34 protein-coding genes (1 of these 34 only partly in view) are annotated in these 41,552 nt (G+C 62.5%); 6 read left to right on the top strand and 28 right to left on the bottom strand.

The genetic code is table 11. From position 1 onward, the window contains the following. Positions 1–846: 846 nt before the first annotated feature. The 5 genes from BLQ92_RS34950 to guaB all read right to left on the bottom strand — a co-directional run bounded on the left by BLQ92_RS34950 (position 847) and on the right by guaB (position 7,985). Positions 847–1,941 carry a DUF6516 family protein gene (locus BLQ92_RS34950; protein ID WP_090694160.1) on the bottom strand — a complete coding sequence of 365 codons (1,095 nt, stop codon included), beginning with the start codon at positions 1,939–1,941 and terminating at the stop codon, positions 847–849. 479 nt (positions 1,942–2,420) lie between these two features. Beyond that, positions 2,421–3,683 carry a tyrosine-type recombinase/integrase gene (locus BLQ92_RS34945; RefSeq protein WP_090694156.1) on the bottom strand — a complete coding sequence of 421 codons (1,263 nt, stop codon included), beginning with the start codon at positions 3,681–3,683 and terminating at the stop codon, positions 2,421–2,423. A 328-nt stretch (positions 3,684–4,011) separates the two neighbouring features. Then, a complete protein-coding gene (gene guaA, locus BLQ92_RS34940) occupies positions 4,012–5,595 on the bottom strand; it encodes a glutamine-hydrolyzing GMP synthase (protein WP_090694153.1) in 1,584 nt (527 codons plus the stop codon). A 221-nt stretch (positions 5,596–5,816) separates the two neighbouring features. Further along, positions 5,817–6,518 carry a hypothetical protein gene (locus BLQ92_RS34935; protein ID WP_090694148.1) on the bottom strand — a complete coding sequence of 234 codons (702 nt, stop codon included), beginning with the start codon at positions 6,516–6,518 and terminating at the stop codon, positions 5,817–5,819. A 6-nt stretch (positions 6,519–6,524) separates the two neighbouring features. Next, positions 6,525–7,985 carry an IMP dehydrogenase gene (gene guaB, locus BLQ92_RS34930; protein WP_090694144.1) on the bottom strand — a complete coding sequence of 487 codons (1,461 nt, stop codon included), beginning with the start codon at positions 7,983–7,985 and terminating at the stop codon, positions 6,525–6,527. Positions 7,986–8,227: 242 nt separating this feature from the next. Between guaB and BLQ92_RS34925 the strand changes: the two genes are divergently transcribed. After that, positions 8,228–9,211 carry a DMT family transporter gene (locus BLQ92_RS34925; protein WP_090694140.1) on the top strand — a complete coding sequence of 328 codons (984 nt, stop codon included), beginning with the start codon at positions 8,228–8,230 and terminating at the stop codon, positions 9,209–9,211. A 116-nt stretch (positions 9,212–9,327) separates the two neighbouring features. On the opposite strand, the gene BLQ92_RS34920 is transcribed toward BLQ92_RS34925, so the two are convergent. Together BLQ92_RS34920 and BLQ92_RS34915 are read right to left on the bottom strand one after the other, a co-directional pair. Further along, positions 9,328–9,660 carry an RnfH family protein gene (locus tag BLQ92_RS34920; RefSeq protein ID WP_090694135.1) on the bottom strand — a complete coding sequence of 111 codons (333 nt, stop codon included), beginning with the start codon at positions 9,658–9,660 and terminating at the stop codon, positions 9,328–9,330. After that, complete coding sequence (locus BLQ92_RS34915) at positions 9,657–10,094, bottom strand: type II toxin-antitoxin system RatA family toxin (protein WP_090694131.1); 438 nt, start codon at positions 10,092–10,094, stop codon at positions 9,657–9,659. The genes BLQ92_RS34920 and BLQ92_RS34915 overlap by 4 nt, the downstream gene beginning before the upstream one ends. A 100-nt stretch (positions 10,095–10,194) precedes the next feature. Here BLQ92_RS34915 and smpB point away from each other — a divergent pair, with 100 nt between their 5' ends. Next, on the top strand, positions 10,195–10,641 hold the full coding sequence (smpB, locus tag BLQ92_RS34910) for an SsrA-binding protein SmpB (RefSeq protein ID WP_090694127.1): 447 nt from the start codon (positions 10,195–10,197) through the stop codon (positions 10,639–10,641). 843 nt (positions 10,642–11,484) lie between these two features. On the opposite strand, the gene BLQ92_RS34900 is transcribed toward smpB, so the two are convergent. From BLQ92_RS34900 to ppsA, 3 genes are all read right to left on the bottom strand, one after another. Then, entirely contained in the window at positions 11,485–12,417 is a 933-nt protein-coding gene (locus BLQ92_RS34900) for an SPFH domain-containing protein (RefSeq protein WP_090694120.1), read from the bottom strand. A 27-nt stretch (positions 12,418–12,444) separates the two neighbouring features. Continuing rightward, complete coding sequence (locus BLQ92_RS34895; protein WP_090694183.1) at positions 12,445–12,903, bottom strand: NfeD family protein; 459 nt, start codon at positions 12,901–12,903, stop codon at positions 12,445–12,447. A gap of 270 nt (positions 12,904–13,173) precedes the next feature. Then, complete coding sequence (ppsA, locus tag BLQ92_RS34890) at positions 13,174–15,579, bottom strand: phosphoenolpyruvate synthase (RefSeq protein ID WP_090694116.1); 2,406 nt, start codon at positions 15,577–15,579, stop codon at positions 13,174–13,176. A 589-nt stretch (positions 15,580–16,168) separates the two neighbouring features. On the opposite strand from ppsA, the gene ppsR reads away from it, so the two are divergent. Beyond that, a complete protein-coding gene (ppsR, locus tag BLQ92_RS34885; RefSeq protein WP_090694112.1) occupies positions 16,169–16,984 on the top strand; it encodes a posphoenolpyruvate synthetase regulatory kinase/phosphorylase PpsR in 816 nt (271 codons plus the stop codon). A 37-nt stretch (positions 16,985–17,021) separates the two neighbouring features. Here the strand turns inward: ppsR and BLQ92_RS34880 are convergent, their stop codons facing one another. The 16 genes from BLQ92_RS34880 to rpsB form a co-directional block, all read right to left on the bottom strand. Continuing rightward, a complete protein-coding gene (locus BLQ92_RS34880; RefSeq protein ID WP_090694108.1) occupies positions 17,022–17,807 on the bottom strand; it encodes a TrmH family RNA methyltransferase in 786 nt (261 codons plus the stop codon). 72 nt (positions 17,808–17,879) lie between these two features. Then, positions 17,880–18,644 (bottom strand): ribonuclease HII, encoded by a 765-nt coding sequence (rnhB, locus tag BLQ92_RS34875; RefSeq protein WP_090694103.1) that lies wholly within the window; start codon positions 18,642–18,644, stop codon positions 17,880–17,882. Next, complete coding sequence (gene lpxB / locus BLQ92_RS34870; protein WP_090694099.1) at positions 18,641–19,810, bottom strand: lipid-A-disaccharide synthase; 1,170 nt, start codon at positions 19,808–19,810, stop codon at positions 18,641–18,643. The genes rnhB and lpxB overlap by 4 nt, the downstream gene beginning before the upstream one ends. A gap of 3 nt (positions 19,811–19,813) precedes the next feature. Next, entirely contained in the window at positions 19,814–20,602 is a 789-nt protein-coding gene (gene lpxA / locus BLQ92_RS34865; protein ID WP_090694095.1) for an acyl-ACP--UDP-N-acetylglucosamine O-acyltransferase, read from the bottom strand. Positions 20,603–20,742: 140 nt separating this feature from the next. Next, complete coding sequence (gene fabZ, locus BLQ92_RS34860; RefSeq protein ID WP_090694092.1) at positions 20,743–21,210, bottom strand: 3-hydroxyacyl-ACP dehydratase FabZ; 468 nt, start codon at positions 21,208–21,210, stop codon at positions 20,743–20,745. A gap of 196 nt (positions 21,211–21,406) precedes the next feature. Beyond that, positions 21,407–22,516 (bottom strand): UDP-3-O-(3-hydroxymyristoyl)glucosamine N-acyltransferase, encoded by a 1,110-nt coding sequence (gene lpxD / locus BLQ92_RS34855; protein WP_090694089.1) that lies wholly within the window; start codon positions 22,514–22,516, stop codon positions 21,407–21,409. 20 nt (positions 22,517–22,536) lie between these two features. Beyond that, positions 22,537–23,085 (bottom strand): OmpH/Skp family outer membrane protein, encoded by a 549-nt coding sequence (locus BLQ92_RS34850; protein WP_175772229.1) that lies wholly within the window; start codon positions 23,083–23,085, stop codon positions 22,537–22,539. A 52-nt stretch (positions 23,086–23,137) separates the two neighbouring features. Beyond that, entirely contained in the window at positions 23,138–25,441 is a 2,304-nt protein-coding gene (gene bamA / locus BLQ92_RS34845) for an outer membrane protein assembly factor BamA (RefSeq protein ID WP_090694082.1), read from the bottom strand. Between the two features lie 66 nt (positions 25,442–25,507). Next, complete coding sequence (gene rseP, locus BLQ92_RS34840) at positions 25,508–26,896, bottom strand: RIP metalloprotease RseP (RefSeq protein WP_090694079.1); 1,389 nt, start codon at positions 26,894–26,896, stop codon at positions 25,508–25,510. Positions 26,897–26,903: 7 nt separating this feature from the next. Further along, positions 26,904–28,109 (bottom strand): 1-deoxy-D-xylulose-5-phosphate reductoisomerase, encoded by a 1,206-nt coding sequence (locus tag BLQ92_RS34835; protein WP_090694075.1) that lies wholly within the window; start codon positions 28,107–28,109, stop codon positions 26,904–26,906. Positions 28,110–28,119: 10 nt separating this feature from the next. Then, positions 28,120–28,941 (bottom strand): phosphatidate cytidylyltransferase, encoded by an 822-nt coding sequence (locus BLQ92_RS34830; protein ID WP_090694071.1) that lies wholly within the window; start codon positions 28,939–28,941, stop codon positions 28,120–28,122. Then, on the bottom strand, positions 28,935–29,717 hold the full coding sequence (locus BLQ92_RS34825) for an undecaprenyl pyrophosphate synthase (RefSeq protein WP_090694065.1): 783 nt from the start codon (positions 29,715–29,717) through the stop codon (positions 28,935–28,937). Before BLQ92_RS34825 ends, BLQ92_RS34830 begins: the two co-directional genes overlap by 7 nt. 64 nt (positions 29,718–29,781) lie before the next feature. Next, positions 29,782–30,342, bottom strand: coding sequence for a ribosome recycling factor (frr, locus tag BLQ92_RS34820; RefSeq protein ID WP_074264281.1), 561 nt, complete (start codon positions 30,340–30,342; stop codon positions 29,782–29,784). Positions 30,343–30,440: 98 nt separating this feature from the next. Beyond that, positions 30,441–31,154 carry a UMP kinase gene (pyrH, locus tag BLQ92_RS34815; protein WP_074264280.1) on the bottom strand — a complete coding sequence of 238 codons (714 nt, stop codon included), beginning with the start codon at positions 31,152–31,154 and terminating at the stop codon, positions 30,441–30,443. A 232-nt stretch (positions 31,155–31,386) separates the two neighbouring features. Beyond that, the gene (gene tsf / locus BLQ92_RS34810; RefSeq protein ID WP_090694061.1) at positions 31,387–32,268 is read right to left on the bottom strand and encodes a translation elongation factor Ts; all 882 of its coding nucleotides are present in this window, start codon (positions 32,266–32,268) and stop codon (positions 31,387–31,389) included. A 165-nt stretch (positions 32,269–32,433) separates the two neighbouring features. Further along, positions 32,434–33,186: a 30S ribosomal protein S2 gene (gene rpsB, locus BLQ92_RS34805; protein ID WP_090694058.1), complete on the bottom strand. Its 753-nt coding sequence runs from the start codon at positions 33,184–33,186 to the stop codon at positions 32,434–32,436. Between the two features lie 374 nt (positions 33,187–33,560). Between rpsB and map the strand changes: the two genes are divergently transcribed. The 3 genes from map to BLQ92_RS34790 are packed head-to-tail and all read left to right on the top strand — an operon-like array spanning position 33,561 to position 38,993. Further along, positions 33,561–34,373, top strand: a complete 813-nt coding sequence (gene map, locus BLQ92_RS34800) for a type I methionyl aminopeptidase (RefSeq protein ID WP_090694055.1) — start codon at positions 33,561–33,563, stop codon at positions 34,371–34,373. Between the two features lie 30 nt (positions 34,374–34,403). Continuing rightward, entirely contained in the window at positions 34,404–36,983 is a 2,580-nt protein-coding gene (locus BLQ92_RS34795) for a [protein-PII] uridylyltransferase (RefSeq protein WP_090694052.1), read from the top strand. Between the two features lie 6 nt (positions 36,984–36,989). Further along, complete coding sequence (locus tag BLQ92_RS34790; RefSeq protein WP_090694048.1) at positions 36,990–38,993, top strand: pseudouridine synthase; 2,004 nt, start codon at positions 36,990–36,992, stop codon at positions 38,991–38,993. A gap of 161 nt (positions 38,994–39,154) precedes the next feature. Here BLQ92_RS34790 and def read toward each other — a convergent pair whose 3' ends face one another. Together def and ligA are read right to left on the bottom strand one after the other, a co-directional pair. Beyond that, a complete protein-coding gene (gene def / locus BLQ92_RS34785; protein WP_090694045.1) occupies positions 39,155–39,688 on the bottom strand; it encodes a peptide deformylase in 534 nt (177 codons plus the stop codon). Beyond that, a protein-coding gene (gene ligA / locus BLQ92_RS34780; protein ID WP_090694041.1) for an NAD-dependent DNA ligase LigA crosses the window boundary here: on the bottom strand, positions 39,685–41,552 show its 3' portion. 184 nt of this gene lie beyond the right edge of the window; only the last 1,868 of its 2,052 coding nucleotides appear in the window; its start codon lies off the right edge, out of view; its stop codon occupies positions 39,685–39,687. Before ligA ends, def begins: the two co-directional genes overlap by 4 nt.

Below are 41,552 nucleotides of genomic sequence, written 5' to 3'. Positions count from 1 at the left end.
ATCGACAGAGCTCATGGGCAGTGCCATACTTGGGCACACCCGCACCCTGTCGTGCGCGTGCTGGGCTCGACACCGGATTGAACTTGGCGGTTTGCGCCGGTGTCGGGCCTGTTTCTTCGGCGGTAAATCCTCTTTTACCGCATCAGGCCTGCTGCGTCACCCCTTCCTGAACCGGCTCCCGCCGGGACGCATCTGCTCTCGCCCTACGGGCTCCTTTCGATGCGTCCCATAACCTCAGCGCCACCCGTATCAGTCATCTCGGATTAGCCCGGAAGACTAGAAAACATTCCGAATTCCTGACTGACGCCGCCGTTTAACGTCGGATTTCGACCGCCGTTCACAGGTAGACCTCGGTTCCCTCAAACTCTGCTTTCACCGGGGTCGAGACGGACAGAGGCAGCCACGGAACGTGAACCTCTCCATCGTCGGACATGTCGGGCAGATCAATCTGGCCTCTCTGTGACCCGGGTACGCCTTTGGGCCACAACCAGACTGGAACGTACACCTCGCCCGTCATCTGGAATTTTCCGCCCGATCCACCTTCGATGCCTAGATAGATGCGCCCGCTGCTTCTCGGCGGCGACGTCGCATTGCAAGCATCTCTTCCGTGGGTGTCCAGTATGCTGGACTGCGCCCACCAAAGACATCCTGCAGCGGACAGCAAGAAAACCATAAACGTCAGGACTGAAAAGAGCTGTACACCGGAGAACTTGCGACGTCTTTTCACTGGCAAACGCATATGCATAACCATGTCATGGATTTTTGGTCTGTTCCGCTGGTCTCCCTCTGGCAGAGAATGACCTCGAATCGCCGTCCCGTAGTAGATTCCATAGGGACAACATATCCCTATCTAACCCAGTGAACCTTATACTTTTCCTCAACTCTTTCTATTTCTGCTTTGATGCCGGGCAGATCAATTCTGGCGTGTCCCGTTGAAAAACTGGGTTCCGCGCTCTTGTTCTCTACCGGAAGACCGGTATGGCGATGGTCGGGAAAGAAGTTGACGTCGTGATGGTCAGGTGCGTCATCGATTCGTGCGACCTGGGTGCCATTAGGAAGATTCACCATGTAGGAATATCCACGTTTAACGGTACTATGAATCCTGAGTATCACGGTAAATCCGGATACCCGCCGGATCCCGGTGATTTCCCTTTCGATATCTTTTATTTTTTTGACCTTGCAATCCAGTTCCTGATCGACCAGCTCAATGGTCTCGGAAAAGTAAGCCTTATCAGTAGACAGATCGAGCGGCTGCAACGCCAGTCTGCGGGGTGAGCCACACCACGCAGCCAGATAATTCAGCACTGAGTCCGCCTGGAATGCCTCCGTTGCGTGCGGCTGACAGAGAAGGAGTTGCATAGACTCCCCAGTCTGGCTGCCCCATGTCGTGGTGATCAACGCAACATCTGCGGCGCCACAAAGGAGGCATCCATCCGTTCGCCAAAGTGCGGTTTGCGTGACAAAAGTATTCTGCCGGCGCCCTTCTGCAAACGCTTTCGCGGTGGCCAGATGGCGTGACTTTTGATGGGCCTCTTTGTAAGAACGGATCCGCTCTGCCGCTGACCGCGCACCAACCCGCTCCAGAAACTCATGCTCACCCAACATGTTCTTCGACCGGAATCCGTGCCTCTCCAGCCGGGATGCAACGGATGCGAATTCAGCTAGGCTGCCGCCCGGCGTGAAATGGTAAATGCGAGGCACCGGACACATTTCGTTGATGTCGTAGCAGCAGCAAAATATCGGAGGATTGTCGACTAAGACAAAGGTGTCATCCGATTCATCAATCATGGATTGAAGCTGCTCCACAGTATCCAGACGAAGCCTTAGAAAACGAGCGTTGTCGTTTATTTGCGGCGAATACACCGTCACCCATTTGTCGAGATCCCGCCCGCTAAGCTTATGGGAAAGCCCAAACCGAAAATAATCATCAAAATCGATCATCTACAAGATTCTCACAAACTCATCATACTTATGCTAGCGGCATCGAATGCACGAACTTGAGGAGTAGTCGTGAGCCTGCGTATTTCCATTCGTCATACCGCCCCACGACAACTGCCGAAGCGGAGGTCCTCGGATGCAGGCGAGGAAAGCCTGGTCGCAACATGCAACTGTAACCGGAGTGAATAGTGGGCATATCAATTCAGTCATTTCCAAGCCGACCAACATCATTGGCTCTCGTTCATCACGGACGCCATCGCGTGAGGTGTCATTTCTACTAGCGAGCACGACGACATCCGGCATGTGAGCAGGGCTAGTACGTAATTCCGAACAGATCTGACGAATGCGGTTCGGAATTGCCCGCCCGAGTTTAGTCCTTGGGCGCACGCATATCGCGCCCAAGAACAGAGCTCAATCCCGCTGTTGAGCACCCGCCGACAATTCCGCAATCTACCGGAGCATCATCGGCAAGACACCTAACCTCACAACACGCGGGCAACGATCACTGGCATAGCTATATCGAAAGGCATTAGATTCGGCCTATGCCCGCCTCCCCGCACCCATGCATCGACCATGTCCCCCCATTCCTGGAGCATATGCCGACGCTGTATGGCATACTCGGCCTTGTTGTATACCGCCCTCGAAGACCGCCCATCCCCTCCGTGCGCCAGCGACTTTTCGATCCAGTCGCCATTGAAGCCCGCTTCGTTAAGCAGCGTTGAGCCCGTGCGCCTTAAATCATGGACGGTGAATGGCTGCAAGGGCAGTCCAGCCACTTTTGCCCGTTCGGCAACGAGCTGCGTAACCCGATTTAATGTCGCCTTGGACATGCATCGATCCGCGGCATAGCGGGAAGGCAACACATATCGGGAACCTGCCGCGCAGGTATGCAGCGCCACCATGATGTCGATCGACTGGCGGGACAAATATACGTTGTGGGCGCGCCGCGCTTTCATCCGGGACTTCGGTATGGTCCACACCGCAGCTTCGAAATCGACCTCATCCCACGTTGCCTCGATCAATTCGCTCTTACGCACCATCGTCAGCAAAATGAGGCGCAAAGCCAGCCGGATCGTCGGGTACGTCGCCACCTGCTCCAGTTGTCGATGCATGAGCCGAATTTCCAACGGCGAGAGGACTCGGTCCTTCGGCACAAACGTGGCGATCGATGCGACGCCAACCTCGTCTGCCGGATTCTCGACTTTCTCTCCGTGCAGATTCGCGTAAGCATAAATCTGCTTAACGATATCGCGGAGATGAACTGCGGTTGCCGGCGCACCACGCTCCTTGACCCGCATGCAGAGAGCCCGCAGATCGTCAGCAGTGACCTCGGAAAGAAGCCTTTCCTTGAAGGCCGGCAGGATATCGCGCACGACGATGCTCCTGCGCACGGACCGCGTCGTGTCCGCCATTTTGGCTCCGTCAAGCCAGCTAGCAGCCCATTCACCGAAGGTCTTCGCCACAGCGCGCCGCTGCTTTTCCCGCTGTTTCTCCACGGCCGGCGACTTGCCCTCAAGGACAGCACGACGAGCGTCTAGCAGCTTTTCCCTTGCTAACGCCAGCGAGATGCCGCTTCGACCATAGCGACCGATTGTCAGCGTTTCTCGCCGTCCGTTAATGCGATAGTCGTATCGAAAGGAAATGGTGCCCGCCGGAGATACTGCGACGTACATGCCGTCGCGGTCGGCGATCTTGTACGCGGCTGTGCGGGGCTTAAGGTTGCGGAGTGCAAATTCGGTGAGCATCGTTTCTCGTTCTCGTGGTTGGTACACCTTTTACCGTCACCAACCACGAGCCCTCGATGTGCCCGCAAACCCGCACCACGTCTAGCTTTTTGGAAAGAATTTTACCGTCGCGGCCGAATCGCGCTGCCGGTAAATTATCGAGTTGCAATCGTGCATTCGGCGCATACCGTCCGCTATACCGTCATTTTACGGCGCACAACGGCCTGGCTGTCTCTGGAATCTTCGAAAATTTCGCTTCTATATCAATGACTTACAACGAAATGATCAACAAAGAACTTTTTACATCATCCATCGCAAGTCATTGATTTTATTTGGAATTTTTTACCGCCTACTCCCACTCGATTGTCGCCGGCGGCTTCCCCGAGATGTCATAAACAACCCGGTTAATCCCCCGCACTTCATTGATGATGCGGTTCGACACATGCCCGAGCAGTTCATGCGGCAGATGTGCCCAATGCGCGGTCATGAAGTCCTGCGTCTGCACCGCACGCAGCGCTACGACATACTCATAAGTCCGCCCATCGCCCATCACCCCCACGCTCTTCACCGGCAGAAACACCGCAAACGCCTGGCTCGTCAAGTCGTACCACGACTTACCCGTTTCCTTGTCGATAAAGGTACGCAGCGTCTCAATGAAAATCGCATCCGCGCGGCGCAGCAGATCGGCAAAGTCACGCTTCACTTCACCCAGAATCCGCACGCCCAGACCCGGACCCGGGAACGGATGGCGATACACCATCGCGGGCGGCAAACCAAGCTTCACGCCGAGTTCACGCACTTCGTCCTTGAACAGCTCGCGCAACGGCTCGAGCAGCTTCAGATTCAGCGTCTCCGGCAGACCGCCCACGTTGTGGTGGCTCTTGATCGTCTGCGTGGCCTTCTTGCCCTTGCCTGCCGATTCGATCACGTCCGGGTAAATCGTGCCTTGCGCCAGCCACTTCGCATCAGTCAGCTTGTTGGCTTCAGCCTGGAACACTTCGACGAATTCCGCGCCGATGATCTTGCGCTTCGCTTCCGGGTCAGTCACGCCAGCGAGCTTCGAGAGGAACACTTCGCTCGCGTCCACGTGAATCACCTTCACGCCGAGGTGGTCCGCGAACGTCGCCATCACCTGCTCGGCTTCGTTCAAACGCAGCAGGCCGTGATCGACGAACACGCAGGTCAGCTGATCGCCAATCGCACGATGCAGCAACGCCGCCGCCACCGACGAATCCACGCCACCCGACAGCCCCAGGATCACGTGCTCGGTGCCGACCTGCTCGCGAATCTTCGCGACCGCTTCATCGACGTAGTGGCCCATTTCCCAATCGGAGCGCGCGCCGCAGATCTTCAGCACAAAGCGCTCGATCATCGCGCGGCCCTGCACCGTGTGCGTGACTTCCGGGTGCCACTGCAAGCCGTAGAAATGGCGTGCTTCGTCAGCCATTGCGGCGATCGGGCACGACTCCGTGGACGCCATCAGCTGGAAGCCTGCCGGCATTTCCAGCACCTTGTCGCCGTGGCTCATCCACACCTTCAGCATGCCGTGACCTTCCGGCGTCGTGAAGTCGCTAATGCCTTCGAGCAGGCTCGTATGGTTGCGCGCGCGTACTTCGGCGTAACCGAACTCGCGCACGTGGCCGTTTTCGACCTTGCCGCCAAGCTGCTCGGCCATTGCCTGCATGCCGTAGCAGATGCCGAGCACCGGCACGCCGAGTTCGAACACCGCTTGCGGCACGCGCGGCGTGTCCGTCTCGGTGACCGAGCTCGGGCCGCCCGACAGGATCACGCCCTTCGGCGCGAAGTCGCGGATGAACGCCGCGTCGACGTCGTACGGATGGATTTCCGAGTACACGTTCGCCTCGCGGACGCGACGTGCAATCAATTGGGTGACTTGCGAACCGAAGTCGAGGATCAGGATTTTGTCATGCATGGCAGCGGACGGATTCAAAAGTGAACGGATAAGGAAAGCCGCGCACGAGGCGCGGCGTTGAATTCAAAACGGCCCAGGATGTAAGGCCATCTCGGGCAGCGCAAGCTCGGGCGTGACGCGATCGCAGCAGCACATGCAACCAGCGCGGCAACGAGCGCACCATCAAGCACGCGCGCAGACGGAATCCGGAAGCTTCGGCAGGTGGCGTGGCGCTCCGGGCCTCAGCCATGAAATGGCGGCCGTGGCCCGCCCGGCGCATCCGCCGCGGCGCTGCGCGCTTCGACGTCGCTGGCCGAGAGCGCGCCTGGCCGGTTTGCCGCAGCGAAGTCCGGTTCGACCGGATGCCCGGTGGCAGGACTAATCGGGCTGGCAGGACGCGCTGCAGGCGGCACGACGGGCTCCAGCACAGGATCCACTACCGCGGGTTCAGCCCGGTACGTAACCGCGTCGCGTCCCCTGGCAGCGTCTTTCGCCGCCTGCTTTTCGGCACGTTCCGCAGCAACGGCCTCAGCGAGGCGCAACCGCTCGCGGCGCCGTACTGCGCCCGACAGCCGCACACCGCCCAAGCCCACGACGACCAGCACCACACCGGCCAGCACGGCGATAAGCTGACCGAAACCGGTCAACTCAGGACGGTGCATGCCGATCAGCCAGACCAGCATCAAGAGGCCCGCCAGCCAGTTCACATGCCCGACGACCTTGGCGACCGTGGCGGTCAGCGCGCCGTCGATGGACGCATGGAAAGCCAGCCACGCGAGCCCGATCAGCGCGATGCCGAGCCCCTGCCCCACCAGGGTGGGCTGGGCCTGCACCAGTTGCAGCGCGTTGTACAGCGAAGTCCAGGGCGTCAACAGGAACAGCAGGCCGAACGCCAGCAACAGCAAGGCATCGATGATCAGTACAGCGCGCAGCAGCGGCTTCATGGGCGATTAGTCCACGTGGTAGTTAGGCGCTTCCTTGGTGATCTGCACGTCGTGAACGTGCGACTCGCGCAAGCCTGCGCCAGTGATCTGCACGAACTCGGCCTTGTCGTTCATCTCGGAGATGGTGCGGCAACCGCAGTAGCCCATGCTGGCGCGCACGCCACCGATCAGCTGGTACAGGATCGCCGTGACCGAGCCCTTGTAGGCGACGCGGCCTTCGATACCTTCCGGCACCAGCTTGTCGATGTTCGCGGAGTTGTCCTGGAAGTAGCGGTCTGCTGCGCCGTCTTTCATCGCGCCGACCGAGCCCATGCCACGGTACGACTTGTACTGGCGGCCCTGATACAGGAACACGTCGCCCGGCGCTTCTTCGGTGCCGGCGAACATGCTGCCCATCATCACAGCGCTCGCACCGGCGGCCAGCGCCTTGCTGACGTCGCCCGAGAAACGCACGCCACCGTCGGCGATCACCGGCACACCCGTGCCCTTGAGCGCTTCCGAGACGTTGGCGATCGCCGTGACTTGCGGCACGCCGACGCCTGCGACGATACGTGTGGTGCAGATCGAGCCCGGGCCGATACCGACCTTGACGCCGTCCGCGCCGTATTCGACCAGCGCCTTGGCAGCGGCCGCGGTAGCGATGTTGCCGCCGATCACTTCGACATGCGGGAAATTCTTCTTGACCCACTGCACGCGCTCGAGCACGCCCTTGCTGTGGCCGTGTGCGGTGTCCACGACGATCACGTCGACGCCGGCTTGCACCAGCAGTTCCACGCGCTCTTCGTTGTCCGCACCGACGCCGACCGCGGCGCCTGCGCGCAGCTTGCCGTGTTCGTCTTTACAGGCATCCGGGTGTTCGGTCTGCTTGGTGATGTCCTTCACCGTCATCAGGCCGCGCAGTTCGAATGCGTCGTTGATGACCAGCACGCGTTCCAGACGGTGGCTGTGCATCAGCGCCTTGGCTTCGGCGAGCGGCGTACCTTCCTTGACCGTCACGAGGCGCTCGCGCGGCGTCATGATGTTGCGCACCGGCTCGTCCAGACGCTCTTCGAAGCGCAGGTCGCGGTTAGTGACGATGCCGATCAGTTGCGCACCTTCCACCACCGGGAAGCCCGAAATGCCATGCTGCTGCGACAGGGCGATCACATCGCGCACCTTCATTTGCGGCGGCACCGTGATCGGATCGCGCACCACACCCGATTCGAAGCGCTTCACCTTGGCGACTTCACGCGCCTGTTCAGCCGGCGTGAGGTTCTTGTGGATGATGCCCACGCCACCCAGTTGCGCCATCGCAATCGCGAGGCGGGCTTCGGTGACGGTGTCCATGGCGGCGGACACGAGCGGCATGTTCAGGGAAATGTTGCGGGTCAGCCTGGTCTTGAGGCTGGTGTCGCGCGGCAGAACATCGGAGTAGGCCGGGACGAGGAGCACGTCATCGAACGTGAGTGCTGTTTGGATCAGACGCATGGCAAATCCTATAGGCGCAAAAGCGAATTATACGCGATACCTCCCCGGTTTTCACTGCACGAACAGCAGGTTAGCGAATTTCCGCTGATTTTCCAGGGTCTTTTCGCAGAGGAATTTCGCTTCGCCGTTCGGGTCGGGTTCGATCCGGTTTCGTTTCTCCAGACAAGTGCAGGATCGAACAAGACACCCTGCGGCCGCCCGGTTAAGCTGCGCACCTGTTCAGTTTTATGTCGGAGTAGTCGATGCAGCGTGGTGTAGCGTACGGCGTCATGGCCGGGGCGTTGTGGGGCATGGTGTTTCTGGTGCCGAGGATGTTGCCCGATTTTTCCCCGCTGCTCCTCAGCGCGGGCCGCTACACCATGTACGGCATCGTCTCGCTGGCCGCCGCCCTGCCAATGGCGCGCTCGCTCGTCACCCGCCTGACCCGTGAAGATCTGGTGGCGCTGGTCAAGCTGGCGCTGGCCGGCAACCTGCTCTACTACATTCTTCTGACGAGTGCCGTGCACCTGGTCGGGATTGCGCCAGCGTCGTTGATCGTCGGCGTGCTGCCGGTCACCGTCACCCTGCTCGGCCGCCGCGACCACGGCGCCGTGCCGCTCGCCCGTCTGGCGTGGCCGCTGGCGATGGTGCTGGCGGGCATCGCCTGTATCAATGTCGATGTATTCACCGTCGCCGATGGGGCGGCGGGCACGCCGGCCGGCATCCTCAGCAAGCTCGCCGGGCTTGCCTGCGCGGTCGGGGCGCTGGTCTGCTGGACGTGGTTCGCGGTCGAAAACGCTCGCTATCTGCAGCGCCAGAATCATTTCAGCGGCAACGAGTGGTCAGTCTTGTGGGGTGTGGTGACCGGAGCGCTCGGCGCGGCGCTGTGGCTGGTGATCGCGCTGCTGCCGTCCGGCAGCCTGCAGACGACGCTCGACAGCCCGCGCTGGCACACCTTCTGGGTGCTCAATCTGGGGCTGGCGATCGGCGCCTCGTGGCTCGGCAACGGGCTGTGGAACGCCGCTTCGAAGCGCTTGCCGCTGACCTTGTCAGGCCAGATGATCGTGTTTGAAACGCTGTTTGCGCTGCTTTATGCGTTCATTTACGACCACCGGCTGCCGCGTCCGCTCGAAATGGCGGCCATCGCGTTGCTGGTGGCGGGTGTGAGCTGGTCGGTGCGGCAGCACGCGGGGGACGATTCGGCGGCGCTGCCGATTGAAGAGAAGGCGCAGGTCTCGGCACATTGAGCGGCCGGACTGGCCAGCGCGGCCGAGGGTCAACCGGCGCGCGCCGCCAACGAGGGCGCCAGGCGCAGCGGCGGCAGCGGGCTATCGAGGCGCATTGAGCGCCGGGCAGGCTTCCCCTACCGCGAATCCCGGTTCTGCCACTTGCGCCCTTCGATCGAGCCTTCCTTGCGGGTCTTCTCGACGCGCCGCTGGCGCGCCGCCTTCGGATCGACGATCAGGGGCCGGTAGACTTCCACGCGGTCATGGTCGGCGAGCACCGTATCGAGCGGCTTCAACTTCCCGAACACGCCCACCTTCTGCTTCTCGAGATCGATCTGAGGATAGCGTTTGAGGATGCCGCTGGCGTCGAGCGCCTGCTGCAGGGTTGCCCCCTCCGGCAGCTCGACGGCGATCAGCGCCTGCTCATTGGGCAGTGCGTAGCAGACTTCGATCGACAGCATCGCGCTCATGCCTTACCGTAGCGCTGGTCGGCGCGCTTCACGAACGATTCGACGAAGGTGTTGGCAATATGGCTGAACACCGGGCCAATGATCTTCTCGAGGATGATGTTGGTGAATTCGTAGTGCAGCGCGAATTCGATCTTGCAGGCGTCCTCACGCAACGCCGTAAAGCGCCAGTAGCCGGTGAACTTGCGAAACGGGCCGTCCGCGAACTCCATATCGATGCGCTCGGGCCGCTTCATGCTGTTGCGGGTGGCGAAGTGCTGCTTGATGCCCTTGAAGTTGATGTCGATCTTCGCCTCCATGCCATCTTCGTCCTGGCGACGGATCTCGACCCCGCCGCACCACGGGAGGAAATTGGGGTAATCGGCGACATCGGTGACGAGGTCGAACATCTGTTCCGCCGAATGGCGTATCAACACGGTTTTCTGGACATCTGCCATAAATTGGACAGCACGTGGCAAGGGTGGACAAGCGCCGCGGGCTTTCCTTGCCCCGCTTTGCTAAAATCGTGATTTTAAACGAGTTGGGCACTTTCCATTCATGAGCATCATAGACAACAGAAAAGCCTTCTACGACTATTCGGTCGAAGAACGCTACGAAGCAGGACTCGTGCTCGAAGGATGGGAGGTCAAAGCCTTGCGGGCCGGCCGCGGCCAGATCAAGGAAGGCTATGTCGTCATCAAGAACAACGAGCTGTTCCTGATCGGCACGCACATCAGCCCGCTGCCCGAAGCGTCGACCCACATCACGCCCGACCCGGTGCGCACCCGCAAGCTGCTCCTGCATAGCGAGGAGATCAGCAAGCTGATCGGCAAGGTCGAGCAGCGTGGTTATACGCTCGTGCCGCTAAACTTTCATTACAAGGGCGGCCGCGTCAAATGCGAAATCGGCCTTGCCAAGGGCAAGAAGCAGCACGACAAGCGCGAGACTGAGAAGAAACGGGACTGGGAACGGGAGAAGGCGCGGTTGATGCGGAATCCGACCTGAGCGCGGCGCCAGATTGTGGCGTTTGCCTGCGGCGCCTTGCTTTTGGTGGTTTGCCTGCGGTGTTGGCCTTTCCTTGTTGTGTTATTGGTCTATTAGCTTCGCCCCTGTGCGGGGCGGCACTTGCTTTCTTTGCCGCCGCAAAGAAAGTAAGCAAAGAAAGCGGGCTGACAACCGCTAGCTAGTAGGTGTCCACCGCTCAGACGAACCCGCAGTGGTCCGAGACGAGACCTGCCCTCGCATTTCACCCGCTAGTGACAAAGGGCTCATCCACCCCACTTCGCACTACGTGCGTCGCGGATGGGTTTGCTCGGGAAAACGGGGCTGCCACGATACGCGGCAAATGACCCTGCCTTTCCCGTTTCAGAAGCCCTTCTCTGCGTTGCGTTCGGAACGGCATCCCGCTACCCACCTCGCGCCTCTGACCCTCAGGGGTGCCGACCTCACCCAAGGACACTCGAGCGGCGAGAAGCGCCAACTTACGAAAATTGGCAAGCCAAAATAGTTAGACGGCCTACAAAATGTGCAGGAGGCGTTATGCCCTACGGCGGGGCGCGTAGCGCGACGCTGGAGCGGATGAGTGCTGTGTCACCAACGCGGGTGGTGCGATGGCGGGTCTCGTCTTGGGCCGCTCCCGATAGCAGACCGAGATGGCTCACTACAAGCTGGCGGTTGTCAGCCCGCTTTCTTTGCTTACTTTCTTTGCGGCGGCAAAGAAAGTAAGTGCCGCCCCGCACAGGGGCGAACCTAATAGACCAATAACACAACAAGGAAAGGCCAACACCGCAGGCAAACCACCAAAAGCAAGGCGCCGCAGGCAAAAAAACAACCAAACACCATGCCCTCCTACCGCACCTCAGCCGCGCCCTTCCCCTTGTTCACAATGGTCAGCGCCGAGGCGATCATCGCGCTCATATTCGACAGATCGCCCGGCACGATCAGCGTGGTGCCCTGCTTCGCCAGGTTGGCAAACGCGTTCACATACTGTTCGGCCACCTTCAAGTTCACGGCCTCCATGCCGCCAGCCGACTGAATCGCCGCTGCGATCTTCTGGATCGCCTGGGAATTGGCTTCGGCCACCGCCAGAATCGCCGCAGCCTGACCCTGCGCCTGGTTGATGGCTGCCTGGCGCTCGCCCTCGGACTTCTGGATCGACGCCTCGCGCCCGCCCGAGGCGATGTTGATCTGCTCCTGCTTGCGCCCTTCCGACGCCGCGATCAGCGCGCGCTTCTCACGCTCGGCAGTAATCTGCGCCTGCATGGCATGCAGGATTTCCTTCGGCGGCGTGAGATCCTTGATTTCGTAGCGCAGCACCTTCACACCCCAGTTCGACGCCGCTTCGTCGAGCGACGAGACGATGCTGTGATTGATGAAGTCGCGCTCTTCAAACGTCTTGTCGAGTTCGAGCTTGCCGATCACCGAGCGCAGCGTGGTCTGCGACAACTGCGTAATCGCAAACACGAAGTTGCTCGAACCGTACGACGCCTTCATCGGATCGGTGACCTGAAAGTACAGCACGCCATCCACCTGCAACTGGGTGTTATCGCGCGTGATACAGACCTGGCTCGGCACATCCAGCGGAATTTCCTTGAGGACGTGCTTGTAGGCGATGCGGTCGACAAACGGCACCACGAAGCTCAAGCCCGGCGTCAGCGTGGCGTGATAGCGGCCGAGCCGCTCCATCACCCATGCGTGCTGCTGCGGCACGATCTTGATGGTCTGCGCGGCAATCACGATCACGATGATGAGAAGCACTACCGCGACGATAGTCGAATCCATGGTTGCTCCAGTTTCTGGTTTGAATTGTTATGGTGTCTGTGCAGACACACCCGCAGGCCGCTTGCTTGCCACCACGATCAGGCGGCTGCCGTCCAGCGCGCTGATCTCGTAGACATGCGCGTCTTCCGGCTCACCCGGCGCCAGTTCGACATCCCAGGCAGCGCCGCGATAGTTGGCACGCGCCCGGCGCTCGCGCCAGGCGGTCACGGTCAGCGTCTGACCGATATCCAGGTTCACGTCCGGATTGCTCGCCGAATCTTTGCGCTTTCTGCGCCCAAAGCGCGAGCGCCGCAACGCGATCACCGCGACGAGCGCCACTACCGCCGCGAGTGCGAACTGCACGTCGGGATTGGCGCCGGCAAGGCGCGCGAGAGCCGCGGCCACGAAACCCAATGCGATCATCAACAGATAGAAGGTGCCGCTCATCAACTCCAGCACGATAAGCACGCCCGCCCCGATCCACCAGAACAGTCCACCTGGCGCCACGTCGACCTCCATTGAGCTGCATGGGACCCAAGTAAGTGCTGAAGCACTAACTCGGGCCGACCGCCTTGCATGGGACCCAAGTAAGTGCTGAAGCACTAACTCGGGCCGACCGCCTTGCATGGGACCCGAGTAAGTGCTGAAGCACTAACTCGGGCCGACAAATGCAAAACACCCCGGATCTACCGAGGTGTTTATAGCACGAAGCTGGTGCAATTTACCGTCCGGTGCGGTTCACTTTGATGAACCGCACCGCCCGGCGATGCGCACTGCTTATTTTGCCGACGACTTAGCCAACGCCTGCCACGTTTCGATGATCGTGTCCGGGTTCAGCGAAATCGACGCAATGCCTTGATCCGTCAGCCATTGCGCGAAATCCGGATGATCCGACGGGCCCTGGCCGCAAATACCGACGTACTTGTTCAGCCGCAGACACGTTTCAATGGCGCGCTTGAGCATGAACTTGACGGCCGGGTCGCGTTCGTCGAAATCGACGGCCAGCAACTCCATACCCGAGTCGCGGTCCAGACCCAGCGTCAACTGCGTCAGGTCGTTCGAACCGATCGAGAAGCCGTCGAAGAACTGCAGGAATTCTTCGGCGAGGATCGCGTTCGACGGCACTTCGCACATCATGATCAGGCGCAGACCCTTCTCGCCGCGTTTGAGGCCGAACTTGTCGAGCAGCCCCACCACCTTCTCGGCCTGCTTGAGCGTACGCACGAACGGCACCATGATCTCGACGTTGTCGAGGCCCATCTCTTCGCGCACCTTCTTCAGCGCGATACATTCCATCTGGAACGCTTCGGCAAAGTCTTCCGCGATGTAACGCGAAGCGCCGCGGAAACCCAGCATCGGGTTTTCTTCGTCCGGCTCGTAACGCGAACCGCCGATCAGCTTCTTGTACTCGTTCGACTTGAAGTCCGACAGACGCACGATGACAGGCTTCGGATAGAACGCCGCAGCGATCGTCGCGATACCTTCGGTCAGCTTATCGACGTAGAACGCGCGCGGCGATGCATGACCGCGGGCCACGCTCTCGACCGCCTTCTTCAGGTCCTGATCGATATTCGGGTACTCGAGAATCGCCTTCGGGTGCACGCCGATGTTGTTGTTGATGATGAACTCGAGACGCGCCAGACCCACGCCGCCGTTCGGCAGTTGCGAGAAATCGAAGGCGAGCTGCGGGTTGCCGACGTTCATCATGATCTTCACCGGAATCGGCGGCAGTTCGCCGCGCTGGACTTCGGTGATTTCGGTTTCGAGCAGACCGTCGTAGATCTTGCCTTCGTCGCCTTCCGCGCACGACACGGTAACCAGCGCACCGTCCTTCAGCAGGTCCGTTGCGTCGCCGCAGCCCACCACCGCCGGCACGCCCAGTTCACGCGCGATGATGGCTGCGTGGCAGGTCCGGCCGCCACGGTTCGTGACGATCGCCGAGGCACGCTTCATCACCGGCTCCCAGTTCGGGTCGGTCATGTCGGCCACCAGCACGTCGCCCGGCTGCACACGGTCCATTTCCGACGGATCGTGGATCACCCGCACCGGACCCGCGCCGATCTTCTGACCGATCGCGCGACCCGTGACGATGACTTGCGACTGACCCTTCAGCTTGAAGCGCTGCTCGGCCTTGCCGGCTGCCTGGCTCTTCACGGTTTCCGGACGTGCCTGCAGGATGAAAATCTTGCCGTCGCGACCGTCCTTGCCCCACTCGATGTCCATCGGACGCTCGTAGTGCTTCTCGATGATCACGGCGTACTTCGCCAGTTCGATCACGTCTTCGTCGGTGATCGAGAAGCGGTTGCGCTGCTCGTGCGTCACGTCGACGGTCTTCACACGGCCCGGCTCGCCCGGCTTGGTGAATTCCATCTTGATGAGCTTCGAGCCGATCGAGCGGCGGATGATCGGGTACTTGCCTTGGGCGAGCGTGGTCTTGAAGACGTAGAACTCGTCCGGATTCACCGCGCCCTGCACGACGGTTTCGCCCAGACCGTAACTCGACGTGATGAACACCGCGTCCTTGAAGCCGGATTCCGTGTCGAGCGTGAACATCACGCCGGCAGCGCCGACGTCCGAGCGCACCATGCGCTGCACGCCCGCCGACAACGCGACTTCAGCGTGGGTGAAGCCCTTGTGGACGCGATAGGAGATAGCGCGGTCGTTGTAGAGCGACGCGAACACGTGCTTCATGCGATCGAGCACGTCTTCGATGCCGACCACGTTCAGGTAGCTTTCCTGCTGGCCCGCGAACGATGCATCCGGCAAATCTTCTGCCGTAGCGGACGAACGGACAGCGAACGAAAGCTCTTCAGGCGAGCTGTTCTGGAGCGTGTCGAAGCCCGCACGAATGTCAGCCTCGAGCTTCGGCTGCATCGGCGCGTCAACGATCCACTGACGGATTTCCTTGCCTGCTTCGGCGAGCGCCTTCACGTCGTCGACGTCGAGCGTCTCGAGACGTTTGGCGATGCGTTCCGTGAGGTTGTTGTGATGGAGGAAGTCGCGGAATGCAAGTGCCGTCGTAGCGAAGCCGGTCGGCACACGAACGCCTGCCTGAGCGAGTTGACTGATCATCTCGCCCAGGGACGCGTTCTTGCCGCCCACAATCTCTACATCGGTCATCCGCAACTGCTCGAACGGCACTACATACGCCTGATCCTTTGCGACGTTAACTGCGTTAGTCATACAAGCCCCTAAGTGTGGAAAAAATACACGACTGTGCAAGTGGGCTTGGACGCGAGGTGCTCATAAGAAGCATGTCTTGAATCGACGATCTCGCGTCTTGCACAACCTGTTAGATAAGCAATCGCTTGACCAGGCGCACTGAAGCGTCATCAGCAAGCGCTTAATCGAGTTCCCGCCTTTACAACCGTCTTGCCACAAAGCGCGCAAAAAGCACGACGAAGCCTACGGTTGGACGAAATTATTCAAATTCGTCGCAGGTTACGAGCAAAAAGCGGGGCGATGACCGGGCGATAAATGCGAGTTAAGCGCGGTTCGCCTGCAATTGCTTATCCAACAGGTTGCCGCTATTCTACCGTGCCGACTCTCAAAATGTGACTGTCGGACGAGAATTGCGCCTCGAAACGCGCCCCGGACCTGCCGTCGGGCTCTTCGCGAGGCCACGGCTGTCAAGGGTGCGCGAGTGGCGCCCACGGCGCGCCGCGCCGATGCCCCTGTAACTCCGGTTAGCCACCGTACAGTGAGCCTCGGTGCGACGATGTTAGATTCGAGCGAAATTTTCCGCTCACGTTCCCTGCCCACTGCCCCACTGATGCCGCCCACCGTATTCATCGTCTCCGACGGTACCGGGATCACTGCCGAAACTTTCGCGCATTCGATCCTCTCCCAGTTCGACCAGAAATTCCGCCTGGTGCGGGTTCCGTTTGTCGATTCGACCGAGAAAGCCTACGCGACGCTCGAGAAGATCAACGAAGCGACCCAGCAGGACGGCCGCAGGCCGATCGTCTTCACGACGCTGGTCGACAGCTCGTCGAACAAGATCGTCAAGGGCTCGAACGCGCTAGTGCTGGACATGTTCCAGACCTTCGTCGAGCCGCTTGAACAGGAACTGGAGCTGAAGTCGAGCCACGCGATGGGCCGTGGCCACCAGAATGCGGACACCGAGGAGTACAAGAACCGGATCGAGGCGATCAATTTCTCGCTCGCCCACGACGACGGTCAGTCCAATCGCAATCTGGCGGATGCCGACGTCATCCTGGTCGGCGTGTCGCGCAGCGGCAAGACACCGACGAGCCTGTATCTGGCGATGCAGTACGGCGTGAAGGCAGCGAACTATCCGCTGATTCCGGAAGATTTCGAGCGCGGCAAGCTGCCGACGCCGTTGCTTGAGCACCGCTCCAAGATGTTCGGGCTGTCGATCGATCCGCAGCGTCTGTCGGAGATCCGTAACGAGCGCCGTCCGGGCAGCAAATATGCGGCGCCGGAAAACTGCCGTTACGAGATCAATGAAGCCGAAGCGATGATGCGGCGCGAGGGGATCAAGTGGCTGTCATCGACGCACAAGTCGATCGAAGAGATCGCGACCACGATCCTGCAGGAGATCAAGCTGGACCGGCCGGCGTATTGAGGGAGGCGAGCGGCCGCGGCGACGAGCGCGCCAGACTTCACCGGCTGCCGCGCTGCTGGCGGCACTGCTCGAACAGACACACGGCGGCAGCCGCCGCCACGTTCAACGACTCCATCCCGCCCGGCTGCGGAATCGTCACGCGCAGCGTGATCGCATCGCGCCACGCCTGCGACACCCCTGCTCCCTCATTGCCCATCACCCACGCAAGCGATCCGGACAGGTCGCAATCGTAGATCGCCTTCGCGCCGTGCGAATCGGTAATCACCACCGGCACGGCGAGGCGCTCGATCAAGGTCTGCGGCTCGACATCCTCGTGAATCTCCAGCAGGAAGTGCGCACCCATCCCGGAGCGCAGCACTTTCGAGGACCACGCGTAAGCTGTCCCTGGTGCGCAAAACACCTGCTGAATCCCGGCGGCCGCCGCGCTGCGCAGAATCGAGCCGACATTGCCCGCGTCCTGCACGCCATCGAGCACGACGCAGGTTTGCGCTACGCGTTGCGGCAGCGGCGGCGCGAGCTTCTCGACCACCAGCAGAATCCCGACCCCGTTCACGACGTTCGACAACTGGCCGAACAGCGCATCCGGCAAAGTGACGATACGGTGCTCATCGATGCGGGAAACGATGGCTTGCGCCTCGTCGTGACGCAGCGCGCCTTCGGTGACGAGACAGGTTTCGGGTTGCCCGGCGACATCCAGATAGGCGCTCGCAAGGTGAAACCCTTCGAGCAGCGCGTGAGCGCTGCGACGCTGTTGGTGCGTCGAGCCGGCCAGTGCCTTGAGGCGCTTGTAGAGCGGATTGTCCCGCGAGGTGATGGCTTTCACAGGCAGCGAAGACAGTGAGAATGTGAGAAAAGCAGGATGAAGCGCCGATGCGGGGCGCTTCAGGAAAGCGTGCTACCGGACCGACCTGGCCGAGCCACCGAACGGGTCCGGCTCGTCGACAACCTCCCAGGCCGTCTCCACGACGGGCGCAAGCCGCGTCAGCCCGGCGCCCGGCACGTCCGCACGCTTGCTCATGCGCAGATGCGCTTCGCGTACCGGCGCAAACGAGCGCCGATGGTGTTCGCACGGCCCATGTTCACGCAGCGCCGCCAGATGCTGTGGCGTACCGTAACCCGAATGCGCGTCGAAGCCGTACACCGGAAAGGTCTGATGCAACTGCAGCAGCATGCGGTCGCGCGTGACCTTGGCGAGAATCGACGCGGCCGAGATCGACTTGACGAGCGCGTCACCGCCAACAATGGCTTCGCTGCGGATACTCAGCACCGGGCAGCGGTTGCCGTCGATCTTCACGAGCGTCGGCACGACGGCAAGGCCCTCGACGGCGCGCTTCATCGCCAGCATGGTCGCGTGCAGGATATTGAGCGTGTCGATCTCTTCGACGGAAGCCGAAGCAATGCAATACGCCAGTGCGCGATCGACGATCTTGTCATACAGTTCGTCGCGCTTTTTGGCGGTGAGCGCCTTCGAATCGTCGAGGCCGCGAATCATCGGTTTGGACGGGTCGAAAATCACCGCGGCGGCCACCACCGGGCCGGCCAGCGGCCCACGCCCGGCTTCGTCGACGCCGCAGACGATCTCGTCGGCGGCATTGAAGTCAAAGCCGGGTTGCTGCGCCGCCGTAGCGGAGTTGCGCCGAGGCGCACGGGCGCCGGTCATCGACGCCCCTTGCGGTTTTCGACGACGTTCGCCACCACTTCCGCGGCACGCTGGGCTGTGTTCTGCTTCAGCACGTGATGCATTTCCGTGAAAATTTCCGTCAGCGTGCGCCGGTTGGCGTCGTCGCGCAACTGTTTCAGGGTGGCATCGGCGAGCGCTTCAGGCGTCGCGAAGTGCTGCAGGATCTCCGGCACCACGAAGCGGCCGGCGAGGATGTTCGGCAGCCCGACGTACGGCAGATAGCCCTGACGGCGCATGATCTGCCCCGTCAGCCAGGGCACCTTGTAGGAAATCACCATCGGCTTTTTGAGCAGCGCGGCTTCCAGCGTCACCGTGCCACTCTTGACGAGGATGGCGTCGGCGGCGGTCATGGCCACCTGCGAGTTCCCATCGGTAATCGTCAGCGCGAGGCCCGGACTGGCGTCTACCAGCGGCTGCAGCAGTTCGCGCAGCGCCGGTGTGGCCGCCGGCATCACGAAGCGCACACCCGGCTCGCGATGCTGCATCAACTCCATCGCCGCGAAGAAGGTCGGGCCGATCAGATCGATTTCCGAGCGCCGGCTGCCCGGCAGCACGGCGATCACCGGGCCGCTTTCCGGCAGGCCGAGCGTGCGGCGCGCGCCCAGCGTGTCGGGCTCGAGCGGAATCTCGTCGGCCAGCGGGTGGCCAACGTAGGACGCCGCCACGCCAGCCTTCTCCAGCAGCGCGGTTTCGAACGGAAACACGCACAGCATGTGGTCGACTGCTTTGGCGATCTTCTTGATCCGCCCGCCGCGCCACGCCCAGATGGACGGGCACACGAAGTGGATGGTCGGAATGCCGGCGTCGCGCAGCGCGTGCTCGAGACCGAAGTTGAAGTCAGGCGCATCAACCCCGACGAACGCGGCCGGCGGCTCAGCCAGCAACTGGCGTTTCAGCTCGTTGCGAATGCCGAGAATGCCGGGAATATGACGCAGGGCTTCGACATAGCCGCGCACGGACAGCTTTTCCATCGGCCAATGCGCGTCGAAGCCGGTGGCGATCATGCGGGGGCCACCGATTCCGTAATACTGGGTGCCGGCCGGCAGACGGCTCGCGAGGCCGTCCAGCAGGGATGCGGCAAGCAGGTCGCCGGACGGCTCGCCGGCCACCATCGCAAGCCGTAGCGGACTGGGTTGCAAGGCCATCGGCTAGCGGATGATGCCGCGTTGCGACGCGACCACGAAGTCGAGCAGCGCCTGCACGGGCGCATCGCCCTCGCCGCCCGCCGAGGCCAGCTCGCGCAGTTGCACCTTGGCTTCCTCCAGCGACAGACCGTTCTTGTACAGCAGACGGTAGGCGGCCCGCAGCGCCGAAATCGCATCGGCGGAAAAACCGCGCCGGCGCAGACCTTCGACGTTGATGCCGTGCGGCTCGGCCTTGTTGCCGGCGGCGATCACGAACGGCGGGATGTCCTGCACGAGCGCCGACGCGCCGCCCAGCATGGAATGCGCGCCGATGCGCACGAACTGGTGCACACCCGACATGCCACCGACGATCGCGTAGTCGCCAATCGTCACGTGGCCGGCCATCTGCGCGTTGCTCGACAGGATCACGTTGCTGCCCACATGGCAGTCGTGGCCGATGTGCACGTACGCCATGATCCAGTTGTCGTCGCCGAGCGTGGTGACGCCCGCGTCCTGCACCGTGCCGGTGTGGATCGTGGTGAACTCGCGGATGGTGTTGCGGTTGCCGATCACGAGCCGGGTCGGCTCGTCGCGGTACTTCATGTCCTGCGGCCGGCCACCGACCGATGCATAGTGGCCAATGCGGTTTTCTTCGCCAATGGTCGTGTGACCTTCGATCACGCTGTGCGAGCCGACCGTCGTGCCCGCGCCAATCGTGACATGCGGGCCGACAATGGCATACGGCCCGATTTCAACCGTTTCGTCGAGCTGCGCGCCCGGCTCGACGATCGCAGTGGGATGAATCCTGCTCATGCACCCTCGCTTTGATTCTGTTGCGTTATCTGGATGCCGCGCCGGCGTGTGCCGCCGCGTCGGCTCTCCATTGCTGGCCGCCCTCCAGACGGATGCCCACGAGGGGGTGTCCGCCAGCGGTCCAGCGTTCCCGGCCTAACTTACTGGCCGTCCGTGTCCGTGTGGCGGACTGCGCACATCAGGTCGGCTTCCGCCGCAACCGCACCATCCACCTCAGCGCGCGCCTTGAACTTCCAGATGCCGCGCATATGCCGTTCGAACGTTGCGTTCAGAATCAGCTGATCGCCCGGCTCCACCACGCGCTTGAAGCGCGCGTTGTCGATGCCGACGAACAGGTACAGCGTATTGGCCGGATCATGCGGCTCTTCCGAGAACGTCAGGAGCGCCGCGGTCTGCGCCAGCGCTTCGAGGATCAGCACGCCCGGCATCACCGGACGGCTCGGGAAGTGGCCCATGAAGTACGGCTCGTTGATCGACACGTTCTTCAGCGCTTTGATGCTCTTGTGCGGTTCGAGTTCGAGCACCCGATCGACGAGCAGGATCGGATAGCGATGCGGCAGCAGCGTGAGAATCTTATGAATGTCGAGATTGATTTTTTCGGTGCTCATGGTGTTTCTACTCACGCATTGACTGCGCGATGATGACTGCGGATACGGTTCAGGTGGGTTGGTAACGCGTGCTGCCGTCGCTTCAGGTGACCCGGCAGCCCATGCTGCCCCGTCACGAAAAGCGACGCTTCCTGCTTGAAATCTGGCCGTTGCTTGCCCGGCGCCTATCCAACGCTTATTCAACGCTTACCAGCGCTTATGCCTTGTCGCCCGGCGCCTGGGCGGCCGCGGCCGCTTCCAGCGCCTTGATACGGTCGCGCAATTTGTCGAGGTTGCGCATCAGCGCCGCGCTCTTGTTCCAGTCGCGATGCTCGACGGCCGGAAACGCGCTCGTGTACATGCCGGGCTTCAACAGCGACTTCGACACGCCGGACTGCGCGGTGACGATCACATAGTCAGCCAGTGTAACGTGCCCGGCGATGCCGACTGCGCCGCCAATCATGCAATGTCGGCCAATATTGGTGCTGCCGGCAATCCCCGCACAACCGGCGATCACCGTGTAGGCGCCGATCCGGCAGTTATGGCCGATCTGCACCAGATTGTCGATCTTCACGCACTCTTCGATCACGGTATCGGCCATTGCGCCACGGTCGATCGTCGTATTGGCGCCAATTTCGACATCCGCGCCGACCGAGACGCCGCCGACTTGTGGAATCTTGACCCAGCTACCGGTGCGGGCTTCGCCTTCGCCGACGAAATCAGGTGCAAAACCGAAGCCGTCTGAGCCGATCACAGCGCCGGCGTGGATGATGACGCGCTCACCGATCTTGCAACCGTAGTACACGCTGACGTTCGGATACAGGTGCGAACCGGCGCCGATCCGCGTGCCGCGGCCGATCACCACGTTCGCGTCCAGCCGCACGTGCTCGCCGATCACCGCCCCGGCTTCCACGGTGACGTGCGGGCCGATGACGGCGGTCGCTGCCACTTGCGCGGACGGATCGATGGTCGCGCTGGCATGTACGCCCGGCACGGCCTTCGGCGCCGCCAGCTCGATGAACGTCTGCGCAACGCGAGCGAAGTAAGCGTAGGGGTTGGGCGTGACGATGAAATTACGAGCGCCGTGCGAGCGGGCTGCTGGGGCCTGCCCTTCAGGCGTGGCCAGCTTGGCCAGGTCATCGGCGTTGATCAGCACCGCACCTGCGCGGGTGGTTTCGACCTGCGACAGGTACTTCGGGTTGGCGAGGAACGCCAGCTGGTTCGGGCCTGCCTGGTCGAGCGGCGCCAGGCTGCCCACGCGGTGCGAGCGGTCTCCGACTATTTCACCGCCGAACCGCTGGACGATGTCCTCGAGCGTAAATGCCATGCGTGTACTGCTCCTGCTGTTCAGTTGCCGTTGGTGGACGACGCGCCGTTGCTGGGCGCCGCCGCAAGCGCCTTGAGCACCTGGTCGGTAATGTCGATACGCGGGCTCACATACACCGCTTCCTGAACGATCAGGTCATAGTGCTGCTGTTCGGCGATCTGCTTGATCACCTTGTTGGCGCGGTCGAGCACAGCCGCCAGCTCCTCGTTGCGGCGCTGGTTCAGGTCTTCACGGAACTCGCGCTGCTTGCGCTGAAAATCGGTGTCCAGTTGCGACAGGTCGCGCTGCTTCTCGGCGCGATCGGCCGGCGCCATCGATGCGCCGTTCTTGTCCAGCGCGTCGGACATCGACTTCAGCTTCTGCGCCATATCCTGCAGATCCTTGTCGCGCTTTGCGAACTCGGCCTCGAGCTTGGTCTGTGCCGCCTTCGCGGCAGCCGACTCGCGCAGGATGCGATCCGAGTTGACGGCCGCAATCCTGGCTTCCTGCCCGTGCGCTACGCCCACGCCCAACGTCATTGCCAGCGCAAGCGCGCACGCTACTCGTTTCGAAAACATACCGGTTCGCAAAGTCATCCTCTCGATACTGTAAAGAGGTCCGGGGCTGGCCCGAACCGTCCAATCAGAATGCCGTTCCGATCTGGAACTGGAATTTCTGGTACTGATCACCACTATGCTTCGTGAGCGGGAAACCCAGGCTCAGCTTGAGCGGCCCGATCGGCGAGATCCATGCAAGGCCCACCCCGTAGCCGTAGCGCAAGCCGTTCGCGCCTACGCTGTTGCCTTCATCGCCCCAGACGTTGCCGGCATCAAGGAACGTAAACACCCGCAGGGTGCGATCATAGCCTGTGCCCGGCAACGGGAACGTTAATTCGACGTTCCCGACCAGTTGCTTCGAGCCGCCGATCGGGTCGCCGGTCGTCGCATCGCGCGGTCCGAGTGAGCTCGGCTCATAGCCGCGCACCGTACCGATACCGCCCGCGTAGTAATTCTTGAAGATCGGGTAAGGCTTGCCACCCAGGCCATTGCCATAGCCGCCCTGGAGGTTGAAACCCAGCACGAAACCACGCGCAAACGAATAATAGTACTGCGCGGTGATATCAGCCTTGTAATACTGCGTGCCGCCGGCCGGCGTGCCCATTTCGGCGTTCGCCTGGGTAAAGTAGCCGCGGCTCGGCACCAGCGCGCTGTCACGTGCGTCGCGCGACCAGCCTACCGTGATCGGCACGTTGTTCGACACGCGGCCGAACTGGTTCACGTAGTCGATATAGCTTTGCGGCGTAGCAGCATCCACATCGAGCGTGTTCTGCTCGAGTCCGGCGCCGAAATATACCGTATCGACTTCCGAGAACGGAATGCCGAACTTCAGGTCCCCGCCTACCGTGACGATCTTGAAGCTCGAATCCGTCGAGTAGTAGAGCGGCTGCTGGGTCCGATAGTAGACGTCGGTAATGCGCTTGATGCCGTCCACCGTGAAGTACGGATCGACCTGGGTGACGGTGAGCGTACGGTACGTCTTCGCGGTGTTGATATTCACCCCGAGGCTCGTACCGGAGCCGAATACGTTGTCCTGCGATACGCCTGCCGAAATGATCGGACCTTCGCCCGAACCGTAACCGACGCCCAGCGTAATCGAGCCGGTCGGTTTTTCCTTGACGTTGACGTTGACATCCACCTGGTCTTCGGTGCCTTCCACCGGCACCGTGGTCACGTCCACGTCCGAGAAGTAGCCGAGACGGTTCACGCGGTCCTTCGAGAGCGCGAGACGGTTCGAGTCGAACCATGAGCTTTCGAGCTGGCGCATCTCGCGGCGCACCACTTCGTCGCGCGTACGGGTGTTGCCGGTGATATTGATGCGGCGCACGTAGACGCGGCGGCTCGGGTCCACCTGCAGCGTCAGGTCGACCTTGTGGTGTTGCTGGTCGATCAGCGGCTGCGCATTCACCGTGGCGAAGGCATAGCCATACTCGCCGAGCTTGTCGACGAGCGCCTTGGTGGTAGCCTGCAGCTTGTCCGCCGAGAAAACTTCGCCGGTCTTGACCTTGACGAGCTTGTCGAGCTCTTCTTCGCGCTCCAGCAGGTTGCCGGCCAGATGAACGCCGGAAATCGTATACGGCTCGCCCTCATGCAGAGAGAGCGTCAGGTACATGTCTTTCTTGTCCGGCGAGATCGACACCTGGCTCGATTCGAACGAGAACTCGAGGTAGCCGCGATTCAGGTAGTACGAGCGGATCTTCTCGAGATCGCTGGTCAGCGTGTCTTTCGAATACAGGTCGTTCTTCGTGTACCACGAGAACCAGTTCGGCGTGGACTGCTGCATTTCATCGCGCAGCGTGCTGTCGCTAAACGCCTTGTTGCCGATGAAGTTGATCTGGCGAATCTTCGCGCTCGGGCCTTCGTCCACCGAGAACAGCAACGCCACGCGGTCGCGGTCGATCGGCGTGACGGTGGTCTTGACTTCAGCGGCGTAGTAGCCGCGCGTCAGATACTGACGCTTCAATTCCTGCTCCGCCTTCTGGGCGAGCGCCGTATCGTAAAAGCGGCCTTGCGACAGTCCGACCGAGCGCAATGCCTTGGTCAGGTTGTCCTTATCGAATTCGCGCAGGCCCGAAAAGTCGATCGTGCCGATGGCCGGACGCTCGCTCACCTGCACGATCACGATCGCGCCTTCGGTGAGGATCTTCACGTCATTGAAGAAGCCGGTGGCGTACAACGCGCGAATCGCTTCGGAGGCCTTGTCGTCGGAGAAGGTATCGCCTTGCCGGATGGGCAGGTAGGCGAACACGGTGCCAGGCTCGATTCGCTCCAACCCTTCGATACGGATGTCTTGCACCACGAACGGTGACGTCGCATGGGCCGCCAACCCATGCGCGGCTAACGCAGCAGCAGCTACCGATTTAGGTACAAGGCGGTGAGGTTTCAACAACGTACTTCCCCAATGTAAAGCTCAATCATGCCGGGCGGCTGCTCCTCGCGAGCGCCGCCGGACACTTCAAAAATGGATCAGGCGAGCCAGATCGTTGAAAAGCGCGATCGCCGACAAGGCGACGATACAGGCCAGTCCAGCTCTCTGCAGAACGAGCTGCCAGCGGTCGGAAACAGCCTTACCGGTTGCAGCTTCAACCAAATAATATAACAGATGCCCCCCATCCAATACCGGAATTGGGAGCAGGTTAAGTACGCCCAGACTGATGCTGACAAGGGCCAGGAATGACAGGAATGCCGAGGGACCCAACCTCGCGCTCTTACCTGCGTAGTCGGCAATCGTGACCGGCCCTGACAGATTTTTCAGCGACGCTTCGCCGGTGATCATTCGGCCAAACATCCGCACCGAGTAAGCCGCGAGATCCCATGTCCGGCGCGCGCCCAACTGCAGGCTTTCGAGCGGGCCGTAACGCACGGTGATGGACGGCACCTGGGTCGCCAGCTCCGCGCCGATGCGGCCGATCTCCTGGCCGCTGGTGTCGTCATGCTGCAGTTGCGGCACGACGTGAAGGTCCCGTGTTTTGCCCGCTTGCTGCGCGTCGCCGCCACGCTCGACCTGCAGCGTAATGCTCTTGCCCGCATGCGTCTTCACATAGGCGATGAAGGCCGTCGCGTTATCGGTGGGCGTGCCGTCGATAGAGATGAGGCGATCGCCCGCGACGAGGCCGGCTTGTTGCGCCGCACTGCCCGGCTGAACGCCTGCCACGATCAGCTTGCCGCCACCCGGCTCGAAGCCGAGACGCGACATGAAGTCGTCGTCGACGTCCTTCTCGGACACGTCACGCAGATCGAGCGGGAAATCGGAGATGCCGTGGCTGTCTTTCGCGCTCAGGACAATGCGCCGATGATCGAACGCGGCGCCGAGCATCTTCCAGCGCAGATCGGACCACGAACGCACCGGCTCGCTCTCGGCCGCGTCGGCATTGCGCACCGCGACCACGGTCTCACCGCCGTCAAAACCGGCGATTGCCGCCGCTGTATTCGGCGCCGGCGCGGCGACGATGGCCGACGGCTCGCTCACGCCGGTGGCGAACACCGCGGCGAACAGTACGATGGCAAGGAGGAAATTGGCGATCGGGCCGGCCGCGACGATCGCAAAACGCTTGGCGACATGCTGACGGTTGAACGCGTGAGGCAACTCCTCGGCGGGGATCGGCGCGCCCGCTTCACGCTCGTCGAGCATTTTCACGTAGCCGCCTAGCGGCAACGCGGCAATCGTCCACTCAGTGCCCGTCCTGGGGCTGACCCACTGAACCAGTGGCTTGCCGAAGCCGATCGAAAAGCGCAGCACCTTGACACCACACCAACGCGCAACGCTGTAGTGGCCATACTCGTGAACCACCACGAGCACGCCTATCGCAACGACGAAGGCGAGCACTTCGATCAGCAGGTTCATATTCGCCTCACTGGACGGCACGTTCCGCGCGAAGGGCGTCGTGCGGCAGACGCTGGATGAAATCGGCAGCCGCCCGGCGCGCGGCCGCGTCGGCTTCGATTACGTCGTCGAGCGCGTGGGCGCTGCGGTTGGGCAGCGCGTTGAGCACCGCGTCGACAACTTGCGCGATCGCCATAAAGCCGATCTTGCGCGACAGGAAGGCATCGACCGCTACCTCGTTGGCCGCGTTCAACGCAGCGCTGGCAATACCGCCTTCGGCGAGCGCTTTCATGGCCAGCGCGAGACACGGGAAGCGCGCGTAGTCAGGCCGCTCGAACGACAGCGACGCGACCTGCACCAGATCCAGCTGGGCCACGCCGGAATCGACCCGGTCGGGGAACGCCAGCGCGTGCGCGATCGGCGTGCGCATGTCAGGATTGCCGAGTTGCGCGAGCACCGAACCGTCGGCATACGAGACCATCGAATGGATCACGCTCTGCGGGTGAATCAGCACTTCGATGCGCTCGCCCGGCAGCGCAAACAGCCAATGCGCCTCGATGACTTCAAGGCCCTTGTTCATCATGGTCGCCGAGTCGACCGAGATCTTGCGGCCCATCACCCAGTTGGGGTGCTTGCAGGCCTCCTCGGGCGTCACGTTGACGAGACTCGCAGGCTCGCGGGTGCGGAACGGACCGCCTGACGCCGTCAAGATGATCTTCGACACGCCGCCATGCTGTGCAGCTTCGCGCGGCAGACACTGGAAAATCGCATTGTGTTCGCTGTCGACGGGCAGCAGGATGGCGCCGTGATCGCGCACCGCGTCCATGAAGATCGCGCCGGACATCACCAGCGCTTCCTTGTTGGCGAGCAGGATGCGCTTGCCGGCGCGGGCAGCAGCCAGACTCGGCGCGAGACCCGCGGCGCCGACGATGGCAGCCACCACCGTATCGCAGTTGTCGCTCTTCGAGACGTCGACCAGCGCTTGCGGGCCGTACGTGACCTCGGTCTTGCAACCGGCCGCGCGGAGCTTGGCGGCGACTTGCGCCGCGGTGTCGGCGTCGCCGACCACAGCCACTTCAGGCGTAAAGCGCAGGCATTGTTCGACGAGCTTGTCGCCGTTGCGATGCGCGGTGAGCGCGTAGACCGAAAAGCGCTCGGGATGACGCGCGACGACGTCGAGCGTGCTGTCTCCAATCGAGCCCGTGGAACCGAGCAGTGTTAGACGTTTTTGCATATCTCTTTCTCTAGCCGAGCAACAGCATTGCGAGCGGCAGCACCGGCAATAATGCGTCGATGCGGTCAAGGACGCCACCATGTCCCGGCAGCAGCCCGCTTGAATCCTTTACGCCGGCTTGACGTTTTAACAGCGACTCGAACAGGTCGCCAACCACGCTGAACGCCACCAGAACAGTCAGCGCAACCAGCGTACGGACGGCGCCGAGGCGCTCGAGCAGCGCAGAATACAGGGTCGGTTCAAAAGCGTGTACCCCAATCGCCACGGCCGCGACGATCACGACCGCCAGCCACCCGCCAATCGCCCCTTCCCATGTCTTACCGGGACTGATGGCGGGCGCCAGCTTGTGTTTGCCAAGCGCCTTACCCGCAAAGTATGCGCCGATATCGGCCAGCCAGACCACTAGCAACAGGGACAGAACAAACGGCACGCCGGCCATGCGGGCCGCGACCAGCGCGTGCCAGCAGGCGACAAAAACGACGATTCCGGCCAGAAACAGGAACAGGCGCCAGGCGCCCTGCGCCAGCGTCGGCTTGCGCAACAGTACGTACGGGCCGGCCAGCACCCAGAACACGGCGGCGGCCTGGAACAGCGGCCGCGGCAGGCGCATACCGGTGCCGAGCTTGGTGCTCGCCACCAGGGCTACCGCCGCGATCAGCGCGTAAATAATGGGACCGACGCCGCCGACTTTCAGCAAACGCGCCCATTCCCAAGCGCCAAAGACGACGACAAACGCGATCAGCGCGCCGAACGCGCCCACCGGCGCGAACAGCGTGACCGGCAAAAACACAGCCAGCAGGACGATCGCCGTGATAACACGGGTTTTTAGCATGGAAGCGAATCGACGTTTTGCGATTGCGGCTCGAGCTGAGCGCTGGTGCGGCCGAAGCGGCGCTCGCGCTCCGCATAGGAATCGATCGCGTGGCGCAGCGCCTCGGCGTCGAAATCCGGCCAGAAGGTGTCGGTGAAGTAGAACTCGGTGTACGCGAGCTGCCACAGCAGGAAGTTGCTGATGCGCTGCTCGCCGCCGGTGCGGATGAAGAGGTCGGGCTCCGGTGCGTACGCCATGGCGAGGTGCTCGGCGAACGATTCCTCGGTGACCTCGACGGCCTCGCCCGCCTGCGCCGATTGCTCGGCCAGCTTGCGGGTGGCCTGCATGATGTCCCAGCGGCCGCCGTAGTTGGCGGCGATGGTCAGGGTAAGACGGGTGTTGCGGGCGGTTTTGGTCTCGGCGCGGCGGACCAGATCCTGGATGCGCTTGTCGAACATCGCCAGGTCGCCGACCACGCGCAGGCGGATGCCGTTGGCGTGCAGCTTGCCGATCTCGCGCTCGAGCGCGGTGACGAACAGACGCATCAGGAACGATACTTCGTCGTTCGGACGGCGCCAGTTTTCGGAACTGAAGGCAAACAGCGTCAGGTACTCGACGCCGGAACGCGCACACGCCTCGACGGCGGCACGCACCGCGTCGACACCGCGTGTATGGCCTGCCACGCGCGGCAGGCGGCGCTGCGTTGCCCAACGGCCATTGCCGTCCATGATGATCGCGATATGTCGCGGCACCGCCGCGACATCAGGCACGCGAACGGTTGAGCTGGTATAGGTCATGGCCGTCGGGACAATAACTACAAAAAAAGAAGTAAAGACCTGAAGATGCTGAAGCCTGACGGCCTCAAACCGTCATGATCTCGGCTTCTTTGGTCGTCACGAGCTTATCGATTTCGGTCACGAACTTGTCCGTCAGCTTCTGGACATCGTCACCGGCACGACGCTCGTCGTCTTCGGAGATTTCCTTGTCTTTCACGAGCTTCTTCAGTTGCTCGTTAGCGTCACGGCGCAGGTTGCGCACCGCGATCTTGGCCGTTTCGGCTTCGCTGCGTGCGACCTTGGTCAGCTCGCGGCGGCGTTCTTCGGTCAGCGCGGGCATCGGCACGCGGATCACGTCGCCTTGGGTAGCCGGGTTCAGGCCCAGATCGGAGTCGCGAATCGCCTTTTCGACGACCGGCACCATCTTCTTTTCCCACGGCTGCACGCCGATCGTGCGTGCGTCGATCAGCGTCATGTTCGCGACCTGCGAGATCGGCACCGGCGAGCCGTAATAGTCGACCTGGATGTGATCGAGCAGGCCCGTATGCGCACGGCCCGTGCGGATCTTCGACAGATCGTTCTTGAACGCGTCGATCGAGCGCTGCATCTTTTGCTCGACGCCCTTCCTGATATCAGCCACTGACATTTTTAAACCTCCGAACCTTCAAAACGGTGCGAGCCGGCCAGCGTGCGAGTAGCAGCGGCCCGGGCCCGCGTTAAAGCCCACGTTATGTGAACGAGAGTTTACACGTGGACGAGCGTACCCTCGTCCTCGCCTTGCACAATGCGCTTTAGCGCACCCGGCTTGACAATCGAAAACACGCGGATCGGCAGTTTCTGGTCGCGGCACAGCGCAAACGCCGTGGCGTCCATGACCTGCAGATTGCGGCCGATCGCCTCGTCGAAGCTGATCGTCGTGTAGCGGGTTGCCGTCGGGTCTTTCTTGGGGTCGGCCGAATACACGCCGTCCACTTTGGTGGCCTTCAGCACGACTTCCGCGCCGACTTCCGAACCGCGCAGCGCGGCTGCGGTGTCCGTCGTGAAGAACGGGTTGCCCGTGCCGGCCGCGAAAATCACGACCTTGCCTTCTTCCAGCTGACGGATTGCCCGGGGGCGGATGTACGGCTCGACCACCTGATCCATGCGCAGCGCGGACTGCACACGCGCCTCGATACCGGCGTGGCGCATTGCGTCCTGCAGCGCCAGCGCGTTCATCATCGTCGCCAGCATCCCCATGTAGTCGGCCGTCGCACGGTCCATGCCGGCCGCGCCGCCCGCCACACCGCGGAAAATATTGCCGCCGCCGATCACCACGGCGAGCTGGGTACCGAGCCGCACCACCTCGGCCACGTCCGCCACCATTCTTTCGATCGTCGCGCGATTGATGCCGAAGGCATCATCGCCCATCAGAGCTTCACCGGAGAGTTTGAGGAGGACGCGTTTATAGGCAGTGGGCATAGGGATATCCAGATCGCGCAGAACAGGGCAACAACAAGGAACTAACTGTAGGGGTGAAATGCTGATTCGGGCAAGCGTCGCCAAATTGACGAACCGCAAAGTTCAAACGCGGTTCGCCAGAGGCGGCTGCAAGGCGAGGGTCAACCCGCATGCAGCCTTGCGGCGCCGCCGGCCGCGGCAGGGTCTTGCCCCGCCGCGGGTCCAACGGTATTGCGGTAAAGCCTTGTAAAACTTATTGTTGCTTTGCAGCAGCCACTTGAGCCGCCACTTCAGCTGCAAAGTCGTCCTGCTTCTTCTCGATGCCTTCGCCGACCACGAACAGCGCGAACTTCTGCACGCTCGAGCCTGCAGCCTTCAGCATCTGTTCGATTGTCTGCTTGTCGTTCTTAACGAACGTCTGGTTCAGCAGCGAGACTTCCTTCAGGTACTTCTGCACGCTGCCGTCGACCATCTTGGCGACGATTTCAGCCGGCTTGCCCGATTCGGCGGCCTTCTGTTCAGCAATGCTGCGTTCCTTGGCGATCAGGTCTGCCGGGACGTCGTCCGACGACAGCGAAACCGGCTTCATGGCCGCAATGTGCATTGCGACGTCCTTGCCGACCTGCTCGTCCGCGCCGGTGTACTCGACCAGCACGCCGATACGCGTGCCGTGCAGGTATGCAGCCAGCTGGTTGGCGGTTTCGAAACGCACGAAACGGCGGATCGAGAGGTTTTCGCCGATCTTGCCGACCAGCGCCAGACGCACTGCGTCGACCGTCGAACCTTCCAGCGGCAGGGCTGCCAGCGCAGCGACATCAGCCGGGTTTTTTGTCGCGACCAGCTCGGCGATCTGCTTCGAGAAAGCCAGGAAGTCGTCGTTCTTCGAAACGAAGTCGGTTTCGCAGTTCAGTTCGACGATTGCACCCACCTTGCCGCCGATGAACGAGGCGATCACGCCTTCAGCCGTGACGCGCGAAGCGGCCTTGCTGGCCTTGTTGCCGAGCTTTACGCGCAGCAGTTCTTCAGCACGCGCCATGTCGCCGTCGGCTTCCGTCAGCGCCTTCTTGCATTCCATCATCGGCGCGTCGGTCTTCGCGCGCAGTTCTGCAACCATGCTTGCGGTAATTGCCGCCATCATTCGCTCCTAGAGTCTGTCTTTCACACACCGCCCGCATTTCGATGCCGGCGGCAAGAATTCGTTTCCGTACAGTGCGGATTTTTTCGCACTGTAACCAGGTGTCGCGACTTAAAAAAAGGGGGCCTGTAGAAAGCCCCCTTTTTTGCCGGACACAGGGCAGCCTTACGCTTCCGAGTTGACCTCGACGAACTCGTCGCCGTCACCACCACGTGCAGCCTGCACCACTTCGTTGACCGCGTTTGCACGGCCTTCGAGGATCGCGTCAGCCACGCCTTGCGTGTACAGGGCGACAGCCTTCGATGCGTCGTCGTTACCCGGGATGACGTAGTCGATGCCTTCCGGCGAGTGGTTCGTGTCGACCACTGCGATAACCGGCACGCCGAGCTTGTTAGCTTCGGTCACGGCAATCTTGTGGTAGCCGACGTCAACCACGAAAATTGCGTCCGGAATGCCGCCCATGTCCTTCACGCCGCCGATCGACTTTTGCAGCTTGGCGATTTCGCGTTCGAACAGGAGCGCTTCCTTCTTGCTCATGCGTTCCGTTTCACCGGCTTCCAGCGCTGCTTCCATGTCTTTCAGGCGCTTGATCGAAACCTTCAGCGTCTTGAAGTTGGTCAGCATGCCGCCGAGCCAGCGTGCGTTGACATACGGCATGCCAGCGCGTTGCGCCTCTTCGGCGATCGTGTCGCGCGATTGACGCTTCGTGCCAACGAACAGGATCGTGCCGCGGTTAGCTGCCAGCTGACGCACATACTTCAGTGCGTCGTTGTACATCGGCAGCGTCTTTTCGAGGTTGATGATGTGAATCTTGTTGCGATGACCGAAAATGAAGGGGGCCATCTTCGGGTTCCAGAAGCGCGTTTGGTGACCGAAGTGGACACCTGCTTCCAGCATTTGACGCATGGTAACTGCCATGTAAATCTCCGCTAGGGTTGGGTCTTAAGCCGGCTGCCGTATCGGCCGCGCCGTCTTCGCCGCTTTTGCGTTTGCGAGGACCTGACGCGACGGACACCCTGGGTGCTGCCGGCTTGCGAGTCATTCCTGTAGCGCACACAACCGCCACAGGCCAGTCTGCCCCACGAATTTTCCACAAAACCGAATAATGTGGAGCGACTTAGCCAGAGATTATAGCACGTGACTATCGGTAGACTCAACCTGCCCGGTATCCCCGAATCGGTGCGCGGGTTGCACCTTACGGCGGCCGGGCGGTCCGCCGCCCTCTCAAAACCCTGCGAGAGCCGGAATATGGTGCGATAATCTATAAATAACCGCATTTTCAGGCCCGACTCATGGCTATTACGCTCAAAAACGAACACGATATCGCGCAGATGCGCGTCGCCTGCCGGCTGGCGAGCGAAGTGCTCGACTACATCACCCCGCTGGTCGTCGCCGGCATTACCACCGGCGAGCTCGACCGCCTGTGTCACGAATACATGCTGAAGGAACAGGGCACGATCCCGGCGCCGCTGAACTATCAGCCGCCCGGCTACCCGCCCTATCCGAAGGCCACCTGCATTTCGGTCAATGACGTGATCTGCCACGGCATTCCGGGCGACAAGACGCTGAAGAACGGCGACGCCCTGAATATCGACGTCACCGTGATCAAAGACGGTTACTTCGGCGATACGAGCCGCATGTTCATCGTCGGCGAAGGCTCGATTCTGGCCAGGCGGCTTGTCCAGACCACCTACGAGTGCATGTGGCTCGGCATCGACCAGGTTCGCCCCGGCGCCCATCTGGGCGACATCGGCCACGCGATCCAGCGCCATGCCGAAGGGCAAGGCTACAGCGTGGTGCGCGAGTATTGCGGCCATGGCATCGGCACCGTCTTCCACGATGATCCGCAGATCCTGCACTACGGCCGTCCGGGCACGGGCATCGAACTGCAGGCGGGCATGATTTTCACGATCGAGCCGATGATCAACGCCGGCCGCCGCGACATCCGCACCATGCCGGATCAATGGACGGTAAAAACCAAGGACCGCAGCCTGTCCGCGCAGTGGGAGCACACGATCCTCGTGACCGAGAGCGGCTACGACGTGCTGACGGTTTCCGCCGGCACGCCGGCGCGGCCGCCGGTCGTCGCGGCCACCACGGCTTAACCGCCCCCTCGTCCCCACCCGCGCGCGCCCATGAGCAGTGTTCCAGCCGTCGCCCTTTCCGATGCCACGTCGCTCAAGGCGGACTATAAGGTGGCCAAAGCCAAGTTGCTGGAACGCTTCAAGCTGGCAACCAACGTCGAATCGTTGATGGGCGCGCTCTCGCGCACCACCGACGAGGCGCTGCGCGGCGCATGGAACGCCTGCGACCTGCCTCCTTCCCTTGCCCTGCTGGCGGTGGGCGGGTACGGGCGCGGCGAACTCGCGCCGCATTCCGACATCGACATTCTGGTGCTGCTGCCCGATCACCCCATCGCCCATCTCGAAGCGCGCATCGAGCGCTTCATCAGTCTGGCGTGGGATCTGGGGCTGGAACTCGGCAGCAGCGTGCGCTCGGTCTCGCAGTGCCTCGAAGAGGCTGCCAACGACATCACCGTGCGCACCTCGCTGCTGGAGGCGCGCCGCATTACCGGCAGCACGGCGCTGTTCGACGACTTCGCAAAGCGTTATCGCGACGCGCTCGATGCGCGCGCCTTTTTCCAGGCGAAAGTGCTGGAAATGCGCCAGCGCCATGCCAAATTCCAGGACACGCCGTACGCCCTCGAGCCGAACATCAAGGAAAGCCCGGGCGGCCTGCGCGACCTGCAGTTGATCCTGTGGGTGACCCAGGCGGCTGGCTTCGGCAGCAGTTGGCAGGAGCTGGAGGCGCGCGGCCTGATTACCGAGCGCGAAGCCCGCGAACTGGAGCGCAACGAAGGTTTTCTGAAGGCGCTGCGCGCCCGGCTGCACGTGATTGCGGGACGGCGCCAGGACATCCTCGTATTCGACCTGCAGACTGCGGTGGCCGAGAGTTTCGGCTACAAGCCGACCGCCACCAAGCGCGCCAGCGAACAACTGATGCGCCGCTACTACTGGGCCGCCAAGGCGGTCACCCAGTTGGCGACGATCCTGATCCAGAACATCGAAGCGCAACTGTTTCCGAACACGAGCGGTATCACGCGAGTGCTGTCGGATCGCTTCGTCGAGAAACAGGGCATGCTCGAAATCGCCCGTGAAGATGTGTTCGAACGCGAGCCCAACGCGATTCTCGAAGCCTTCCTGCTGTACGAGCAGACCCCCGGCGTGAAGGGCCTGTCGGCGCGCACGCTGCGCGCGATCTACAACGCGCGCGACGCGATGGATCAGCATTGGCGGCGCGACCCGGAAAACCGGCGTCTCTTCATGGAGATTCTCAAGCAGCCCGCGGGGATCACCCACGCGCTGCGGCTGATGAACCAGACCAGTGTGCTGGGCCGCTACCTGTTGAACTTCCGCCGTATCGTCGGGCAGATGCAGCACGACCTGTATCACGTCTACACGGTCGACCAGCATATCCTGATGGTACTGCGTAACCTGCGCCGCTTCGCGGTGGCCGAGCACGCTCACGAATACCCGTTCTGCAGCCAGTTGATCGCCAACTTCGAGCGCCCGTGGGTGCTGTATGTGGCGGCGCTGTTTCACGACATCGCCAAAGGCCGCGGCGGCGACCATTCCACGCTCGGCATGGCCGACACACGCCGTTTCTGCCGCGAACACGGGATGGACAACGGCGACGGCGAACTGGCGGTGTGGCTGGTCCAGCACCATCTGACGATGAGCCAGGTCGCGCAGAAGCAGGACACCAGCGACCCTGAGGTCGTCAAGCGGTTTGCCGAACTGGTGGGCACCGAGCGGCGCCTGACGGCACTGTACCTGCTGACGGTGGCCGACATTCGCGGCACCAGCCCGAAGGTCTGGAATGGCTGGAAAGGCAAGCTGCTCGAAGACCTCTACCGGGCCACGCTCGCCGTGCTGGGCGGCGCTCGCCCGGACGCGCACTCGGAACTGAAGTCGCGTCAGGAAGAAGCGCTTGCGCTGCTGCGCCTCGAAACCGTGCCGGACAACGCCCACCAGGCGCTATGGGACAAGCTCGACGTCGGCTACTTCCTGCGTCACGACGCGGCGGATATCGCGTGGCAAACGCGCGTGCTGTACCGCCATGTCGAAACGCCTACGCCTATCGTGCGCGCCCGTCCCTCGCCAGTCGGCGAAGCCCTGCAGGTGCTGGTCTACGTGCAGGACCGCCCTGACCTCTTTGCCGGGATCTGCGCGTATTTCGACAAGAACGGGTTGTCGGTGCTCGACGCCCGTGTCAGCACGACCCGTCACGGCTACGCGCTGGACAACTTTATTGTCCAGCACACCGAAGAGGACGTGCATTATCGCGACATCGCCAATCTGGTCGAGCAGGAACTGACCGCACGCCTCACGGCGGATGGCACCCTGCTGCCGGATCCGTCGAAGGGGCGCTTGTCGCGCCTGTCGCGAACCTTCCCTGTTACGCCGCGCGTCGACCTTCGGGCCGACGAACGTGGTCAGTACTACATCCTGTCCGTGTCGGCGAACGACCGGCCAGGCCTTCTTTATTCGATCGCGCGCGTGCTGGCCGAGCACCAGGTCGGCGTCCAATCGGCGCGGATCAATACGCTCGGCGAACGCGTAGAGGACGTGTTCCTGCTGGACGGACGCGGCCTCTCGGACAACCGCCTGCAAATTCAGGTCGAGACCGAACTGCTGCGCGCGATCGCAGTGTGAGATTTCATGCGAGTCAAATTGACAGCCAAGCATCCGCGCTCGGGTTCGCCCGAACGCGCCCCTGTTCGCTCGGGTAGTACCACCGCGCGTAAGCCGACGCGCCCTGCCGGGCCGCGGCCCGCTACGCCGGCGGCTGCCGGCGGGCGCGAAACAGCGCCGGGCGGGGCCGGCAAACGTCCGGCGGGCAAGCCTGCGGGCTTTGCGGGTGGCGCTGGCCGCCCGCAAGGCGGCGCTCGGCCGCCGCGCGCCGAGGGATCGTTTTCGCGCGACCGCGATGCGGGCAGCACTGGCGCGCCCCGGCGTGCGCCGTCGGAGCGGCCGCCGCGCCGCGATGGCGATGCGGGTGCGCCGCGACGGTTTGAAGGCGAACGTGGTGAACGGGCGCCGAGGAAGTTCGAAGGTGAGCGCAGCGAGCGCGCACCGCGTCGCTTCGAGGGTGAACGTGGCGAGCGTCCGCCAAGGAAGTTCGAAGGTGAGCGTGGTGAACGTCCGGCGCGTAAGTTCGAGGGTGAGCGCAGCGAGCGCGCGCCGCGACGCTTTGAAGGCGAGCGGCCCGCACGCTTTGACCGCGGTGAAGGCAGCGGCCGCCCGTCCTTTGGTGCACCGCGCGGCCCGCGTAGCGCCGATGACGCTCGCGGCCCCCGTGCCCCGCGCGCCGCTGGCGGCTTCAACGCAGGTCCGCGCGACGAGCAACGCCCGGGCCGACGCGAACGCGAAGAAGCACGCGAACGTGGCAACTCCGAGCGCCCGCGCTTTGGCGCCGGCCGCAGCGGTTCCGATGAGCGTCGCAGCTTCGAGCGTCCGCCGCGCGAAGAAGGCGCCCGCCGTGGCCCGCCGGGTGGGCGCAGCGAGCGTCCGGCCTCGAATGAACGCGGTTCGTCTGAGCGCGGCGAGCGTTCGTTCGCCAATCCGGTCAAGCGGACGTACGGCGATCGCCCCGAGCGCGCCCCCCGCGAGGACCGTGGCACGCGAGCACCCGCCCCGCGCGGGTTCGGCGATCGGCCGCCGCGTGCTGAGCGTTCGGAACGCTCGGAGCGCACTGAACGCGGCGCGCGCAGCGACCGTCCCGCTGGTGCCGGTTACGGTGCCGGCGCTGGTGCCCGCGCACCGCGCAGCAACGACCGCCCGGCTCCCGGCAGCCGCTTCGCCGAGCGTGAGCGTCCGGCCCGCGCCGACAAGGCGCCGCGCCCCGAGCGTGGCGAAGAAGCCGCTGCGCGTCCCGCCGCGCATCGCCGCGATCACGACGACGCGCCGGGCACATTACGTCTGTCGAAACTGATGTCGGAGCTTGGCCTGTGCTCGCGCCGCGAAGCCGACGAATGGATCGAGAACGGCTGGGTGCGTGTCGATGGCGAAAAGGTCGACACGCTCGGCTCCAAGGTCCGCCCGGACCAGCGCATCGAGATCGATCCGGCCGCCCAGGCGATCCAGGCACGCCTCGTCACGATCCTGATCCATAAGCCGGTTGGCTATGTGTCGGGTCAGGCCGAAGACGGCTATCAGCCGGCGGTCACGCTCGTCACCCCGGAAAACCGCTGGGAAGGCGACAACTCGGACATCCGCTTCTCGGTGTCGCACCTGCGTCAGCTCGCTCCGGCGGGCCGGCTCGACATCGACTCCACCGGGCTGCTCGTACTGACCCAGGACGGCCGGATTGCCAAACGGCTGATCGGCGGGCATTCGGAAGTCGAGAAGGAGTACCTGGTGCGCGTGACCTACGGCGAGATGACGAGCGAAATCGATCAGAATTTCCCGCCCGAAAGCCTCGAACTGCTGCGTCACGGCCTGGAACTCGACGACGTGCCGCTCAAGCCGGCCAAGGTGAGCTGGCAGAACGGCGAGCAGTTGCGTTTCGTCCTGCGCGAAGGCAAGAAGCGGCAGATTCGCCGTATGTGCGAACTGGTCGGCCTGGAAGTAGTGGGCCTGAAGCGTGTGCGGATGGGCAGCGTGCCGCTTGGCGCCTTGCCGCCGGGACAATGGCGTTATCTCGCGCACGACGAGTCGTTCTGATCGTACGGCGCGGCCGCCGCGCGTTGAGCGCTGCGCGGTAGATAGCGCAGCGGATGTAAAAAAGCCCACGTGAAAGCGTGGGCTTTTTTTCTGCGTGGCGTGGTCCGGCCAGGCATCGGGCGGTGCGGCAGCCCGCAAGGGCCCCAGCAGCCGCGACCCACTCAATCGTCGCTGTTCGGATCCATATCCGGGAACAGCACTTCCGTGAAGCCGAACTTGGCGAAATCGTTGATCCGCATCGGGTACAGCTTGCCGATCAGGTGATCGCACTCGTGCTGCACGACGCGGGCGTGGAAGCCCTCGGCGACACGGTCGATCGGAGCACCGAACTGATCGAAGCCGTGATAGCGGATCATCGAAAAACGGCTAACGGCGCCGCGTAATCCTGGCACCGACAGACAGCCTTCCCAGCCCTCCTCCATATCCTGCGACACCGGCGTAATGGTCGGATTGATCAGCACCGTTTCCGGCACCGGCGGCGCATCCGGATAGCGTTCGTTATGCCCGAAGCCGAAAATCACCACCTGCAGGTCGACCCCGATCTGCGGCGCGGCGAGGCCCGCGCCGTTCGCGTCGTGCATGGTCTCGAACATGTCCTTCACGAGGGCATGCAGGTCGGGCGTGTCGAAATGGTCGACCGGGGCGGCGATGCGCAAAAGGCGCGGATCGCCCATCTTGAGAATTTCGCGGATCATGTTATCTGCCCCTCCAGGAGCTTACGCATACCATCTTCGTCGAGCACAGGGATGCCAAGTTCCTCGGCTTTCGCAAGTTTGCTGCCTGCCTCGGCACCGGCCACCACATAATCGGTTTTCTTCGACACGGAACCGGCCACCTTGGCGCCGGTCGCTTCGAGCATTTCCTTCGCTTCTTCGCGCGCCAGCGTCGGCAAGGTGCCCGTCAATACGACGGTCTTGCCGGCCAGCACGCCCTGCGGCGCCTTCGGCGCAGGCGGGCCTTCCGGCCACGTCACCTTGCCCGGCGCACGCAGTTGCTCGATGACCGTGCGGTTGTGCTCTTCGGCGAAAAACCGCTGAATCGACTCGGCCACCACCGGGCCGACGTCGTTCACCTCCAGCAGCTCTTCGACCGTGGCGTTCATGATCGGATCGAGCGAGCCGAAATGCTTGGCCAGGTCCTTCGCCGTCGATTCGCCGACCTGGCGGATGCCGAGCGCGTAAAGGAACCGCGCGAGTGTAGTGTGCTTGGCCTTCTCGAGCGAGTCGAGCAGGTTCTGGGCGGACTTCTCGCCAAAGCGGTCGAGTTCGGCGAGAGTCTTGAAGCCGAGATTGAACAGGTCGGCCGGGGTGCGCACGAGGTTCAGTTCGACCACCTGGTCGATGATCTTCTCGCCGAGCCCATCGATATCCAGCGCGCGGCGTTGCGCAAAGTGCCACAGTGCCTGCTTGCGCTGCGCCGGGCAGAACAGGCCACCGGTGCAACGGGCGATCGCCTCGTCCGGCAGGCGTTCGATAGCCGAGCCGCACACCGGGCACTGCGTGGGCATGACAAACTCGGCGGCATCTGCCGGCCGGCGATCCAACAATGCGCTCACCACCTCCGGAATTACGTCGCCGGCACGCCGCACGATCACGGTGTCGCCAATGCGGATGTCCTTGCGGCGCACCTCGTCCTCGTTATGCAGCGTCGCATTGGTCACCGTGGCGCCGCCGACGAACACTGGCTCCAGGCGCGCCACCGGCGTGATCGCGCCGGTACGGCCCACCTGCACGTCGATGGCCAGCAGCTTCGTCAACGCTTCCTGAGCCGGAAACTTGTGCGCCAGCGCGAAGCGCGGTGCGCGCGATACAAAGCCGAGCACGTCCTGCTCTGCACGCGCATTGACCTTGTAGACCACGCCGTCGATGTCGTACGGCAGCGCGTCGCGCTTCTCGCCCACCGCGCGGAAGAATCCCAGCAGTCCTTCAGCGCCCTCCACCACGGCTCGCTCGCCGTTGACCGGCAAGCCCAGCTCGCCATACCAGTCGAGCATTTCGCTGTGGGTGGCGGGCATCGGCTCGCCGTCGAGCACACCAATGCCATAAGCGAAGAACGACAGCGGACGTTGGGCGGTGATCCTGGAATCGAGCTGGCGCAAACTGCCAGCCGCCGCGTTACGCGGGTTCGCGAATTCCTTGAGTCCGGCCGCGCGTTGCCGCTCGTTCATGCGTTCGAAATCGCGCTTGAACATCAGCACTTCGCCGCGCACGTCGAGCACCTTCGGCACGCGCTCGCCTTTGAGCGTCAGTGGAATAGAGCGGATCGTCCGGACATTCTGGGTCACGTCTTCGCCAGTGGTGCCGTCGCCTCGCGTGGAAGCCTGCACAAAGCGGCCATCGACATAGCGCAAGGAAATCGCCAGTCCGTCGAACTTGAGTTCGCAGGCATAGCGGACCGGCGTTTTGCCGAGCGCATCGGCAATGCGCTTGTCGAACGCAGCGATGTCTTCGTCGGCGAAACCGTTGTTCAGCGAGAGCATCGGCTGGTCGTGCAGGACCGGCTCGAAGCCGCTCGCAGCCTCCCCGCCCACACGTTGAGTGGGCGAATCCGGCGTAACCA

This window comes from Paraburkholderia phenazinium, assembly GCF_900100735.1.
Taxonomy (GTDB): domain Bacteria; phylum Pseudomonadota; class Gammaproteobacteria; order Burkholderiales; family Burkholderiaceae; genus Paraburkholderia; species Paraburkholderia phenazinia.
Note: the sequence above shows the minus strand (reverse complement) of the source record. Positions and strands in the feature narration are given on the sequence as shown.

What these genes read in the sequence shown, in the direction of transcription:
- BLQ92_RS34950 (WP_090694160.1), bottom strand. Translation starts at nt 1,941, where the DNA reads ATGATCGATTTTGATGATTATTTTCGGTTTGGGCTTTCCCATAAGCTT.
- BLQ92_RS34945 (WP_090694156.1), bottom strand. Translation starts at nt 3,683, where the DNA reads ATGCTCACCGAATTTGCACTCCGCAACCTTAAGCCCCGCACAGCCGCG.
- guaA (WP_090694153.1), bottom strand. Translation starts at nt 5,595, where the DNA reads ATGCATGACAAAATCCTGATCCTCGACTTCGGTTCGCAAGTCACCCAA.
- BLQ92_RS34935 (WP_090694148.1), bottom strand. Translation starts at nt 6,518, where the DNA reads ATGAAGCCGCTGCTGCGCGCTGTACTGATCATCGATGCCTTGCTGTTG.
- guaB (WP_090694144.1), bottom strand. Translation starts at nt 7,985, where the DNA reads ATGCGTCTGATCCAAACAGCACTCACGTTCGATGACGTGCTCCTCGTC.
- BLQ92_RS34925 (WP_090694140.1), top strand. Translation starts at nt 8,228, where the DNA reads ATGCAGCGTGGTGTAGCGTACGGCGTCATGGCCGGGGCGTTGTGGGGC.
- BLQ92_RS34920 (WP_090694135.1), bottom strand. Translation starts at nt 9,660, where the DNA reads ATGAGCGCGATGCTGTCGATCGAAGTCTGCTACGCACTGCCCAATGAG.
- BLQ92_RS34915 (WP_090694131.1), bottom strand. Translation starts at nt 10,094, where the DNA reads ATGGCAGATGTCCAGAAAACCGTGTTGATACGCCATTCGGCGGAACAG.
- smpB (WP_090694127.1), top strand. Translation starts at nt 10,195, where the DNA reads ATGAGCATCATAGACAACAGAAAAGCCTTCTACGACTATTCGGTCGAA.
- BLQ92_RS34900 (WP_090694120.1), bottom strand. Translation starts at nt 12,417, where the DNA reads ATGGATTCGACTATCGTCGCGGTAGTGCTTCTCATCATCGTGATCGTG.
- ppsA (WP_090694116.1), bottom strand. Translation starts at nt 15,579, where the DNA reads ATGACTAACGCAGTTAACGTCGCAAAGGATCAGGCGTATGTAGTGCCG.
- ppsR (WP_090694112.1), top strand. Translation starts at nt 16,169, where the DNA reads ATGCCGCCCACCGTATTCATCGTCTCCGACGGTACCGGGATCACTGCC.
- rnhB (WP_090694103.1), bottom strand. Translation starts at nt 18,644, where the DNA reads ATGACCGGCGCCCGTGCGCCTCGGCGCAACTCCGCTACGGCGGCGCAG.
- lpxB (WP_090694099.1), bottom strand. Translation starts at nt 19,810, where the DNA reads ATGGCCTTGCAACCCAGTCCGCTACGGCTTGCGATGGTGGCCGGCGAG.
- lpxA (WP_090694095.1), bottom strand. Translation starts at nt 20,602, where the DNA reads ATGAGCAGGATTCATCCCACTGCGATCGTCGAGCCGGGCGCGCAGCTC.
- fabZ (WP_090694092.1), bottom strand. Translation starts at nt 21,210, where the DNA reads ATGAGCACCGAAAAAATCAATCTCGACATTCATAAGATTCTCACGCTG.
- lpxD (WP_090694089.1), bottom strand. Translation starts at nt 22,516, where the DNA reads ATGGCATTTACGCTCGAGGACATCGTCCAGCGGTTCGGCGGTGAAATA.
- rseP (WP_090694079.1), bottom strand. Translation starts at nt 26,896, where the DNA reads ATGAACCTGCTGATCGAAGTGCTCGCCTTCGTCGTTGCGATAGGCGTG.
- BLQ92_RS34835 (WP_090694075.1), bottom strand. Translation starts at nt 28,109, where the DNA reads ATGCAAAAACGTCTAACACTGCTCGGTTCCACGGGCTCGATTGGAGAC.
- BLQ92_RS34830 (WP_090694071.1), bottom strand. Translation starts at nt 28,941, where the DNA reads ATGCTAAAAACCCGTGTTATCACGGCGATCGTCCTGCTGGCTGTGTTT.
- BLQ92_RS34825 (WP_090694065.1), bottom strand. Translation starts at nt 29,717, where the DNA reads ATGACCTATACCAGCTCAACCGTTCGCGTGCCTGATGTCGCGGCGGTG.
- frr (WP_074264281.1), bottom strand. Translation starts at nt 30,342, where the DNA reads ATGTCAGTGGCTGATATCAGGAAGGGCGTCGAGCAAAAGATGCAGCGC.
- pyrH (WP_074264280.1), bottom strand. Translation starts at nt 31,154, where the DNA reads ATGCCCACTGCCTATAAACGCGTCCTCCTCAAACTCTCCGGTGAAGCT.
- tsf (WP_090694061.1), bottom strand. Translation starts at nt 32,268, where the DNA reads ATGGCGGCAATTACCGCAAGCATGGTTGCAGAACTGCGCGCGAAGACC.
- rpsB (WP_090694058.1), bottom strand. Translation starts at nt 33,186, where the DNA reads ATGGCAGTTACCATGCGTCAAATGCTGGAAGCAGGTGTCCACTTCGGT.
- map (WP_090694055.1), top strand. Translation starts at nt 33,561, where the DNA reads ATGGCTATTACGCTCAAAAACGAACACGATATCGCGCAGATGCGCGTC.
- BLQ92_RS34795 (WP_090694052.1), top strand. Translation starts at nt 34,404, where the DNA reads ATGAGCAGTGTTCCAGCCGTCGCCCTTTCCGATGCCACGTCGCTCAAG.
- BLQ92_RS34790 (WP_090694048.1), top strand. Translation starts at nt 36,990, where the DNA reads ATGCGAGTCAAATTGACAGCCAAGCATCCGCGCTCGGGTTCGCCCGAA.
- def (WP_090694045.1), bottom strand. Translation starts at nt 39,688, where the DNA reads ATGATCCGCGAAATTCTCAAGATGGGCGATCCGCGCCTTTTGCGCATC.